General features: G+C 70.6%; 49 protein-coding genes and 1 tRNA gene (1 of these 50 running past the window's edge). 26 read left to right on the plus strand and 24 right to left on the minus strand.

Annotated elements, in window-relative coordinates:
* Positions 1–89, plus strand: partial view of a maleylpyruvate isomerase family mycothiol-dependent enzyme gene (locus KOI35_RS44525; RefSeq protein WP_215795823.1) — the 3' end only. Its footprint begins 541 nt before the window's first position; only the last 89 of its 630 coding nucleotides appear in the window; the start codon falls outside the window, past its left edge; its stop codon occupies positions 87–89.
* Positions 90–163: 74 nt separating this feature from the next.
* Positions 164–679, plus strand: coding sequence for a hypothetical protein (locus tag KOI35_RS44530; RefSeq protein WP_215795824.1), 516 nt, complete (start codon positions 164–166; stop codon positions 677–679).
* Between the two features lie 174 nt (positions 680–853).
* On the opposite strand, the gene KOI35_RS44535 is transcribed toward KOI35_RS44530, so the two are convergent.
* Both KOI35_RS44535 and KOI35_RS44540 read right to left on the minus strand, forming a co-directional pair.
* Complete coding sequence (locus KOI35_RS44535; protein ID WP_215795825.1) at positions 854–1,807, minus strand: zinc metalloprotease; 954 nt, start codon at positions 1,805–1,807, stop codon at positions 854–856.
* Between the two features lie 19 nt (positions 1,808–1,826).
* Positions 1,827–2,249 carry a hypothetical protein gene (locus KOI35_RS44540; RefSeq protein WP_215795826.1) on the minus strand — a complete coding sequence of 141 codons (423 nt, stop codon included), beginning with the start codon at positions 2,247–2,249 and terminating at the stop codon, positions 1,827–1,829.
* A 118-nt stretch (positions 2,250–2,367) separates the two neighbouring features.
* On the opposite strand from KOI35_RS44540, the gene KOI35_RS44545 reads away from it, so the two are divergent.
* Positions 2,368–2,994 carry a UCP032817 domain-containing protein gene (locus tag KOI35_RS44545; RefSeq protein ID WP_215795827.1) on the plus strand — a complete coding sequence of 209 codons (627 nt, stop codon included), beginning with the start codon at positions 2,368–2,370 and terminating at the stop codon, positions 2,992–2,994.
* A 6-nt stretch (positions 2,995–3,000) separates the two neighbouring features.
* Here the strand turns inward: KOI35_RS44545 and KOI35_RS44550 are convergent, their stop codons facing one another.
* The 5 genes from KOI35_RS44550 to KOI35_RS44570 form a co-directional block, all read right to left on the minus strand.
* Positions 3,001–3,570, minus strand: coding sequence for an RNA ligase 1 family protein (locus KOI35_RS44550; protein WP_215795828.1), 570 nt, complete (start codon positions 3,568–3,570; stop codon positions 3,001–3,003).
* A gap of 290 nt (positions 3,571–3,860) precedes the next feature.
* A tRNA-Val gene (locus KOI35_RS44555) sits at positions 3,861–3,932 on the minus strand.
* A 37-nt stretch (positions 3,933–3,969) separates the two neighbouring features.
* Complete coding sequence (locus KOI35_RS44560; protein WP_215795829.1) at positions 3,970–4,434, minus strand: peroxiredoxin; 465 nt, start codon at positions 4,432–4,434, stop codon at positions 3,970–3,972.
* 60 nt (positions 4,435–4,494) lie between these two features.
* Positions 4,495–4,926 carry a DUF3052 domain-containing protein gene (locus KOI35_RS44565; RefSeq protein ID WP_215795830.1) on the minus strand — a complete coding sequence of 144 codons (432 nt, stop codon included), beginning with the start codon at positions 4,924–4,926 and terminating at the stop codon, positions 4,495–4,497.
* Between the two features lie 110 nt (positions 4,927–5,036).
* The gene (locus KOI35_RS44570) at positions 5,037–7,307 is read right to left on the minus strand and encodes a thiamine pyrophosphate-dependent enzyme (protein WP_215795831.1); all 2,271 of its coding nucleotides are present in this window, start codon (positions 7,305–7,307) and stop codon (positions 5,037–5,039) included.
* A 34-nt stretch (positions 7,308–7,341) separates the two neighbouring features.
* Here KOI35_RS44570 and KOI35_RS44575 point away from each other — a divergent pair, with 34 nt between their 5' ends.
* Both KOI35_RS44575 and aceE read left to right on the plus strand, forming a co-directional pair.
* Entirely contained in the window at positions 7,342–7,746 is a 405-nt protein-coding gene (locus KOI35_RS44575) for a YjbQ family protein (protein WP_215795832.1), read from the plus strand.
* A gap of 159 nt (positions 7,747–7,905) precedes the next feature.
* A complete protein-coding gene (gene aceE, locus KOI35_RS44580; protein WP_215795833.1) occupies positions 7,906–10,644 on the plus strand; it encodes a pyruvate dehydrogenase (acetyl-transferring), homodimeric type in 2,739 nt (912 codons plus the stop codon).
* Positions 10,645–10,702: 58 nt separating this feature from the next.
* Here aceE and KOI35_RS44585 read toward each other — a convergent pair whose 3' ends face one another.
* The gene (locus tag KOI35_RS44585; RefSeq protein ID WP_215795834.1) at positions 10,703–11,236 is read right to left on the minus strand and encodes a dihydrofolate reductase family protein; all 534 of its coding nucleotides are present in this window, start codon (positions 11,234–11,236) and stop codon (positions 10,703–10,705) included.
* A gap of 198 nt (positions 11,237–11,434) precedes the next feature.
* Between KOI35_RS44585 and KOI35_RS44590 the strand changes: the two genes are divergently transcribed.
* The 3 genes from KOI35_RS44590 to KOI35_RS44600 all read left to right on the plus strand — a co-directional run bounded on the left by KOI35_RS44590 (position 11,435) and on the right by KOI35_RS44600 (position 15,060).
* Positions 11,435–12,676, plus strand: coding sequence for an MFS transporter (locus KOI35_RS44590; RefSeq protein WP_215795835.1), 1,242 nt, complete (start codon positions 11,435–11,437; stop codon positions 12,674–12,676).
* 13 nt (positions 12,677–12,689) lie between these two features.
* Complete coding sequence (gltX, locus tag KOI35_RS44595) at positions 12,690–14,096, plus strand: glutamate--tRNA ligase (protein WP_215795836.1); 1,407 nt, start codon at positions 12,690–12,692, stop codon at positions 14,094–14,096.
* Between the two features lie 301 nt (positions 14,097–14,397).
* A complete protein-coding gene (locus KOI35_RS44600) occupies positions 14,398–15,060 on the plus strand; it encodes a hypothetical protein (protein ID WP_246614805.1) in 663 nt (220 codons plus the stop codon).
* 3 nt (positions 15,061–15,063) lie between these two features.
* Here the strand turns inward: KOI35_RS44600 and KOI35_RS44605 are convergent, their stop codons facing one another.
* The 4 genes from KOI35_RS44605 to KOI35_RS44620 all read right to left on the minus strand — a co-directional run bounded on the left by KOI35_RS44605 (position 15,064) and on the right by KOI35_RS44620 (position 17,237).
* Positions 15,064–15,855, minus strand: coding sequence for a hypothetical protein (locus tag KOI35_RS44605; RefSeq protein ID WP_215795837.1), 792 nt, complete (start codon positions 15,853–15,855; stop codon positions 15,064–15,066).
* A complete protein-coding gene (locus KOI35_RS44610) occupies positions 15,852–16,331 on the minus strand; it encodes a sigma factor-like helix-turn-helix DNA-binding protein (RefSeq protein WP_215795838.1) in 480 nt (159 codons plus the stop codon). The genes KOI35_RS44605 and KOI35_RS44610 overlap by 4 nt, the downstream gene beginning before the upstream one ends.
* Before the next feature lie 47 nt (positions 16,332–16,378).
* Entirely contained in the window at positions 16,379–16,921 is a 543-nt protein-coding gene (locus KOI35_RS44615) for a TetR/AcrR family transcriptional regulator (RefSeq protein ID WP_215795839.1), read from the minus strand.
* 85 nt (positions 16,922–17,006) lie between these two features.
* Positions 17,007–17,237: a hypothetical protein gene (locus KOI35_RS44620; protein ID WP_215795874.1), complete on the minus strand. Its 231-nt coding sequence runs from the start codon at positions 17,235–17,237 to the stop codon at positions 17,007–17,009.
* Between the two features lie 426 nt (positions 17,238–17,663).
* Here KOI35_RS44620 and KOI35_RS44625 point away from each other — a divergent pair, with 426 nt between their 5' ends.
* From KOI35_RS44625 to fabF, 5 genes are all read left to right on the plus strand, one after another.
* A complete protein-coding gene (locus KOI35_RS44625) occupies positions 17,664–18,752 on the plus strand; it encodes a PucR family transcriptional regulator (protein ID WP_438870665.1) in 1,089 nt (362 codons plus the stop codon).
* A 155-nt stretch (positions 18,753–18,907) separates the two neighbouring features.
* Positions 18,908–19,852 carry an ACP S-malonyltransferase gene (locus KOI35_RS44630; RefSeq protein WP_215795841.1) on the plus strand — a complete coding sequence of 315 codons (945 nt, stop codon included), beginning with the start codon at positions 18,908–18,910 and terminating at the stop codon, positions 19,850–19,852.
* Positions 19,849–20,799: a beta-ketoacyl-ACP synthase III gene (locus tag KOI35_RS44635; RefSeq protein ID WP_215795842.1), complete on the plus strand. Its 951-nt coding sequence runs from the start codon at positions 19,849–19,851 to the stop codon at positions 20,797–20,799. The genes KOI35_RS44630 and KOI35_RS44635 overlap by 4 nt, the downstream gene beginning before the upstream one ends.
* A gap of 53 nt (positions 20,800–20,852) precedes the next feature.
* The gene (locus tag KOI35_RS44640; protein WP_215795843.1) at positions 20,853–21,095 is read left to right on the plus strand and encodes an acyl carrier protein; all 243 of its coding nucleotides are present in this window, start codon (positions 20,853–20,855) and stop codon (positions 21,093–21,095) included.
* Position 21,096: 1 nt separating this feature from the next.
* Positions 21,097–22,323 carry a beta-ketoacyl-ACP synthase II gene (gene fabF, locus KOI35_RS44645; protein ID WP_215795844.1) on the plus strand — a complete coding sequence of 409 codons (1,227 nt, stop codon included), beginning with the start codon at positions 21,097–21,099 and terminating at the stop codon, positions 22,321–22,323.
* A gap of 19 nt (positions 22,324–22,342) precedes the next feature.
* Here the strand turns inward: fabF and KOI35_RS44650 are convergent, their stop codons facing one another.
* Both KOI35_RS44650 and KOI35_RS44655 read right to left on the minus strand, forming a co-directional pair.
* On the minus strand, positions 22,343–24,100 hold the full coding sequence (locus KOI35_RS44650) for a glycoside hydrolase family 3 protein (RefSeq protein ID WP_438870662.1): 1,758 nt from the start codon (positions 24,098–24,100) through the stop codon (positions 22,343–22,345).
* A 55-nt stretch (positions 24,101–24,155) separates the two neighbouring features.
* Positions 24,156–24,647: a DUF3145 domain-containing protein gene (locus KOI35_RS44655; RefSeq protein ID WP_203383347.1), complete on the minus strand. Its 492-nt coding sequence runs from the start codon at positions 24,645–24,647 to the stop codon at positions 24,156–24,158.
* A 234-nt stretch (positions 24,648–24,881) separates the two neighbouring features.
* Here KOI35_RS44655 and KOI35_RS44660 point away from each other — a divergent pair, with 234 nt between their 5' ends.
* Positions 24,882–25,208 carry a hypothetical protein gene (locus KOI35_RS44660; RefSeq protein WP_215795846.1) on the plus strand — a complete coding sequence of 109 codons (327 nt, stop codon included), beginning with the start codon at positions 24,882–24,884 and terminating at the stop codon, positions 25,206–25,208.
* Between the two features lie 115 nt (positions 25,209–25,323).
* Here the strand turns inward: KOI35_RS44660 and KOI35_RS44665 are convergent, their stop codons facing one another.
* Positions 25,324–25,944, minus strand: a complete 621-nt coding sequence (locus KOI35_RS44665; RefSeq protein WP_215795847.1) for a carbonic anhydrase — start codon at positions 25,942–25,944, stop codon at positions 25,324–25,326.
* Between the two features lie 172 nt (positions 25,945–26,116).
* On the opposite strand from KOI35_RS44665, the gene KOI35_RS44670 reads away from it, so the two are divergent.
* On the plus strand, positions 26,117–27,079 hold the full coding sequence (locus KOI35_RS44670; RefSeq protein WP_215795848.1) for an alpha/beta fold hydrolase: 963 nt from the start codon (positions 26,117–26,119) through the stop codon (positions 27,077–27,079).
* A gap of 225 nt (positions 27,080–27,304) precedes the next feature.
* Here KOI35_RS44670 and KOI35_RS44675 read toward each other — a convergent pair whose 3' ends face one another.
* Positions 27,305–27,769: an SRPBCC family protein gene (locus KOI35_RS44675; RefSeq protein ID WP_215795849.1), complete on the minus strand. Its 465-nt coding sequence runs from the start codon at positions 27,767–27,769 to the stop codon at positions 27,305–27,307.
* Positions 27,766–28,089 (minus strand): ArsR/SmtB family transcription factor, encoded by a 324-nt coding sequence (locus KOI35_RS44680; protein ID WP_308121441.1) that lies wholly within the window; start codon positions 28,087–28,089, stop codon positions 27,766–27,768. The genes KOI35_RS44675 and KOI35_RS44680 overlap by 4 nt, the downstream gene beginning before the upstream one ends.
* Positions 28,090–28,235: 146 nt before the next feature.
* Between KOI35_RS44680 and KOI35_RS44685 the strand changes: the two genes are divergently transcribed.
* Complete coding sequence (locus tag KOI35_RS44685; RefSeq protein WP_215795850.1) at positions 28,236–30,356, plus strand: HelD family protein; 2,121 nt, start codon at positions 28,236–28,238, stop codon at positions 30,354–30,356.
* A gap of 4 nt (positions 30,357–30,360) precedes the next feature.
* On the opposite strand, the gene KOI35_RS44690 is transcribed toward KOI35_RS44685, so the two are convergent.
* The gene (locus KOI35_RS44690; protein WP_215795851.1) at positions 30,361–31,278 is read right to left on the minus strand and encodes an SMP-30/gluconolactonase/LRE family protein; all 918 of its coding nucleotides are present in this window, start codon (positions 31,276–31,278) and stop codon (positions 30,361–30,363) included.
* 234 nt (positions 31,279–31,512) lie between these two features.
* Here KOI35_RS44690 and KOI35_RS44695 point away from each other — a divergent pair, with 234 nt between their 5' ends.
* The 3 genes from KOI35_RS44695 to surE all read left to right on the plus strand — a co-directional run bounded on the left by KOI35_RS44695 (position 31,513) and on the right by surE (position 33,651).
* Positions 31,513–31,821, plus strand: coding sequence for a hypothetical protein (locus KOI35_RS44695; protein ID WP_215795852.1), 309 nt, complete (start codon positions 31,513–31,515; stop codon positions 31,819–31,821).
* Between the two features lie 61 nt (positions 31,822–31,882).
* Positions 31,883–32,815 (plus strand): 1-phosphofructokinase family hexose kinase, encoded by a 933-nt coding sequence (locus tag KOI35_RS44700; protein ID WP_246614806.1) that lies wholly within the window; start codon positions 31,883–31,885, stop codon positions 32,813–32,815.
* Positions 32,812–33,651, plus strand: a complete 840-nt coding sequence (surE, locus tag KOI35_RS44705; protein ID WP_215795853.1) for a 5'/3'-nucleotidase SurE — start codon at positions 32,812–32,814, stop codon at positions 33,649–33,651. The genes KOI35_RS44700 and surE overlap by 4 nt, the downstream gene beginning before the upstream one ends.
* A gap of 59 nt (positions 33,652–33,710) precedes the next feature.
* On the opposite strand, the gene KOI35_RS44710 is transcribed toward surE, so the two are convergent.
* A complete protein-coding gene (locus KOI35_RS44710) occupies positions 33,711–34,067 on the minus strand; it encodes an STAS domain-containing protein (protein WP_215795854.1) in 357 nt (118 codons plus the stop codon).
* A gap of 375 nt (positions 34,068–34,442) precedes the next feature.
* On the opposite strand from KOI35_RS44710, the gene KOI35_RS44715 reads away from it, so the two are divergent.
* The 5 genes from KOI35_RS44715 (at position 34,443) to KOI35_RS44735 (ending at position 38,298) form a co-directional block, all read left to right on the plus strand.
* Positions 34,443–34,838, plus strand: coding sequence for a hypothetical protein (locus KOI35_RS44715; RefSeq protein WP_215795855.1), 396 nt, complete (start codon positions 34,443–34,445; stop codon positions 34,836–34,838).
* Between the two features lie 71 nt (positions 34,839–34,909).
* Complete coding sequence (locus tag KOI35_RS44720; RefSeq protein ID WP_215795856.1) at positions 34,910–35,485, plus strand: YdeI/OmpD-associated family protein; 576 nt, start codon at positions 34,910–34,912, stop codon at positions 35,483–35,485.
* Between the two features lie 71 nt (positions 35,486–35,556).
* Entirely contained in the window at positions 35,557–36,978 is a 1,422-nt protein-coding gene (locus KOI35_RS44725) for a serine/threonine-protein kinase (RefSeq protein WP_215795857.1), read from the plus strand.
* A 43-nt stretch (positions 36,979–37,021) separates the two neighbouring features.
* Positions 37,022–37,867, plus strand: a complete 846-nt coding sequence (locus KOI35_RS44730) for a MerR family transcriptional regulator (RefSeq protein ID WP_215795858.1) — start codon at positions 37,022–37,024, stop codon at positions 37,865–37,867.
* Positions 37,868–37,953: 86 nt separating this feature from the next.
* Complete coding sequence (locus tag KOI35_RS44735) at positions 37,954–38,298, plus strand: hypothetical protein (protein WP_215795859.1); 345 nt, start codon at positions 37,954–37,956, stop codon at positions 38,296–38,298.
* A 616-nt stretch (positions 38,299–38,914) separates the two neighbouring features.
* On the opposite strand, the gene KOI35_RS44740 is transcribed toward KOI35_RS44735, so the two are convergent.
* Together KOI35_RS44740 and argS are read right to left on the minus strand one after the other, a co-directional pair.
* Positions 38,915–40,681 (minus strand): bifunctional metallophosphatase/5'-nucleotidase, encoded by a 1,767-nt coding sequence (locus KOI35_RS44740; protein WP_215795860.1) that lies wholly within the window; start codon positions 40,679–40,681, stop codon positions 38,915–38,917.
* 93 nt (positions 40,682–40,774) lie between these two features.
* A complete protein-coding gene (gene argS / locus KOI35_RS44745) occupies positions 40,775–42,376 on the minus strand; it encodes an arginine--tRNA ligase (RefSeq protein WP_215795861.1) in 1,602 nt (533 codons plus the stop codon).
* A 190-nt stretch (positions 42,377–42,566) separates the two neighbouring features.
* On the opposite strand from argS, the gene KOI35_RS44750 reads away from it, so the two are divergent.
* Together KOI35_RS44750 and KOI35_RS44755 are read left to right on the plus strand one after the other, a co-directional pair.
* Positions 42,567–42,995: a protein-tyrosine phosphatase family protein gene (locus KOI35_RS44750; protein WP_308121442.1), complete on the plus strand. Its 429-nt coding sequence runs from the start codon at positions 42,567–42,569 to the stop codon at positions 42,993–42,995.
* A 78-nt stretch (positions 42,996–43,073) separates the two neighbouring features.
* Complete coding sequence (locus KOI35_RS44755) at positions 43,074–43,577, plus strand: SRPBCC family protein (RefSeq protein ID WP_215795862.1); 504 nt, start codon at positions 43,074–43,076, stop codon at positions 43,575–43,577.
* 1 nt (position 43,578) lies between these two features.
* Here the strand turns inward: KOI35_RS44755 and KOI35_RS44760 are convergent, their stop codons facing one another.
* The 3 genes from KOI35_RS44760 to KOI35_RS44770 form a co-directional block, all read right to left on the minus strand.
* Positions 43,579–44,388, minus strand: coding sequence for a class I SAM-dependent methyltransferase (locus KOI35_RS44760; protein WP_215795863.1), 810 nt, complete (start codon positions 44,386–44,388; stop codon positions 43,579–43,581).
* A gap of 79 nt (positions 44,389–44,467) precedes the next feature.
* A complete protein-coding gene (locus tag KOI35_RS44765) occupies positions 44,468–47,023 on the minus strand; it encodes an ATP-binding protein (RefSeq protein ID WP_215795864.1) in 2,556 nt (851 codons plus the stop codon).
* Between the two features lie 33 nt (positions 47,024–47,056).
* On the minus strand, positions 47,057–48,481 hold the full coding sequence (locus KOI35_RS44770; protein ID WP_215795865.1) for a hypothetical protein: 1,425 nt from the start codon (positions 48,479–48,481) through the stop codon (positions 47,057–47,059).
* Positions 48,482–49,387: the final 906 nt, after the last annotated feature.

Here is a 49,387-nt window from a genome sequence, read left to right on the forward strand (position 1 = left end):
CGCTGATGATGGCCATGACGGGCCGTTCGCAGGTGCTCGGGGAGATCGACGGCCCGGGCGTACGCATCCTGGCCGCGCGGCTCGGCTGAGAGCCGGCTGGGAGTCCGGTCCGGCGCCCCGCCGAGCGCCGAAAACTGTCGGAGGGTGGCCCTACGGTCGCTCCATGAATGACACCGCCCTCCAGTCATCCCCGATCACCCTCGACCGCCGGCTCGTGCTCGGCGAGATCGACTACCAGGTCACCGCCTTCCCGACCGACGACCACCGCATCGATCTCTGCATCGTGAGCAGCGACGGCGACGGTCATGTGGTGAGCGAGATCAGCGGCGGCATCAGCCCGGCCGACCTGCCCGCGCTCACCGATGTGCTCACCTCGACCCTGGCCGGCCTCATCGCGATGACCCAGGCCCCGCCCGCCCCGGGCCCGGCCGGCCCGCCGCCCGACAAGCGTGACCGCCACCCCAACCAGGGGGTCCGCTGGAGCCCGGGTGACGACGAGCGTCTCGTCGCCCGGTTCCGGTCCGGCGCCCGCCAGCGCGACCTGATGGCCGAGTTCGGGCGCAGCGACGGCGGCATCCGGGCCCGCCTGGAACACCTCGGCGAGCTCCCGCCCCGGGGCAGCCGGCGGTCACCGGCCGGCCCTGGCGAGCCGACGGCCGCCGAGCCGGCCGCGGGCTGACGCGGGCGGGGCCGAGCGCGTCCCGTGCGCCCGGCCCCGCTGCACGCCACCACCCGCCGGGGCGGTCGTCGGCCAACGGCCGCCCCGGTGGTGACGGGCCGGTGCGGCGCCCGGCCGCAGGCGGGCGTGGTGCCCGCGACCGGTCGCCGCATCGGCGTCTGAGATACCCGGCGGTCAGGCGCCCCCGTCCGCCGGGGGCACGGCCGCCGTCTGCAGGCTCTGCCGGGGGCCGGCCAGGCACGCCTCGACCCGGAGGATCTGCCCGTGGGTGAACATGAACATCGCCACGTCGTCGGTGTAGTCCATGTAGTTCATGAACATGTCGCCGTTCGGCCCGTTGTTGCAGGTGATCGACGGGAAGGCCGGGGTGCCGAAGTTCTGCCCGGCCTGGTTGGGCGTGTCCGCCACGTAGTCACTGCCGCTGCACCCGGTGCCGTCGTCGCCGCCGATGTGGAACAGGTTGAGCCAGTGACCGATCTCGTGGGTGGTGGTGCGCCCGAGGTCGAAGGGCGCGGCCGCGGTGCCGATCGTGCCGAAGCCGGTATAGGTGATCACCACACCGTCGGTGGCGGGCGGCCCGCCGGGGAACTGCGCATAGCCGAGCAGTCCACCGGAGAGCCGGCAGACCCAGAGGTTCAGATAGCGGTCGGCGGGCCAGGCGTCGGTGCCGCCCTGCGCGGCGAACTTGACCGCGTCGTTGTCGGAGAAGGCGCCCGCGTCGGTCTGCCGGCGGGTCACCCCGGTGGTCGGGTTGCCGTCGGGGTCGACGGTGGCCCGGCGAAACTCGAGGCGAGCGTCGGCGACCAGCCCCTGCCACACCGGGGGCACGCCCTTGACGTCGGCGTTGGTCGCGCGGAAGTCCTCGTTGAGCACCGCGATCTGGCTGTCGATCTGCTCCTCCGAGACGTTCTGCTCGTCGGTCGCATAGACCACGTGCACCACCACCGGCACGGTCACCACCTCGGCCCGGGTGGGCTGCTCCTCCCCGGTGGCGAAGGCGAAGGCGAGGTTCTCGATGGCCGACCGGTTCAGGCGGTAGTTCAGGCTCTCGTTCAGCAGGCGGCGGTGCACGTCCTCGCTGCCGCACCGGCGCCGTGCCGGGGTCTCGACGTTGTCGGCGGTGTCCATCGGGCCTCATCTCCTCGCGCTATTTGCGGATCTTCAGCACCTGCGCGTCGTGCGCGACGATGTCCAGCACGCGGGTCCCCGCCGCGTCCCGCACCCGCAGGGCGTTGCCCTCCGCGCGCTCCCAGCTGCCCCGGCCGGGCACGGCGCGGTCGGCCGGGCCCGCGGTGTATTCGAGGTAGCCGCCGCCGGGCCGGAACTCCAGGCTGGGCCGGGGTGCCCGGCTGGGCGGGAAGGCGTAGTCGCCGGGGCGGTAGACGGCCTGATCGTCGGTGTCCTCCTCGAAGGACCGATACCAGCGCCGGAACAGGTCCGGCGAGATGTCAGGCATTGTCGTGGCCGCCTCGCTGCGCGTCTGGTCTTCGCTGGTCTTGTCTTCGCTGGACTTGTCGTCGCTGGTGAGCTTGTTGTCGCTGGTGGGCTCGTCTTCGCTGGTGGAAGGCAACACTGGCAGCGCCGCCCCGGTCCGGGCCGCGTTCGGTCCGTGATCCGACAGCCCCACGTTCCCCTTAGGAACGAACGTCCGATGACCCTTGCCTACGCCCGGCGCGACGCTGCACGGCATGAGATGGAGCCGACGCACACCGGACCGCCTCGCCGCGATCGACGCCTACCGCTTCCCCGTGTCGGTGCGCCAACGCCTGGCCGCCGACAACAGCACCTTGACCAGCGCTGATCTGGACCGGATCGAGGCCGCGGCCCGCCAGTGGTTCCGCCTGGCCGCCCGCCACCCGAAGGCCGAGCTGACCATGCCGTCCCGGATAACCGCCGCCCTGTGGCTCGAACTGGCCCGACGCCAGACCGACTACGCCACGTTCTGCGCCGAGGCGTTCGGCCACATCTTCGTGCCGCCGCCCGACACACCGGGAAGCACAGCCGGCCCGGCCGGCCGCCGATACCCGGCGCTGGGCGAGACGTTCCGCCGGGCCCGGGAGGACGAGAACTGCGATCCCGCCCAGCTGCCGCTGCTGTTCCGCATCGACCAGGAGCTGGCAGTCCCGCAGGGCAACCGTTACCTGGCCGACTGCGGCGGCCGGGGCATCTGCCACGACCTGCCGGGCGCCTTATGCCTGATGCACGTCACGGGCACCGGCCGCACGCGCCGCTTCAACGGCCCGTTCGGTCCCCCTCCAGCCACCGGCTACGAGCCCGGCGGCCTCTCCTGCAGCGGCGGCTGCGGCAGCGGCTGAGGGCTTTCAGCCGATCAGGGCGGGCGCGGTGCTCTCCATCTGAGCGAAGTCGCGGTGCTTCAGCTTGGCCCGGCGGCCGTCGGGGTGATGCCAGACGATGCCCTCGAACTGGGGGTGGGCGAGCAGCCAGGTGCGCAGACCGGCGAAGTCCAGGGGAACGTCCAGCCGGTCGGCCTCGGCGTGGGCCACCAGGGCGTGCCCTCGGATGCGCTCGGGGTTGCCGTTGATCCGCTCGCCGATCAGCTCGTAGGTGCCGGCCGTGAAGCGGCCGCTGGTCAGGGCCTCGGCGTGGTAGCGGGCGTAGGACGACTGGGCGATCGGCTCCCAGCCGACGGTCTTGCCGGTCACCGGGTCCGTCATCACCGGACGGTAGCCGGGCGGACGGGTGCGGGCGGGACGCACCTCGCGGCGGCCCCACCACACACCGTCCGAGTCGAACATGACGCAGGTGCCGTCGTACTTACGCGTCGGAACTCCCTCGCCGGCGACAACCCATCCACAGTCCGGATGCACCCGCGGAAGGAGAATCTTCCGCCGCTCAGGGTCACGCAAAAACAGCGTAGGAATCTTCTTCACACAAAGATCCTCCCACCGCCCCCAACCGATTTACCGCCAAGCGCAACCGGCAGACGCAACCGGCCATAACGTGGGGTTTCAGAGCGATTTACCACCGAGCGCAAGTGGCCGCAACGTGGGGTTTCAGAGCGATTTACCACCGAGCGCGAGTGGCCGTAACGTGGGGTTTCAGAGCGATTTACCACCGAGCGCGAGTGGCCGTAACGTGGGGTTTCAGGGGGCTCGGCCCCCTGAGGAGGCATCCACGATGCCAAGGCCCGCGCTTTCCGCGGGCAGGGGGTGCCGCAGCGTGGGCGCGGTAGGTTTCGAACCTACGACCCCCCGCTTGTAAGGCGGGTGCTCTCCCACTGAGCTACGCGCCCGGCATTGGTGTAGCCGGAGTCGCCATCGTACCTAAGGTCACGCGGTCAGGTCGGCCAGGGCGGTGCGCCAGGCTTTCTGGTCGCGTGCCTCGCCGGGGCCGGTCATCTCGGCGAAGCGGACGATGCCGTCGCGGTCGATCAGGAACGTGCCCCGGTTGGCCATGCCGCCCTCGTCGTGGAAGACGCCGTAGGCCTGGGCCACCGCCCCGTGCGGCCAGAAGTCGGCCAGCAGGGGGAAGTCGAAGCCTTCCTGCATGGCCCACACCTTGTGGGCGTAGACCGAGTCGACGCTGACCGCCAGCACCTGCACGTCGTCGTTCTGGTAGTCGGGCAGGTGGTCGCGGATCTCGGTGAGCTCGCCCTGGCAGGTGCCGGTGAAGGTGAACGGGTAGAACACCAGCAGCACCGCCTTGCGGCCGTGGAAGTCAGCCAGCCGTACGGGCTGGTTGTTCTGGTCTTTGAGGGTGAACTCGGGCGCGGGAGCGCCCACCGGAACCGTCATGCGGACACCCTAACCGGACCGGCACCCGCAGGAAGCCGGTCGGTCGGGGACGGCAGCGAGCTACTTCTTCTTGTTGCCCCGGGGTGACACCAGCCGGGCACCGGTCCAGTCCTTGCCCGCGTTGACCGTCGAGGTCTGCTGCAGACCGGCCGTGGGGGCCGACTCGCTGATCTCGCTCGGTTCGACGTGGTTGTCACGGCCGGCCTTGGGGGTCAGCAGCCACACCACGCCGTTGTCGGCGAGGGGGCCCAGGGCGTCGGTGAGGATCTCGAAAAGGTCACCGTCACCGTCGCGGTACCACAACAGCACCGCGTCGACGACCTCGTCGGTGTCTTCGTCGACCAACTCGCCGACACGTTCGGTCAGGGCGTCACGGAGGTCTTCGTCGACATCGTCGTCGTAGCCCATCTCCATGACCACCATGTTCGGCTCGAAGCCGAACCGGTCCGCCAGGCTGCGTACGCCGTCGGCCTGACCAGCGGTCGCGCTCACTGTCTAAGTCCTCCTACCGTTGATTCACCAGAACTGAATTACCAAAAACCTCGGGTCAGTCCACACACTCAGGGCCTTCGGCGCAAGTGGCGCACCGGGTGTGTGGCAATTTACCGTGCCAGCAGGGCGTGGGCACCCTGTGTGATGGCATCTTCTCCTACCAGCACATGCTGCGCGGCCGGACCCACCGGAATCAGCGAATCGGCCGAGGCGATCCGCCTCGCCGCGCCCACGAAACCGCCGTCCACCAGGGCCGCCAGCACGCCTTCGCCGACGCCGCCGGAGCGCCGGGTCTCGTCGACGATCAGCACCCGGCCGGTCGCCGCGGCCTCGCGGACGAGGTCGTTGACCGGAAGCGGATTCAACCAGCGGAGGTCCACCACGCGGGAACCATAGCCCTGCTCGGCCAGCTGGGCGGCGACCCGGAGGGACATCCGGAGTCCGTTCCCGTACGTGATGATGGTCAGGTCTTGGGCGTTGCCGAGCGGATAGGTGCGGGCGCGGCCGATCGGCACGTGCTCGGTGGTCCAGGCGCCGGGGCCGGAGTAGGGCGCCAGCCATTCGTTGTCGCCCTGCTGGTAGAGGTCGCGGGTGTGGTAGAGCGCGATCGGCTCGAGGAACACGCACACGCTGCCGTCGGACGCGGCCGAGGCCAGGCAGGAACGCAGCATGGGGGCGGCGTCGCTGGGCCGGCTGGGCACGGCCAGCACCAGGCCGGGGATGTCGCGCAGCACGGCGACTGAGTTGTCGTTGTGGAAGTGGCCGCCGAAGGCCTGCTGGTAGGCCAGACCGGCCACCCGGACGACCATCGGGTTCTTGTATTGCCCCGAGGAGAAGAACGACATTGTGGCCGCCTCGCCGCGCAGCTGGTCCTCGGCGTTGTGCAGGTAGGCCAGGTATTGGATCTCGGGGACCGGGAGCAGGCCGTCGAGCCCGGCGCCCAGGGCCAGCCCGAGGATCGTCGTCTCGTCGAGCAGGGTGTCGAAGACCCGCTCGTCGCCGAAGCGCTCCTGGAGGTGCTTGGTGACCCCGTAGACGCCACCCTTGCGGCCCACGTCCTCGCCGAAGACGAGCACGCCCGGGTCGTACGCGAGGGCGTCGGTGAGCGTCGCGTTGATGGTCTGGGCCAGGGTGAGCGGGCCGGACTGCTCGGGGAGTTTGCCGCCGAACGCCCGGGAGCGGGTCGCCGCGCCGGGACCGAGGGCGCGGGTGGCCACCTCGGTGATGGCGTGGGCGGCGCGCAGCGGGCGGCGCGGGGCCAGCGGGGCGACGATCTCGCTGACGTTGGCCAGTTTGGGCTCGCCCAGCACCTCCTCGGCCACCTTGCGGACCTGCCAGCCGACCTCGTCGTAGCGGCCGATCACCTCGTCCGGCCCGAGCAGGCCCGCCTCGACGAGCAGCCGGGCCGTGCCGACCAGGGGGTCGCGCTCGAGGTCACGGCCGATCTCGTCGGGCGTACGGTAGCCGACCTCGGCGTCGGCCCCGGCGTGCCCCATCAGGCGCACGGTCGACAGGTGCAGCACGGCGGGCCGGCCCTCGCGGCGTACGTAGCCGACCGCCTCGGTCGCGGCGTCGTAGGTGGCGGCCAGGTCACAGCCGTCGGCCGCCGTGTAGCGCAGGCCGGGGCGGGACGCGAGCACGGCGGCCAGCCAGCCGTCGGGGGTGGGCACGCTGATCCCGAGACCGTTGTCCTCGCAGATCAGGAGCAGGGGCAGCCGTACGCCGGTGTGCTCGAACCAGCCGGCCGAGTTGAGCGCGGCCGTGGCCGCGGCGTGGTTGGCCGAGGCGTCGCCGAAGGTCGCCACCGCGATCGCGTCGCGCGGCCACCGGCTGTCGGTGCGCGGGCGGGCCAGCGAGAAAGCCAGGCCGACGGCCCGGGGCAGGTGGGACGCGACGGTCGAGGTGGTCGGCACGATGTTGAGCTCGGCGCTGCCGAACACCTTGTGCCGGCCGCCCGCGATCGGCTCGTGGGCCGAGGCGACCACGCCGCGCAGCACGTCGCGGGCGGCGTCGGGCAGGTTCTTGGCCCGGGCCGCGAAGAACGCGGCCGAGCGGTAGTGCAGCAGCACCGGGTCGGTGGGCAGCAGCGCGGCGGCCACCGCGGCGTTGCCCTCGTGGCCGGAGGATCCGATGGTGTAGAAGCCCTCGTTGAAGCTGCGCAGCCAGCGCGCGGCGAGGTCGAGGTGACGGCTGGCCAGCTGGGCGTCGAAGAGTTCGAGAGCACGGGAACCGGTCAGGGTGGAGCCATCTCGCACGGCGTCGCCGGGGGCGCGGCGGTCGCCGGGTTGCGGCAAGGCCGACACCGCATCCCGGAAGCGCTCGTCGAGATTCTGCGGGGTGGTCACCCAGCCAGCATTACCGACCCGCGCGAGACCCGCCATCGGCGAACACATAAGGCCTGGCAGACTCGCTTTCATGCGTACGGAAGTGATCACCGTCCGGACCGGCTCGCGCCCCGTGGTGCGGGACATCACGGGCGAGGCGGAACGGTTCGTCGAGTCCGAAGGGGACGGGCTGCTGCACGTGTTCGTGCCGCACGCGACGGCCGGGCTGGCGATCATCGAGACGGGAGCCGGCTCGGACGACGACCTGCTGACCGCGATCGGGGAGCTGCTGCCGGCCGAGGACAAGTGGCGCCACCGGCACGGCTCGAGGGGACACGGGCGCGACCACGTGCTGCCGGCCTGGATCCCGCCGTACGCGTCGCTGCCCGTGATCGGCGGCCGGATAGCACTGGGCACCTGGCAGTCCATCTGTCTCGTGGACACCAACGGAGACAACCCGGAACGCCAAGTAAGGTTCAGCTTCTTGCCCGGCTGAGTCGAAAAAGAGAAGTTACTGGTCAGTACATGTGTCGCGTATCGCGTACCCGCACGGTAGGCGTGACGATGCACACGGCTAAGGGGCAGGATGGAGCTATACCCGAGCGGGTCACACAATGGGCCGCCCGGTTCCGACACCCGACCAAGAGGAATGCCTGTGGCCACGGAGCGCAAGCGCCCGGTGATCAGCGACGGCCTGCCGAGCCAGCTTCCGGACATCGACCCCGAAGAAACCAATGAGTGGGTCGAGTCGCTCGACGGAGTCATCGACGAACGCGGCGCCAAGAGAGCCCGTTACGTTATGTTGCGCCTGCTCGAGCGGGCCCGGGAGCGACAGGTCGGCGTCCCGCCCCTGACCTCCACGGACTACATCAACACGATCCCGCCCGAGCAGGAACCCTGGTTCCCCGGCGACGAGTTCGTGGAACGCCGGATCCGGGCCTACATCCGCTGGAACGCCGCGATGCTGGTGCACCGCGCCCAGCGGCCCCAGATCGGAGTGGGCGGCCACATCTCGACGTACGCGTCGAGCGCCAGCCTCTACGAGGTGGGCATGAACCACTTCTTCCGGGGCAAGGACCACCCGGGCGGCGGCGACCACATCTTCTACCAGGGGCACGCCTCCCCCGGCATGTACGCGCGGGCCTACCTCGAGGGCCGGCTCACCACCGACAAGCTCGACGGCTTCCGGCAGGAGCTGTCGCACCCCGGTGGCGGCCTGCCGTCCTACCCGCACCCGCGGCTGATGCCGAACTTCTGGGAGTTCCCGACGGTCAGCATGGGTCTCGGCCCGCTGAACGCGATCTACCAGGCGCGCTACAACCGCTACCTGCACAACCGCGGCATCAAGGACACCAGCCAGCAGCACGTCTGGGCGTTCCTGGGCGACGGCGAGATGGACGAGGTCGAGTCGCTCGGCGCGATCGGCCTGGCCGCCCGCGAGGAGCTCGACAACCTCACCTTCGTGATCAACTGCAACCTGCAGCGCCTGGACGGTCCCGTACGGGGAAATGGCAAGGTCATCCAGGAGCTCGAGGCGTTCTTCCGGGGCGCCGGCTGGAACGTGATCAAGGTGATCTGGGGCCGCGAGTGGGACCAGCTGCTCGCCAAGGACACCGACGGCGCGCTCGTCAACCTGATGAACGTGACGCCCGACGGCGACTTCCAGACCTACAAGGGCGAGTCCGGCGCGTACGTACGGGAAAACTTCTTCGGTCGTGACCCGCGCACCCGCAAGCTGGTCGACGGCATGTCCGACGACGAGGTCTGGAACCTCAAGCGCGGTGGCCACGACTACAAGAAGCTCTACGCGGCGTACAAGGCGGCCACCGAGCACACCGGCCAGCCGACGGTCATCCTGGCCCACACCATCAAGGGCTGGACGCTGGGCTCGCACTTCGAGGCCCGCAACGCGACCCACCAGATGAAGAAGCTGACGCTGGACGACCTCAAGGGCTTCCGCGACCGGCTCTACCTCGACATCAGCGACAAGCAGCTCGAGGAAAACCCGTACCTCCCGCCCTATTACCACCCGGGCGAGAAGTCGGACGAGATGGTCTACATGCTCGACCGCCGTCGTGAGCTGGGCGGGTCCATCCCGTCCCGGCGTACGAAGGCCAAGACTCTGAAGATCCCCGAGACCAAGGTCTTCGGCGACATCAAGCGCGGCAGCGGCAAGCAGAAGATCGCCACCACGATGGCCTTCGTCCGCCTGCTCAAGGACCTCATGAAGGACAAGGAGTTCGGCGCCCGCTGGGTCCCGATCATCCCGGACGAGGCCCGCACCTTCGGCATGGACTCGCTCTTCCCGACCAAGAAGATCTACTCGCCGCACGGCCAGACCTACACCTCGGTCGACCGCGAGCTCTTCCTGTCGTACAAGGAGTCGACGACCGGCCAGATCCTGCACGAGGGCATCAACGAGGCCGGTTCGACCGCCAGCTTCATCGCGGCCGGCACCTCGTACGCCACGCACGACGAGCCGATGATCCCGCTCTACATCTTCTATTCGATGTTCGGGTTCCAGCGCACGGCCGACGAGCTGTGGGCGGCGGCCGACCAGATGACCCGTGGCTTCCTGCTCGGGGCCACCGCCGGGCGCACCACGCTCAACGGTGAGGGCCTGCAGCACGAGGACGGTCACTCGCTGCTGATCGCGGCGACGAACCCGGCCGTGGTCGCCTACGACCCGGCGTTCGCGTTCGAGATCGCGCACATCGTGGAAGACGGCCTGCACCGCATGTACGGCGAGGAGCAGGAGAACGTCTTCTACTACCTCACCATCTACAACGAGCCGGCCGTGCAGCCCGCCGAGCCCGAGAACGTCGACCGGGAGGGCCTGCTCAAGGGCATCTACCGGTACTCGGCGGCGCCCGAGACGACCGGCCCGAAGGCGCAGATCCTCGCCTCCGGCACCGGCATGGCCTGGGCCCTCAAGGCGCAGACGCTGCTGGCCCAGGACTGGGGCGTCGGCGCCGACGTCTGGTCGGTCACCTCGTGGACCGAGCTGCGCCGCGACGCGGTCGAGGCCGAGGAGCACAACCTGCTGCACGTCGGCGACCAGCCCCGCAAGCCCTACATCCAGCAGAAGCTGGAGGGCTCGGAGGGTCCGGTCATCGCGGTCAGCGACTTCATGCGGGCCGTGCCCGACCTGATCTCGCGCTGGATCCCGGGTGACTACACGTCGCTGGGCACCGACGGCTTCGGCATGAGCGACACCCGGCACGCGCTGCGGCGGCATTTCCACGTCGACGCCGAGTCGGTGGTCGTGGCCACGCTGCGTCAGCTGGCCCTGCGCGGCAAGGTGCCGACGCACGTGCCGGCCGAGGCGGCCAAGAAGTACGCGATCGACGACGTCAACGCGGCTCCGGTCGGCGAGACCGGCGGCGACAGCTAGGGCATAACCACAAAAGCGCCGGATTCCCCCGTACGGGCGGAGTCCGGCGCTTTTGCTGTCAGGCCGGGATGTAGGTCACCACGTCGACACCGGTCTTCGTCTGCCACGACTCGGTGAGGGTGAGAGCGATCTTCGTGCCCTCGGCCCACAGCTTGCGACCCTCGCCCAGCACGACCGGGAAGGTCATGATCCGGTACTCGTCGATCAGGTTGTGCCGGGTCAGATAGTTGACCAGGTCGGCGCTGCCGTTGATCAGCAGCGACGCCGGGCCGGCCTTGAGCGCCCCGACGGCCTCGGCGACCTCGCCGGCCAGGAAGCTCGCGTTCCACTCGGGCTCGGTCAGCGTGGTGGTCGCGACGTGCTTGGGCATCGAGTTCATCTTGACCCCGAAGTGGCCGGTCTCGGCCTCCATCTGAGGCCAGGCCGCCTTGAAGCCCTCGTAGGTCTTGCGGCCCAGCAGCAGCGCGTCGGCCTCGCGCAGGTTCTTGTCCTGCCAGCCGGCGAGCTCCTCGTTGAAGTAGGGACCACTCCACTGCGGTTCCTCGAAGACGCCGTCGAGCGTCACGTACTCCACCGCGACGATCTTGCCCATGAACTCGCTCCTCGGTCGGTTGCCGGTCGCTTGAGAACTATGCCAGCCGTCCGGCCTCATCACCGCCCGTGATACCGAAAGTGTTCGATCAAATGCGCTACGGAGTATGGACCGGTTGTGGCGGCTTCCGTAAGCTCCCGAGGTGGGTGGCGCTGGGGCCATTCTCCCAAGAATTTTGCACTCCTCCAGGAGGCCGAGATGGCCGTCGCTCACGGAGTTCCGGTCCTCACGGCACCGGTCGATCCTGTCCGTCGATCGTGGATCGGACTGCTCTTCGCGGCCAACCTGGGCCTCTGGATGGCGTACTTCACGCCGATCCAGGTGCTGCTGCCGGAGCAGGTCGCCGAGATCGCCCCGGCGAACAAAGAACTGTGGCTGGGCGTGGTCACCGGCATCGGCGCGGTCGTCGCCATCATCGTCAATCCGCTGGCCGGGGCGTTCTCCGACCGTACGCGGATCCGGCTCTTCGGACGCCCGTACGGCCGCCGGCACATCTGGACGCTGGCCGGCGTCATCCTCTCGGTGCTCTCGATCGCCGTGCTGGCCGAGGCCGACAGCCTGCTGACGGTGATCCTGGCCTGGTGCGTGGTCACGGTCGGCATCAACATCATGCTGGCCTCGCTGACCGCGGCCGTGCCCGACCGGGTGCCGGTGGCCCAGCGCGGGCTGGTGTCCGGCTGGATCGGCATGCCCCAGGCGCTCGGCCTGGTGATCGGGGCCATCCTGGTCACGGCGGTGTTCACCGACATCGCGACCGGCTATCTCGCGCTCGGTCTCGGCCTGGTCGTCCTCGCCGTCCCGTTCGCGCTGCTCACCCAGGACGACCCGCTGCCGCCCGGCCACAAGGTGCGGATCCGCTGGAAGATCGACCTGCGCGGGCACCCGGACTACCTGTGGGCCTGGGGCACCCGGTTCCTGGTGCAGCTGGGCAACGCGCTGGGCACGCTCTATCTGCTCTATTTCCTCGACGACGCGGTCGGGCTGGACGACCCGGACACCGGCCTCCTCTACATGATCCTGCTCTACACGGTCGGCATGATCGCCACCGCCATGCTGGGGGGCTGGCTCTCCGACCGGCTCGGCCGCCGCAAGATCTTCGTGGTCTGGTCGGGCGTGCTGATCGCGATCGCCGCCACCCTGCTGGCGATCTGGCCGACCTGGCCGATCTCGCTGGTCGCGGCCTTCCTGTTCGGCATGGGCTTCGGGGTCTATCTGGCCGTCGACACCGCGCTGATCACCCAGGTGCTGCCGGACGAGGCCGACCGGGCCCGCGATCTGGGCGTCATCAACATCGCCAGCGCCGCCCCGCAGGCGCTCGGCCCGCTGCTGGCCGCCCCGATCGTGACCAGCCTGGGCGGCTATCCCACGCTGTTCGCGGCCACCGCGGTGGTCAGCCTGGTCGGAGCCGTGGCGGTGGTGAAAATCCGTTCAGTGCCCTAGGTAGCATTGTCGGGTGACTGTTCGCGTACGCTTCGCCCCCTCCCCGACCGGCATGTTCCACGTCGGCGGCGCCCGCTCGGCGCTGCAGAACTGGATCTATGCCCAGCAGCACGACGGCGTCTTCGTGCTCCGGATCGAGGACACCGACGCCGCCCGCAACCGTCCCGAGTGGACCGAGGGCATCCTGTCGGCGCTCGACTGGATCGGCATCGAACGCGGCTCGTACGAGGGTCCCTATTACCAGTCGTCCTACGCGCAGGACCACACCGCCGCCGCCACCCGCCTCTACGGCGAGGGCAAGGCCTACTACTGCGACTGCAAGCGCGACGACGTGATCGCCCGCACCGGCAACCAGCACACCGGCTACGACGGCTTCTGCCGCGACCGGGCGCTCGGGCCGGGCGAGGGCCACGCGCTGCGCTTCCGCACGCCCGACGAGGGCGAGACGGTGGTGGAAGACCTGGTGCGCGGCAAGCCCACCTTCGAGAACAAGCTGATGGAAGACTTCGTCATCGCCCGCAGCGACGGCTCCCCGCTGTTCCTGCTGGCCAACGTCGTCGACGACATGACGATGGGGATCACCCACGTCATCCGGGCCGAGGAGCACCTGCCCAACACGCCCAAGCAGCAGCTGCTGTGGGAGGCGCTGGGCCACACCCCGCCGGTCTGGGCCCACGTGCCGGTCATCGTCAACGAGAAGCGGCAGAAGCTGTCCAAGCGCCGCGACAAGGTGGCCCTGGAGAGCTACCGCGACGAGGGCTACCTGGCCGCCGCCATGAAGAACTACCTGATGCTGCTCGGCTGGGCCCCCTCGGGCGACCGCGAGATCGTCCCGTGGCAGGTCATCGAGGACGAATACCGCCTGGACGACGTCAACCACGCGTCCGCCTTCTTCGACGTCAAGAAGCTGCGGGCGTTCAACGGCGACTACATCCGCGCCCTCTCGGTCGAGGAGTTCATCCAGCTCTGCACGCCGTGGCTGAGCGGCACCGACACGATCGACGCCCCGCCGTGGTCGCCGGCCGCGTTCGACGCCGACGTGTTCACCGCGGTGGCGCCGCTGGCCCAGACCCGCATCGCGGTGCTGTCCGAGATCGTGGACTACGTCGACTTCCTCTTCCTCGACGAGCCCCGCTTCGACGACGCGTCGTGGGCCAAGGCGATGAAGGAGGGCGCGGCCGACATCCTGGACGCCACGGCGGCCGCGTTCGACGCGCTCACCGAGTGGTCGGCCGAGCCCCTCAAGGCCGCGCTCGAAGAGGTGGGCCTGGCTCGCGAGCTCAAGCTGGGCAAGACCCAGGCTCCCGTACGGGTGGCAGTGACCGGCCGCTCGGTCGGTCTCCCGCTGTTCGAGTCGATCGAGGTGCTGGGGCGCGAGCGCACGCTCGCCCGTCTGCGGGCGGCCCGCGCGCGGCTTTGAGCCCGTTCTACCGCATTTGGGGTCCGGTCGGCTATTCGCCCGCCGCCGTAACGGTGGTGAAATCCGCTGAGCGGGTGACCGGGCCCCGTCCGGGTTGCGCGGAGTGGGTACTATCTCGCCACTGATCAACGGCCGTCATCATCTGGATTCGTCATCCTCCGGATGGCAACAATTCGTACGGCCTGAGATGCGCCCGGGCGTCGGCTCGGGAAGGCTGGAGGCCTCGGCCGCTCCGCGACTCGTCGGGGCGCGGCGGCAGGTGCGCGAAGCCATGTCCACCACGGGGCGGGGAGGCCGGACGATGGTTCGAGGTGCGATCACACGGTTGGTGTCGGCGACCGGGGTAATCGCGGTCACGGCCGCGCTCGCCCTCGGGCTGGCCCCGTCGGCCGCGCAGGCCGCGCCGAAGCCGGCCCCCAAGCCGAACACCGTGCAGATCACCGGCAAGGGCGTCGCCGACACGATCACGATCACCCAGGCCGAGAGCAAGCGGCTCTTCTCGAGCCTGCTCAGCGAGGTCAGCTGGATGTCGGCGGCCCGGTCGCAGACCTCGGCCCTGGCGGCCGACAAGCTCGGCGCGAAATACACGGTCACCGTGCTGTCCGGCAAGAGCGCCCTGCAGACGTACGAGCTGTTCCCGTCGGCCGTCGGTGGTCCCCGTGCGCACCGCCCGGCCAAGCAGCCGGGCGGCAAGAAGGCGGCCGAGGGCTGGTTCTACGGCCGGCTGACGATGCCCGAGACGCTGCGGGTCAGCGGCGTGCCGCTCAAGGCCAAGCCCGACGTGGTCGGCGGGGGCATCGGCGGCGGTGTCGGCGAAGACCTCGACGTCGAGGCCGAGGCCGCGCCCGGCGTCGACGGGGTGCTCGGCGAGATGCGCCGGCTGTTCCTGCTCAACGGCGCCGTCCTGGGCATCATCTTCGTCGGCCTGGCCGGCATCGCGTTCCTGATCCGCCGCCGGGTCTAGCGTCTAGCGCTCGACGGGTGTCCCGAAGCCGGGGCAGCCGTCGACGCAGTCCTCCGACTTGTTGAACGCGTCGAACACCCGGTCGTCGGTCGCCACCTGCTCGACCTGCATGCCGGTGAGCCCGGGCTTGCCACGCTGCGCGCCCGTGTCCCGCTCCCCCGCGGCCATCACCGCCACCACCCGGCGGTCGTCCTCGCGCCGGGCGATGGTCTGCCGGATCTGCTGGTCCGGGTCGCTCATGTTGTCGTAGCGGACGAACTCCAGATCCCCCGCACGGTCGGCCCGGGCACACGCCCCCTCGTCGGCCGCCACCGGAAAACACCATTTCTTCCGTACGTCGAACACGGCGACCGCGATCGTGCCGCGCGACCGCCCGTCCAGGTCGGCGATCGCATACTGCCGCCAGCCGTCGCCCCGCCGCGCCGCGCCTGGGACAACCCGCAACTGCCGGCCCTCGACCAGCGGCTCGATCACGTCGAGCACCCCGTCGTCGCCGGACACTCGCGGCACCGGGGCCGCGCCGGCCACGGGCGGCGGCGCGGCCACGACCTCGCCGGTCGCGGCGGTCGTGGGGATCGGGGTGACCGTCGCCGGCCGCGGCTTCAACAGGGTCGAGGTCAGCACGAACCCGAGGCCGACGATCACGGCCACGGTCACCGCGCCCAGCGCCAGCACCCCCTGCGTGCGGCGGCGGCGCAGCCGGTCGGCCCGGCGGAAGACCGCGTCGACCTCGTCGCCGATCGGCGGCTCCCCCTCGAGCACGTGCTCGAGGAGGCGGCTCAGGGGCGCGGTCATCCGGCCATCGCTGCCTCGGACTCGCCGAGCAGCCGCTCCAGGGCGGCCAGCCCGGCCCGCTCGTACGCCGAGACCTGCTCGTCGTCCAGGTCGAGGATCGCGCCCGTGGCGTCGACGTCGAACGAGTCCCAGTAGCGCAGCACCAGCACCGCCCGGCAACGCGGCGTGAGCTTGTGCAGGGCGTCCAGCAGCAGGATGGACTCGGCCTCCACGCCGGCCGCGCCCTCCGAGGCGACGAAGACGTGCTCGCGACGCCGGTTGCGGCGCCGGCAGGCCTCCATCAGGTCGGCGTAGACGAACACGTCGGGATCGGCCACCGCGTCCCGCCGGCTGTCCACGACCAGGCGGGACAGGGTCGCGCGGGTCAGTTCGGTGGCCATCTGCCAGTCGCCGCACATGAGGAAAGCCGTGCGGCGCAACTGAGGCAGGCGGCTGGTCACGAACTCGCGCAGGGCCGTGTCGATCTCGCCGGACATAGGCCCTTTATACGAGTCAAAGGGTCTTCTTCGGTGCGGAACGGCCATCACGCGACCCGTACGGTGACCTCCACGAGGCGTACAAGATCGGAAAGGTCGGTCTCGAACTCGTCGCTCTCCTCGGGGGCCCGGGTGGCGCCGGTGACCTCGCCGGTGGCGTAGCCGAGCAGGAAGGACAGGATCAGCCGGGCCATCCGCGGCACCTGCGCGTCGGCGACACCGGCGTCGTGCAGGATCGCCCGCAACGCCGCGGTCAGCCAGGACGTCGAGGGGGCGGCGGCCGGGCGGGTCAGCAGCAGCGGGAACGCGCCCGGGTGGCGGGCGGCCAGACCGCGTACGGCCCGGCCGAGCGCCCGCAGACGATGCCGCCAGTCCGGGCCGCCCTCGGACTCCACGTCGTCGCCGAGTTCCAGGTTGAGCAGGTCGACCAGGCCGTCGAGCAGGGCGTCCTTGCCACCCACGTACGGGTAGAGGGCCATCGACGTGAGCCCGACCCGCTCGGCCACCGCCCGCATCGACATGGCCGCGAGGCCACGCTCGTCGACCAGCGCCAGGGCCTGGTCGAGAATCAGCCGCCTCTTGTCGTCCACCGGTCAACCGTTCCGGACCGGCCCCCGTCGCGCCGGGACCCGCCCGGCACGACGACCCAGGCTCACCCGGTCGGGTGAGCCCTTCTCAGCACCAGCGGCCCGGTGGGCGCCCGCGTCCGGCCGCCCGGCGGCGCGGGCGCACCGCTCCGTGCAGGTGGGCGCCGGCCCAGCCCCGCAGGTCGGTCCGGCAGCCGACGCGGCTCGAGCCCAGGTCCGGCTCCTCCTGGTCGGCCGGTGGCTCTTCCACGGCCGGCCCGGCGATCGCCGGAAGGGCTACGGCCGGCGTCTCCGCCGGGTCGTTCTCGCGCTCCGTCATCTCGCCTCCCCTCAACATGTCGCGCTCATTGATCGGCAGGTAGTGGCCCGCTCTGACCCCCGGCGGGCACGAGTCTGCCGACGCTAGGACGACACCATGCCAGGTCACCGACCGAAATCGCGGCGCGGGCGCACCGCTACTCCGGACTATAAGCTCAAAGACGGACAAAGCACGCAATACGCTGTGGACAACTCGGACCGGCGCGCCGCAACCTGTGGACAACGCGCCCGATCTTGCCGCCTGGCCGCCTAAAGTCCCCCCTGCCCTGGGTGGCTGGGGGTGGCGGTGGGCACCCGTAGCACGTGGCACGCTGGGGGCGTGTCAGACAGCGCACCGCCCAAGGGCGCGGCCAAGCCGCCGCCGGCGGCCACCCTGCGGCGGATCGAGCGCCACGCCGGGGCGCTGGCCAGCTCGGCCGTGGTGCGCATGGACGAGACGCTGCCCTGGTTCCGGGCCCTGCCCGCCGACCAGCGCTCCCAGGTCATGCTGGTGGCCCAGGCGGGCGTGCGCTCGCTGGTCGAGTGGCTGCGCTCGGGCGGTGTCGTCGCGGCCGCGACCCAGGAGATCTCCGACGAGGTGTTCGCCGCCGCGCCGCGCGCGCTGGCCCGCTCGATCACGCTGACCCAGACCGTTCAGCTGATCAAGGTCACGATCGACGTGGCCGAGACCGAGGTGGCCGCACTGGCCGCTCCGGGCGAGGAGGAGCCGCTGCTCCAGGCGATCCTCAAGTTCTCGCGCGAGATCGCCTTCTCGGCCGCCCGTGTCTATGCCCGCGCCGCCGAGTCGCGCGGCGCCTGGGACGCCCGGCTGCAGGCCCTGCTGGTCGACGCCCTGCTGCGCGGCGACTCGTCCGACGTGCTGGCCAGCCGGGCCGCCGCGCTGGGCTGGGCCGATGCGCCGCCGGTGGCCGTGGTGGTGGGCCGCTCGCCGGGCGGCGACATCACCGCTGTGCTGCACGCCGTCTACCGGGCCGCCCGGCGGGCCCGCATCGAGGTGATCGGCGGGGTGCACGGCGACCGGCTGGTGGTGGTGATGGGTGGCGCGACCGACCCGATGACCTCGGCCGGCGCGCTGGCGGCCAGCTTCGGCGAGGGCCCGATCGCCGTCGGGCCGGCCGTGCCGTCGCTCGACCAGGCCACCGAGTCGGCCCGGGCCGCCCTGGCCGGCTATCGCGCCGCCCCGGCCTGGCCCGGCGCGCCCAATCCGGTGGCCGCCGACGACCTGCTGCCCGAGCGGGCGCTGGCCGGCGACATGGAGGCCCGACGGACGCTGCGCCACGACGCGTACGGGGCTCTGAGCCGGGCCGGCAGCGGGCTGATCGACACGCTGGACGCCTTCTTCGCCGCCGGCGGGGTGCTCGAGAGCACCGCCCGCGAGCTCTACGTGCACCCGAACACGATCCGGTACCGGCTCAAACGGGTCACCGAGGTGACCGGCCTGTCGCCGCTGGACGGCCGGGACGCGTTCGCCCTGCGGATCGCGCTGGCCCTCGGGCGGCTGGATCCTGCGACATAACTCACCCGACTCCTACTAGGGTTTCTCCGGCCATCAAAACCGGACAAGATCGGACGAATCTAGGGCGCGTTTGTAGGGTTCCCACAATGGCTGTCGTAGGGTTTGGTAGACGCCGTCAGCCCCTTAACCGCGACCGATCCGGAAGAGTCGAGAACGTGCTCGCCGTACTCTCCCCCGGCCAGGGTTCCCAGAAGCCCGGCTTCCTGACCCCGTGGCTCGACCTGCCCGGCGCCGAGACCAAGCTGCGCTGGTGGTCGGAGCTGTCCGGCGTCGACCTGCTGCACCTCGGCACCCGGGCCGACGCCGACGAGATCCGCGACACCGCCCGCACTCAGCCGCTGCTGGTGGCGGCGTCGCTGCTGGCCGCGGCCGAGCTGCCGCTCGAGCAGGTCGGTGTGGTCGCCGGCCACAGCGTCGGTGAGCTGGGCGCGACCGCGATCGCCGGAGTGCTGCCCGCCGAAGCCGCGATCGCGCTGGCCGGCGTGCGGGGGCGCGAGATGGCGGCCGCCTGCGCCCTCGAGGCGACCGGCATGAGTGCCGTGCTCGGCGGCGACGCCGACGAGGTGCTGGCCACGATCGACAAGCTCGGCCTGCACCCGGCCAACCTCAACGCCACCGGACAGGTGGTCGCGGCCGGCGCGCTCGACGCGCTGGCCAAGCTCAGCGCCGAGCCACCGGCCAAGGCCCGGGTCCGCGAGCTGCAGGTGGCCGGGGCGTTCCACACGCCGTACATGGCGCGGGCCGAGGCCGCGCTGGGCGCGATCGCGGGCGGCATGACCGTGTCCGATCCGGTCCGCACCCTGCTGTCCGACCTGGACGGCACCGCCCTCGAGTCGGGTCCCGAGATGGTCGGGCGCCTGGTCCGCCAGGTCACCGCGCCGGTGCGATGGGACCTGGTGATGCGCACGCTGGCCGGGCTCGGAGTCACCGGAGTGATCGAACTCCCGCCCGCCGGCACCCTGGCCGGGCTGGTCAAGCGCGAGCTCAAGGGCGATGGGGCCCCCGAGATCGTCACCCTCAACACCCCGGACGACCTGAGCGCCGCCCGTGACCTCATCGCCCGGCACAGCGGGCACCCGATCGAAGGAGCAGCACGATGACCGCGGGCACCCGCATTCTCGCGATGGGGCACTACCAGCCCTCACGGGTCGTCACCAACGACGATCTCGCGGCGACGATCGACACCAACGACGAGTGGATCAAGAGCCGGGTCGGCATCTCGGAGCGGCGCATCGCCGACAGCGAGACGGTCGCCGACATGGCCACCTTCGCCGCCGAGAAGGCGCTGGCCTCCTCCGGCCTGACCGCGGCCGACATCGACCTGGTCACCGTGGCCACCTGCTCGTCGATCGACCGCTGCCCCAACGTGGCGACCCGGGTCGCGGCCCGGCTGGGCATCAACGCCCCGGCTGCGTACGACCTGAACACCGCGTGCTCCGGTTTCTCGTACGCGCTGGGCACCGCCGACCACGCGATCCGGGCCGGTGCCTCGCGCAACGCCCTGGTGATCGGGGCCGAGAAGCTGTCCGACGTCACCGACTGGACCAACCGCACGACGGCCGTCCTCTTCGGCGACGGCGCGGGCGCCGCGATCGTCACCGGGGTGCCCGACGGCGAGCAGCCCGGCATCGGCCCGGTGCTGTGGGGTTCCGCCCCCGAAAAGGGCGACGCCCTGCGCATCGAGGGCTGGCAGCCCTACATCGAGCAGGACGGTCAGACGGTCTTCCGCTGGGCGACCACCGCGCTGGCGCCGTTCGCCCTGGAGATCTGCGAGAAGGCCGGCATCAAGCCGTCCGAACTCGCCGCCTTCGTGCCGCACCAGGCCAACACCCGCATCATCGACGGCATCGTGAAGCGCCTCGGCCTCGGCCCCGACGTCGTCGTGGCCAAGGACATCGTCTTCTCCGGCAACACCTCCGCGGCCAGTGTGCCGCTGGCCCTGTCCAAGCTGGTCGAGCGCCGCGAGGTGCCCTCGGGCGCCCCGGTCCTGCTCTTCGGCTTCGGCGGTGGCCTCACCTACGCCGGCCAGGTCGTCCGCTGTCCCTGACAGCGAACGTCCCGGCCGGAGCAGTCCCCACATCTGAGAGGAAACACCTGACAATGGCTACTCGCGAAGAGATCACCTCGGGCCTCGCCGAGATCCTCGAGGAGGTCGCCGGCGTGAACCCGGACGACGTCGCCGAGGGCAAGTCCTTCACCGACGACCTGGACGTCGACTCGCTGTCCATGGTCGAGGTCGTCGTGGCGGCCGAGGAGAAGTTCGGCGTCAAGATCCCCGACAACGAGGTGCAGAACCTCAAGACCGTCGGCGACGCCGTGAACTACATCGAGGCGAACCACTGACATGAGCAATGTCGACGTCGTCGTCACCGGGCTCGGCGCGACCACCCCGTTGGGCGGGGACGTCGCGTCCACCTGGGACGCCATGCTCGCCGGCCGGTCCGGGGTGGGTCGCCTCACCCTGGACTGGGCCGATCAGCTCACCGTGAAGATCGGCGCCCAGCTCAAGGTCGACCCGTCCGAGGTCATCGACCGGGTCCGCATGCGCCGCCTGGACCGCTCCGAGGCGATCGCCCTGATCGCCGCCAAGCAGGCCTGGGCCGACTCCGGGCTGGAAGATGCGGGCCTCGACAAGGAGCGCCTCGCCGTGAGCTTCGGCAGCGGCATAGGGGGTGCCCTCACCCTGCTCAACCAGGACGACATCCTGGAGGAGTCCGGGCAGCGCAAGGTCAGCCCGCACACGGTGCCGATGCTCATGCCCAACGGGCCGGCGGCCTGGGTCGGCATCGAGTTGCAGGCCCGCGCCGGGGTGCACGCGATGGCCAGCGCCTGCGCGACCGGCGCCGAGGCCATGTCGCTCGCCCTCGACATCATCCGCTCCGGCCGGGCCGACGTGGTCGTGGCCGGGGGCACCGAGGCGGTGATCCACCCGCTGCCGTACGCCGGGTTCGCCAACATGCGGGCCATGTCGACCCGCAACGACGAGCCCGAGAAGGCCTCCCGTCCGTGGGACAAGGGCCGCGACGGGTTCGTCTTCGGCGAGGGGGCCGGCGCGATCGTGCTGGAGCGGGCCGACCACGCCAAGGCCCGCGGTGCGCGGATCTACGCGCGGCTGGCCGGAGCCGGCATCACCTCGGACGGGTTCGACATCGTCCAGCCCGACCCGGAGTGCAAGGGCGGCATCCGCGCGATGTCCAAGGCGATCCGCGACGCCGGGCTCACCGGCGCCGACATCGTCCACGTGAACGCGCACGCCACCTCGACCCCGGCCGGCGACATGGGCGAGATCATCGGCATCAAGGCCGCGATCGGCACCCACCCGGTGATCACCTCGACCAAGTCGATGTCCGGCCACCTGCTGGGCGCGGCCGGCGCGCTCGAGTCGATCGCCACCATCCTGGCCATCCGGGACAGCGTGGTTCCCCCCACGATCAACCTGGACGACCCGGACGACAAGCTCGACCTCGACGTGGCGGCGCACAAGGCCCGTCAGCTCGACATCCCCGCCGCGATGAACAACTCGTTCGGCTTCGGCGGGCACAACGTGGCGCTGGTCTTCACCCGCCCCTGATCCGGTCGGCCTGCCCCGTTCAGCACGCTGTCCGGGGCAGGCCGGGCACCGCCACCGGAGACTTGCCGGAGGCCTTCGCCTTGCCCGCCACCACGGCCGCCAGGGCGTTCAGAGAGAGCTTGCTCGACGAGTACGTGGCCACCAGCACCGGCGACTTCGCGGCGGCCAGCAGGTAGGGCGTGTCCATCATGACCGTCACCCGGGCCGACGGATCGAGGTCGACCGCCTTGTCGCCGTAGCCGACCAGGTGCACCACCGTGCCGCCGGCCGCCTGGACCTTGAACCCCTGCGCCTGCAGCGCCTTGACCAGGTTGATCCGGGCCACCTCACGGTCGCTGGACGACGTGACGGTGACCGGCCCGCTCAGCAGCGCCCCCGAGCACGGCCCGCGGAGCAGGGTGATCGAGGCGGCGTCGAGAGCCGCGACCGCCTGCTCGTGCGGCGCCGAGGCCACCACGGTGAGCGCGGGCTGCGGCTTGGCCGCCGTCCGGAACTTCAGGGTCAGGATGCGGGTGACCGCCTGGGTCAGCCGATCCTTCTTCAGCGAACCGTCCTTGAGCCCGGCCAGGATGCCGTCGCGGGCCGCCCCGAGGTCCGGCGGCATGAGCAGCATGTCGTTGCCAGCGTTGAGCGCGCGTACGGCCGCCTCACCGGCCGGCCACTTCATCGCGGGCGGCATGTTCATCGCGTCGGTCACCGCGACGCCGGTGAACTTGAGCTGCCCCCGCAGCACGTCCGTCATGATCTTTTTGGAGAAGGTCGCCGGTACGCCCTTGTCGAACGCCTGCAGGTCGAGGTGCCCCGACATCACGACACCGGCCCCCGCGCCCACTCCGGACTGGAACGGCGGCAGATCCTGCGTGGTCCAGGCCGCCTTGCTCTGCGCCACCACCGGCAGCGTCTCGTGGCTGTCCCCGCTGGTGTGCCCGTGCCCGGGGAAGTGCTTGAGCCCGGCCGCGACCCCGGCCCCCTGCAGCCCGCGTACGGCCGCAGCGACCTGCTGGCTGTTGGCCTTGGGGTCGGAGCCGAACGAGCGCGATCCGATCACGGTGTTGGCCGGTGGGCCGAGGGTGTCGGCCACCGGGGCGAAATCGACGGTGATGCCCATCGCGGCCAGTTCCTCGCCGGCCGCGCGCCAGGCCGCCTCGGTGAGCTTGGGCTGACCGGCCGCCCCGGCCCCCATGGCCGACGGCAGCATGGTGACGCCCTCGGTGACCCGGGTGACGACCCCGTACTCCTGGTCGGTGCCGATCATCAGCGGCGCCCCGCCGGGTAGTTGACGGGCGGCCGCCTGCAGGCCGTCGGTGAGCTCGCGGACCTGCTTCGGGTTCTCGACGTTGGTCGTCGGGTTGGTGGCACCGGTCGGGTCCTTGGCGGTGAAGCCGACCAGGATCAGGCCGCCCAGGTGGTACTTGGCGATCATCTCGGCCGGCGTGTTCACCCCGGCCAGGCCCTGGTTGCCCGCGGCCGAGCCCTGGTCGACGACGGTCGCGTTGCTGCCGTACGCGTACGGCATGAGCACCTGACCGGCCAGGTCGGCGTCGCTCATCGCGGCCACCGCGGCCGCCGCCTGCTCGGCCGGGTCACCGGCCACGGCGTCGGCCGACGCCTCGGGGACCGCCGAGGGCACGACCGCCGGAGCCGAGGAGACCTGAGGTGACGCCGGCTTGTCGTCGGAGCCACAGGCCGCGGCGGCCAGCACGAGCGGGACGACCAGCGCGGCGCGCGCAAACCTGTTCACGATCGCCATTCGATCAGGGTGCGGACAGCGGGGCATCCCCGGGGGCCATTCCGGCGTTTGCCCCCTTTTCGAGCCGGCCGGGTCAGCCTGGTCAGCCGACCCGCGTCAGGAGCGTTACCGGAGCGCCGTCGCCGGCGTACCGATAGGGCTCGAGTTCGGCGTCCCAGGCGCTGCCGAGGGCCTTTTCCAGGGCATGCGAAAGGGCCTCCGGCGCTCGCGCGGAGGCCATGATCGAGCGCAACCGGTCCTCGCCGATCTGGATGTCGCCCGACGCGCCCATGATCCCGTGAAAGAGGCCGCGACCCGGGACGTGCATGAAACGCTCGCCGTCTACACCCGGGCTCGGTTCCTCGGTCACCTCAAAACGGATCATGGGCCACTGCCGGAGGGCAGCAGCCAGCTCGGCGCCAGTACCGGACCGTCCGGTCCAGCTGCACTCGGCGCGCCGCATGCCGGGGTCGACCGGCTGCGTCGTCCAATGCAGCGTGACCGGCGCGGTGAGTACGCGCGCGATCGCCCACTCGACGTGTTGGCACACGGCGAGTGGGGTCGAGTGGACGTATACGACGCCACACGTTGGCACGGTGACCTCCCGAAGACCGAGGTGCGTCTTCCCCTACGACCTCGACCGCGGTTGATCGTGTCCCATGATGCCGGTTGGTACGGATGGTGCGCCAGAGAATCGGCAACATCGACATCGGAACGGCCGTAGTGGCACACCCTGCACAACGCTTCAACCTGCTCGGACGGCACGGTCCCCCGAGCATCGTGTAGAGTTGCCACGGCCTTTTTTCTGCTTTTCCCAAGGAGTTCCGCCGTGGCGAGCAACACCTCAAAGACCGCCCGCGCATCAGTCCGCGCCGGCCAGGGATCCGGCGGCGCTCTGAGCGTGCTGGGTGAGTACAAGTACCTCATCCCCCTCGCCAACGGCACCTTCGCCTACGTGCGAAACCTGACCAACGGCAAGACCGCGCACCTCAAGACCAACTCCGACGCATTCGTCGAGGAGATCCGGGTGCTGGCCGCCGCCGGTCACGGTGCCAAGATCCGCGCCGAGCTGACCGCGCTCGACGAGGAGAACCCGACGCACGGCTGGGGTGCCACCGAGAAGCGCCTGGTCGACGCCGGCGTCTTCGAGGGCTGATCCGCTCTCAACGCAGAGGCGCCTGCCGGCTACGGCCGACAGGCGCCTTTTTGCATCTTCTGGTGATCATCCCACCGAGATCACCGAGGCAGGATATTGCCGAAAACCTGACATATCACGGCAAAAGTTCGACGACACCGGTGTCCAGGTCGTAGACGGCACCCACCACGTCGACCCGTCCGGCCGCGACCGCGTCGGCCACCACGTCGACGCCGCTCATCCGCCGGGCCGTGCGGCCCACGTGCGCCCGCATCGCCTTGTCGGACGCCTCCGGGTCGTCCACGCCGACCGCGCGGACGGCCGGGGCGATCTCGTCGACCAGATAGCCGATGTCGCCGGCCGGGATCTCACCCGCCCGCAGAGCCGCGACGGTCGCCATCACCGCCCCGCAGCGCTTGTGCCCCAGCACCATGATCAGCGGCACGCCGAGCTCGGCCACCGCGAAGCCCACCGACCCGAGCACCGCCCGGTCGACCACGTGCCCGCCCGATCGCACGACGCAGATCGACCCGAAGGTCTGGTCGAAGATCGCCTCGAGCGGCACTCGCGAGTCGATGCACCCCAGCACCACCGCGTGCGGCTGCTGGCGCCCGGACGAGGCCGCGGCGGCCGAGACCTGGTGCCCGTGCTCGGGCCGGCCGGTCACGAAACGCTTGTTGCCCGCGACCAGCTCAGCCAGGGCTTCTTTGGCATTGGTGATCGGAACGGCGGGCCCCGCCGACGGGTCGGTCGTCATACGAGTGATTCTGGCCCAGTTCGGCCCCATGAACAGTGAGTGCGAGCCAACTCACGTTCCGCAGGGGACTTTCGGCCCTACCGCGCCGTATCTCCGGTGGCATTTCGGGTGATCGTGAGTGATGCTTATTACCCGCGGGTACAGGCGGGGCGTGACTGTCCTGGAGGTGCCCATGACGCAGCGTTCGGAGTTGACGCTCGACGACGGCGTAAAGCTGTCCGTCGAGATCGACGGCCCGGCCGGCGCCGACCTCACCGTCGTGCTGCTGCACGGCTGGTGCCAGGACAAACGCACCTGGCAGCACCAGCGCGCGGCCCTGCGCCGGCTCGGCTCCCACCGCCCCCGTGTGATCGCCTACGACACCCGCGGCCACGGCCGTTCCGGCGCGACCCGGCTCGACTCGGCCACCCTGGGCCGGCTCGGCGACGACCTGGCCGCGGTCCTGGCCCGCTACGCCCCGAGCGGCCCGCTCGTGCTGGCCGGCCATTCGCTCGGCGGCATGACGATCATGGAGTACGCCCACCGCAACCCGGACCAGTTCGCCGACCGGGTGGCCGGCCTGCTGTTCGCGTCGACCACGGCCGAGGGGCACACGCACACCCGCTACGGCCTGCCCGAGCCCCTCGCCGCCCTGATGCGCGCGGGCGAGACGATCGGCGCGGGCGTGCTGGCCCGCTCCGGCGCGTGGTGCCCCCAGCGTGCCCTGCTGCCCGCCCTGCGCCCCGCGGCACGCTGGCTGCTGCTGGGCGACGGCCACCCCGGCGATGCCCTCGACATCACCATGCGCTGCTTCGCCCGTACGACGCTGCGCTCGATCGGTGGTTTCCGGGCCTCGATCGGCGCCCAGCAACGGCTGGACACTCTCGCCGCCCTGGGCGACGTGCCCGCCGCCGTGCTGGTCGGGCAGCGTGACCGCCTGACCCCACCCGCGTGCGCCGAGTCGATCGCGGCCGCCCTCCCCCACGCCACCCTGACGGTGCTGCCGCGGGCCGGCCACATGCTGCCGCTCGAACGCCCCGACGAGGTCTCCGCGGCACTCGCGGCCATCGTCAAGCAGGCGACCCGCGGGCTCGGCGCCCAACGCCGGCGCGCCGCCCGGGCTCGCCGCGCCGCGGCCCACGAGCAGGCCGCTTAGTTATCCACATTCCGGAGTTGTCCACAGGGCGCAAGCCAAGATCGCCAAATCTCGTCAGAATGGTCGAGGCCGGGGGCCCCCTGAGGGAGGGCGGGCTCTGCGAGCGCGGGCGGGCGGGCTCTGCGAGCGCGGGCGGGCTCTGCGAGCGCGGGCGGGCGGGCTCTGCGAGCGCGGGCGGGCTCTGCGAAGGAGGGCGGGGCTCTGCGAGCGCGCGATCTTCGACGACTACTCGGTCAGCGTCTTGGCCAGGGCCTCGAGCAGGTATTCGGTGCCGCCGCGGCGCTTGGTCACGTCGTCCAGGCCGTCCAGGTAGACGCCCTGCTCGGTGATCGCGAAGTCGGTGCCGCCGCCCGGCGCCGCGGCGAATTCGACGGTGGCGACCGATACCGAGATCCGGGCGCCGTTCATGGTCATCTCGTACGTGTAGACCAGCCGCTCGCCCGGGACGATGTCGGTGTAGGTGGCGAAGTAGCCGTACTCCGTACCGTCGGCGAACACGGTCACAGCAGTTTCGCGGCCACCCTCGCGGAAGTCGAACGACTTGCCCTTCTGCCGGGTGGTGCCGTCGGGCGAGCCGAACCACCGGTCCTTGGCCGCGGGGTCGGCGAACGCCTGGAACACCCGGGACGGCGCGGCCGGGTAGTGCCTCTCGAGCCGGAACGTGTCGTGCTGGGAGCTGCGCGTGGTCATGATTCCTCCAGGAAGTCACCGAGGCGGTCGAGGCGGCTCAACCATCCGGCCCGGCGTTCGGCGATCCACTGCTCGGCCGCGTTCAGCGCCGCCGGCTCGAGGTAGCACGTGCGCACCCGTCCGGTCTTCTGCGACCGCACGAGTCCGCTCTCCTCGAGCACACGCAGGTGCTGCATCACCGCGGGCAGCGACATCGCCAGCGGCTCGGCCAGCTGTTTCACGGTGGCCGGGCCGCGACTGAGCCGGTCGACCATGTTGCGGCGGCTGCCGTCGGCGAGCGCCGCGAACATCAGGTCGAGCGAGGGCGAATGGTTAAGCACTCGCTTAAGTATTGGCGTTTCGGCGCCGATGTCAAGGCCGGGTGAGACGGGACGGGCGTCGAAGGAGTAAGTTCGAGTGCTCCCTTTTACGCGAGCACGCTGCCCGAACGCGTGCACCCGGGAGCCGGAAAGAGAGATTCACCGCCTTGAGCGACGCCACCGTTCTTCAGCAGGAGATCGCGGTCGAGCAGGAGCACGTCGACCGCGTCTACGCCCGGCTCGCCGAGCTCCGCCGCGACGCCTCCCGCGCCGAGAAGGAGGGCTACCAGCTGGCCGGCGTCGGCACGTTCGGCGCGCTGGTGGAGCGGGACGCGATGGTGTTCCACGCCGCCCGCCGCCGGCACGCGCTCGACACCGAGCACGAGGGCCTGGTCTTCGGCCGCCTCGACCTGAACACCGGCGCCACCCACTACGTCGGCCGGATGGGCATCCGCGACGGCGAGTCGCAGCCGCTGGTCGTCGACTGGCGGGCCCCCGCCGCCGCCGCGTTCTATCAGGCCACCCCGGCCGCGCCGCTCGGCGTCGTCCGCCGCCGCATGATCCAGTCGAGCCGCGAGCGGGTCACCGGCATCGAGGACGACCTGCTCGACCCCGAGGCGGCACCGGCCGACATGCGCGTCGTCGGTGACGGCGCGCTGCTGGCCAGCCTGTCCAAGGCCACCGGGCACGGCATGCGCGACATCGTGGCGACCATCCAGCGCGAGCAGGACGAGGCGATCCGCTCCCCCGCGTCGGGCGTGACGATCGTGACCGGCGGCCCCGGCACCGGCAAGACCGCCGTGGCCCTGCACCGCGCGGCCTACCTGCTCTATTCCGACCGCAACCGGTTCGCCGGCGGCGGCATCCTGGTCGTCGGCCCGTCCGGCGTCTTCGTCGACTACATCGGCACTGTGCTGCCCTCCCTCGGCGAAGACACGGCCACCCTGCGCTCGCTCGGCTCACTCGTGCCCGGCTACGACGCCAAGCGGGTCGACCCGACCGACGTGGCCGCGATCAAGGGCTCCCTGCGGATGCGGCGGGTGCTCGAGCGGGCCTCGCACGACGCGGTCCCGGGCGGGCCCACCGAGCTGCGCCTGCTCTACCGCGGCACCCTGCTCCGGCTCGACCGCAACGACCTCGACCGCATCCGCCGGGCGGCGCTGCCCCGGGGTGCCCGGCGCAACGAGGTGCGCGGCCACGGCTTCGACCGGATCTTCAACGAGCTGTGGTCACAGGCCCGGCAGCACAAGGTCACCGGCCTGCCCGAGAAGCCGGACTTCGAGGCCGAGCTGGCCGACCGGACGGACTTCCGCGAGTTCCTCAAGGCGTGGTGGCCCCGGTTCACCCCGATGCGCGTGCTTCGGTGGCTGTCCGAGCCGGGGCGTCTTCGCGCGTACGCGCAAGGACTGCTCTCGAAGGACGAGATCTCCCGGCTGCAGGGGTCGTTCGACGCGCTCGCCACCGACGGCCCGACGATCGCCGACGTGGCCCTGCTCGACGAGCTGGACGAGCTGATGGGCCGCCCCCGCCAGGCCGCGCGCAAGACCAGGAACCCGTTCCACGTGCGCGACGGCATCCAGGAGCTGAGCACGGCCAACGAGCGGCAGGCGGCGGCCCGCGCCCAGCAGACGCAGCGCGACGAGGACTACCGCGAATACGCGCACGTGGTGGTCGACGAGGCGCAGGACGTCACGCCGATGCAGTGGCGGATGGTCGGGCGGCGCGGCTCGTACGCGTCGTGGACGATCGTCGGCGACCCGGCCCAGACCGCGTGGTCGGGCGACGCGGACGAACTCGAGCGGGCCCGTGACAAGGCCCTCGGCTCCCGCAAGCGCAACAGCTACGCGCTGACCACGAACTACCGCAACTCGTCGGAGATCTTCGCGGTGGCCGCTTCGGTGATCCGCCGGATCATGCCCGACCTGCCGCTGCCGACCGCCGTCCGCAGCACCGGGGTCGACCCGGTCGACCTGGTGACCGACGCCGCCCGGCTGCCCGATCTGGTCCGCGAGATCACCGAGAAGCAGCTGGCCGACGTCGACGGGACGATCGGGGTGATCACCCCGGTGCCCCGCCGCGACGAGATGGCGGCCTGGGTCAAGGGCCTGCCGGAACGGGTCCAGGTGGTCACGGCGCTGGAGGCCAAGGGCATGGAGTACGACGCGGTGGTGCTGGTCGAGCCGGGATCCCTGACCCGGAATCCGGCCGGCGTGCGCACCCTCTACGTCGCCCTGTCCCGGGCCACCCAGCGCCTGACCACCATCGGCACTCAGCACTGGCAGGACTGAGGGTTTACGGGATGGGCACCGCCACGGCGTTGTAGGTCGTGGTCGGCGTGGGCGTGGTGGTGAACCGGGCGTTGGGCAGGTAGAACTTCTTGCCGTACTCGGCGATCGTGGTCGGCACGTCGAAGGAGTCGCTGCCCGTACGGGAAACGACCTTGCCCTTGGTGGCGTGCTTGTCGAGCGACACCTTGGCGATCACGTTGAGCCGGTTCTGCACGACGTAGAGCTGGTGGCCGCGGAGCCAGAGGCCGTCGCCGTTGACCACGGTCTCGGTGCCGTTCAGCTTGATCTCGGTGCTCCGGCCGTCGTAGCCGACCCGGAAGAGTTTGCCGAGGTTGGACTGCACCACGATCAGGGCGCGGCCGTCCGGCGTACGGGAAATGCCGTTGGCGTTGTTGCCCTCGGCGTACTGGATGTCGCCGGTCAACGGGACGGCGACCGGCGCCGACTTCAGGTCGAGAGGCAGTTTCCAGAGCACCGGGTTGGCCGAGTCGGTGAACCAGGCGGCGTCGCGGGTGAGCACGACGTCGTTGATGAACCAGGCGGTGCTGCCCGGGGTCTTGAGCGTGTAGGACTTCAGCACCTGACCGCTCCGCAGGTCGATCACGCGGGCACTGCCGGCGCTGCCCCCGGCCACGAAGAGCCGGTTCCGGTCGATCTTGAGGCCGAGCGACGGGTTGCCGGCGCCGGGTCCTTCACTGAAGACCGACCCCTTTCCCGTACGCAGGTCGGCGCGATAGATGTCGCCGTCGACCCGGCTGCCGAAGTAGGCGTACGGCTTCGCGCCGATGGCGATGCCCTCGGGCTGGAAGCCTGCGGGCAGGGTGATCGTTTTTTCCTTGGCGCTGTGCGCTGCGGCCGGCGTCGCACCGGCGACCACGGCGAGCACCGTGGAGATGACAATCGCGAGGGTACGTCTGGACACGGAATCCCTTTCCAGGCGGAACTTGGCTGTCATCGGGTTCATACCCCGATCACGGCCGCCTGGTTCGAATTCGGTCGAACCTCCGGATGGTGATTTTCGATCTCGTCAGCTATGGCGATCATCACACCCCAGGGGGCAAGATCTTCACACCGGTCACCGCGTGTGCCGACCTGCGACCTGGCCTCGGCTTGATCTCTACGCTTGGTGACCATGTCATCACGGGAGGACAGAGCCATGACCACGGTCATCCACCAGCCGAGGATCGCCTTCGACGGCGCCCGCGCGATCGTGCGCGCCGCGGGCAGCGCGCACTCCGAGGGCTTCGCCGCCCGCGTGCTGAGCCGGCTGGGCAGCGAGATGTACGGCCACTTCGCCGACACCCGGCAGCGGCTGCTCACCGCGCTGGTCGAGACCGGCGGCGACCGCTACGCGGCGGACGTCGAGACCGGTAAGTGGCGGGTGCACCTGGAAGACCTGCTCCGCAGCCGTCCCGAACTGGCCCACGAGGTCATGGAGCTGACCAACGACGGGTTCGTGGTCTGATCTGCCGCCCCTTTTGTAGTAATCGACACCAACCGGGCGGTTAGCGGCAAGAATGCCCTATATGGGCGACGCTCGGGTGATGGTCTTCGCGCCGGCACCACAACTCACGGTGACCATCGAACAACAGCACAACCAGGCGGAGCTGCATGTCCACCCCGGTGGGCAGGGCATCTGGCAGGCCCGCATGATCACCTCGCTCGGCGCCGAGGTGACGCTGTGCACGGCTATCGGCGGTGAGGTCGGCCGTGTGCTCAAGCCGTTGCTCGACTTCAAGGGCGTCCAGCTGCGCACGGTTCCCCGCGAGAGCGGCAGCGGCTGGTACGTGCACGACCGCCGCAACGGCAAGCGCCAGGAACTCGCCGAGCATCCCGGCGCCCCGTTCACCCGGCACGAGCTGGACGAGCTCTACAACCTCGCGCTGGCCGAGGGCCTGCGAGCCGGCAACGCCATCCTGAGCGGGCCGGCCCACCCGTCGGTGATCCGGCCCGACGTCTACGGACGGCTCGCCCACGACCTGCGGGCGCACGGCTGCCGCGTGATCGCCGACCTGTCCGGCGACCACCTCAAGGCGGTGCTCGAGGCCGGCCTGCACGTGGTCAAGGTCAGCCACGAGGAGCTGCTCCGGGACGGCATGATCAAGGACGCCTCCGAGAAGTCGCTCACCGAGGCGCTGGTCAAGCTGCACGAGGACGGCGCCGAGGCGGCCCTGCTGTCCCGGGCCGACGCGGGCGCGCTGGCGCTCTTCAACGACCAGATCTATCGGGTCGGCGTCCCGAAGCTCTCGATCGCCGACCACCGCGGAGCGGGCGACTCGATGACCGCCGGGGTGGCCGCCGTGCTGGCCCGGGGCGGCGAGATGACCCAGGCGGTCCGCACCGGGGCGGCCGCCGGCGCCCTCAACGTCACCCGGCACGGACTCGGCACGGGACATCTGGACGCCGTCCAGGTGCTCACCGAGCGGGTCAAGCTCACCCCTCTCAAGAAGGCGACATGACGAGAATCCTGGTCACCAACGACGACGGCATCGATGCGCCCGGTCTGCGCTGGCTGGCGCGGGCGGCGGCCCGGGAGGGGCACGACGTCGTGGTCGCCGCGCCGATCACCGAGGCCAGCGGCAGCAGCGCCGCGATGACCGCGGTCGAGGAACACGGCAAGATCATCCTGCACAAGCGTGAGCTGCCCCACGCCAAACACATTCCCGCGTACGCGGTGGCCGCCTCACCGGCCTACATCGTGCTGCTGGCCCTGCGGGAGGCGTTCGGCGAGGCGCCGCAGATGATCTTCTCGGGGATCAACCGGGGCGCCAACGCGGGCGCCGCGGTCGTCCACTCGGGCACGGTCGGGGCCACGCTGACCGGCTCGTACGCGGGCCTGCACGGGCTGGCCGTCTCACTCGACGTGCTCTCACCGCGCGCCTCGACCTCGCGCAGCGGGGGTGCCGCGCTGGCCGCCCTCGACCACGAGGAGGACGAGAAGCGGCACTGGGGCAGCGCCGCCGACCTGGCCGTGCGGCTGGTGCCGACGCTGCTGCACACACCGCCCGGCACGATCTTCAACCTCAACGTGCCCGACCTGCACCTGGACGGGATCCGCGGGCTGCGGCGGGCCTCGCTGGCCCAGTTCGGGCAGGTGCAGGTGAGCATCGCCGAGGCCGGGGAGGGCTTCGTGCGTACGGCCGTGCAGGCGGCCGACGACACGCTCGAGCCGGACACCGACCTGGCCGCGCTGGCCGAGCACTTCGCGGTGGTCACGCCGATCCGGCCGCCGCACGAGATGACCGAGGTCAAGATCAATCTCGAGTCGATCCAGGTGCACGCTCCGGCACTGTGATTCCTGATACGAAAAAGGCCGGCCCCGCGCGGGGGCCGGCCTTTCGTCAGTCTTGGGGCTCAGGACACCATCGGAAGGACGGCGTCGGCCTCGCCGTAGGGCTGAGGGTTGCCGAACAGGCCGAGCAGGCCGGTCACCCACAACTGGCGGTGCGCGAACCGGCTGGGCCGGGTGACGATCAGCTTCACCTCGCTGACCTGCGCGAGCTGGAACGCGGCGACAAGCGCGCTGATGCCCACGGAGTCGATGAAGCTTACGTTCTGCAGATTGAGCTCGATGCGAGCGAGATGCCCGGTGGCCAGCTGAGCCGCCACGGCCTCACGGATCTCGTACGCGTTTTCGACGTCGATCTCGCCGCTCGGCGAGACCTCCACCACGTCGTCGGCAAGCGTCGACGTCATTATCGACAGCGTCACGCCAAATCCCTCCACCCGCCCGGAATTTCCGAGCGTCGTTCCTGCACCCGAGCCGCCCCGGGGCGATCCCAGTTCGCCCAGCGCGACTCGTGCGTCGGGGGCGGTCGAGACTGCCCCCGATAGGTTCGGTGAAACTGACCGAAAGGTTAGGCACCGAACCTGTCAGACACCTGAGTGCCTCGTGTGAACCGGGTCAAGAGTACCGGGGCACGGCAACTCGTTTCCGAAACGTGATGACGTCCACAGCGGACACGTTTGCTGAACGACGGCCGTGGGCACGGTTAACCAGGGTTGTTGAGCCGCAGGTCGGTGCGCCCAGGTCTTCACCGTCCTGGACAACCCTCATAGATCGGCGAGTGCGGGAGGTAACTGAAGATGTTCTCCAGCAAGAGCAAGACGGAGCAGACGGCCGCGCAGGCCTGGGACTATCTGTCTGCTGCCATGTCGGCAGCGGGCGACACCGCGAAGGACACCGGCGACAAAGCGGCCAAGCTGGCCGGCAAGGCGAGTGATCAGGGTCACAAGCTCGCCGGTAAGGCCGGCGGCAAGGCCGACGTCGCCTGGGGCCGGGCCAACGCCGCGGCGGCCGCCCTGGCCGGGCGCAAGCCGTCCACGCCGTGGGCCCTGATCATCGGAGTCGGTCTGCTCGGTGTCGCGGTCGGTTACGCCGTCGCGACCTCGGCCCGGGCCGCCCTCGAGAAGCAGGCCGAGCAGGACGAGCTCGAGCTGGCCGAGACGGCGGTCGTGGTCACCCCGACCTACGACGACTGACCAGCTCTTCTTCTCCGGGCGGCCGCTGTGCCGCCCGGAGAATTGTCGTACCGGACTTCTAGGCTCGGGGTATGGAGGCACAGTTCTTCGATACCCCGGCCGAGCTGCGCGCGTGGTTCGAGCAGCATCACGAGTCCGCGCCCGAGCTGTTCGTCGGGTATTGGAAGAAGGGCTCCGGGCGCATCGGCGTGACCCATCCGCAGGCGATCGAGCAGGCGCTGTGCTTCGGCTGGATCGACAGCATCGGCCGCAGCATCGACAACGACAGCTATCAGGTGCGTTTCACGCCGCGCCGCAAGGGCAGTGTGTGGAGCGCGGTCAACATCGCCAAGATCGCCGAGCTGACCGAGGCGGGCCTGATGGCGCCGGCCGGGTTGCACGCGTTCGAGCAACGCAGGCCCGACCGGGTCGCCGTCTATTCGTACGAGCAGCCGGCCGACGCCGTGTTCGACGACGCCCAGACCGCCCGGTTCCGGGCCGAGGGTGCCGCCTGGGAGTGGTTCTCGGCCCAGACTCCCTCCTATCGGCGGGCGGCCGTGCACTGGGTGGTCAGCGCCAAGCGCGCCGACACCCGGGAGCGCCGCCTGACCCAGCTCATCACCGATTCGGCCGCGGGCCGAAAGGTGCCCCCTCTGACCCCCCGCTGACGGCTCGCTCTAGGTACAGTTTCGCCGTCGCTCTCCTGTGGCTCCGCCACCCGATTAGATAAGGTCCGTTGGTGCTCACTGCCGGCCACCTCCTCGGCAACCGATACCGGTTGGACGAGCGCATCGCCACAGGCGGGATGGGTGACGTCTGGCGCGGCACCGATGTCGTGCTGGGCCGCGTCATCGCCGTCAAGGTGCTGCGCGCCAACATGATGGCCGACCCCGAGTTCGCCGCCCGCTTCTACGGCGAGGCGCGGATGATGGCCGCCTTCCGCCACCCCGGCGTGGTCGAGGTCTACGACTACGCGAGCGCCACCGAGGGCGGCGGCGACGAGGGCGTGGCCTATCTGGTGATGGCCTACGTCGAGGGCGAGCCGCTGTCGACCCGGGTCAAGCAGGGCCCGATGCCGGTCACCGAGGTCATGTCGATCGTGGCGCAGGCGGCCGAGGCGCTGCACGCCGCCCACGAAAATGGCACGGTCCACCGCGACGTCAAACCGGGCAACCTGATCGTCAAGCCCAACGGCACCGTCGTCCTGGTCGACTTCGGCGTGGCCCGCTCGGCCGCCGTGACCAGCGTGACGGCGGTCAACGCGATCGTCGGCACCGCGCTCTACATGGCGCCCGAGCAGGTCGCCAAGGGCAACGTCTCGGCCGCCACCGACATCTACGCGCTGGGCGCGGTGGCCTACCACTGCATCGCCGGCGAGCCACCGTTCGACGGCGACAACGCGCTGCAGGTCGCGCTGCGCCACCTCGAGGACGACCCCGAGCCGCTGCCCGAGCACGTGCCGGCCGACGTACGGGAACTCATTCAGCGGGCGATGGCCAAGCAGCCGGCCGACCGGTTCGCCACGGCGGCGGAGTTCGCCGAGGCCGCGTTCGCCGCGGCCGGCCCGCTCGACTGGAAGAGGCTGACCGGCACGTCGATGGTCGCCCCGCTCAGCCCGGCCGCGCCCACCCGCGCCGTGCCGGTCCCCCGCGACCTGCCGCCGCCGCTCTCCCCGGCCACCGCGGCCGGCACCGCGCTGACCAACACCGGGATCACCGCCAAGAAGCCGCCGCGCAGCCAGACCGCGCTGCTCATCGGTGTCATCGCCCTGCTCGTGCTGGCCGGCGGCATGGCCTTCGCGATCGCCCTGCGTCCGACCGACAACAAGAACACGGTGGAGAACTCCGGGCCGGGCGTCGTGCCCTCGCAGACGGCCGACGACACCACGGCCGACCCCACCACCGCGCCGAGCGAGGTAAGCACCACCACGCACTCCCCGACCCGGGGCAACCAGCCGACGCGCACGCAGAGCCCGACCCCGTCGGCCACGCCGTCCGCGACCCCGTCGGCCACGCCCACGCGCACGCCGACCCTGCGGCCGACGACCACGGCGCCCCCGCCCCCGACCACGACGGCCCCACCGCCCCCGACCACGACGGCGCCACCGCCCCCGACCACGGCCGACCCGGGCGGCGACGGTGGGGCCGCGAACGTGCCGTAAGGCCGCTTGACTCTGACACCGTGTCAGGCCGGAAGGTGATCCCATGTTCAGCATCGGAGAGTTCGCCGGACTGGGACGCGTGTCGGTGCGCATGCTGCGGCACTACGACGCGATCGGGCTGCTGCGGCCCGCGCACGTCGACCCGCACAGCGGCTATCGGTTCTACACGGCCGCGCAGCTGCGCCTGCTCAACCGGGTGACCGCCCTCAAAGATCTCGGCTTCAGCCTGCAGCAGGTGCAGACGCTGATCGACGAGAAGATCGGCACCAGCGAGTTGTGGGGCATGCTGCGGCTGCGACGGGCCGAGCTCGAGGCGCAGCGGGCCCACGACACCGCACGCCTGGCCCAGGTCGACGCGCGACTCCGGATGATCGAGAGCGAGGGGCACATGGACACCGGAGATGTCGTAGTCAAGAAGATCCCGGCCACACGCGTGGCCATGCTGGAGGCCATCGCCACCAGCTACGACGACCCGTCGTCGATCACCGAGAACCTGACACCGCTCTACCCGCGGCTGATGGAGCTGATGGAGCAGAGCAAGGTGCCGATGACCGCGGCGCCGATCGCCTACTACCGGGCCGCTCCGACCGGCCCCGGCGACGAGACGATCACCGTGCACGCGGCGTTCCCGATCGGGGATGCGGAGGTTCCCGGCAACGCGGGCTTCCAGGTGATCACGCTGCCCGCGATCGAGGAGGCGGCGTCGGCGATGCACTACGGCTCGATGTCCGAGGCGTTCCGCACGGGTCAGAAGATCGCCAACTGGATCGACGACAACGGCTACCGCGCCGTCGAGCCGGGCTACGCGGTCGAGGTCTACCTGGACTGCCCGCCCGGCGACTTCGACAAGTGGGTCACCGAGTTGCAGGTTCCCGTCAAAAGCAACTGAAAACTAACCTCAGGTCGGCCGGGGCGTGGCCGATGGGCCCGGGCGGCACGGAACTGCAACCGTGCCGCTACCGAGAGGCCCGCGATATGACAAGCCCGGTCCCGTACGCCGCGTACCCGACCACTCCGCCCTGGGGAACCCCGGCGGCGCCGCCCGCCGCTGAAGCCCTGGAGGCCATCCGGCCCATGCCGGCGAGCCGGCTGTTCGTCCGCTTCCCGGAAGAGATGGCCCGGGCGGCGCGGCCCCAGGCGCCGGCGTGGCTGCCGGTGGTCTTCTGGACGCTGCTGCTCGGCGTGCCCGGGGCGGTCTCGGCGGTCCGCCGGAGCGCCGACGCCCGCCGCGGCGGCCACGAGCGCTACCCGTACTGGATAGCTTTCGGCACCGTGCTCGCGGCGGCGGGCGTGGCTCTGACGATGCTGGGGCTTTTCTAGGGCCCCAGCAGGTCGATCAGAAACTCGATGGAGAAACCGACCCCGGCGACGTCGGCGGCGATCTCCACGCCAGCCCCGGCCTGCCACACGGATCACTCGGGCGGCATTCCGGCCCGTTCGAGTCCTGAAGATCGCGGTCGACCTGCCCGGCGACCGCGGAGACACTCCAGTCCCCTGGCACGTAGCCGGTCGGGTCAACCGGCATCGCGTTGTCGCCGAGCGTGCCGGCCCACACGTCCTCAACAACGGTCGCCTGCCACGGCGACCACCCGGCACACTCGTCGTCGGCTCGCCTGCGCTCGGTGGCCTGGTCGTACCAGCGGCCGAAGTCTCCTCGTCGACGCGGGCCTCGTACCCCGGTCGTAACCGGCGCAGAACGCCTCGGTCCAGACGAGTAGCCGTTCTTCCTCTGTCATCGCGCACCGTCCTTGCGGGCGCCGTCTCCGTAGCCATATGCGAAGCGTCGGCCTCGGCGGGCTCCCTCTTGGGGTGGTGGCGAGATTCTTGGTGTCGCGGAATTCTCGGCGCTGCATTTCGGCCTCGGCCGCCGTCGGCAACGTGTCGTGGCCCCTGATACTGCTGGGATACGCCTGATTGGCGCACCCCAGCGGATCGATCAGAACTCGATGGGGACGCCGGACCGGACGAGCTGCCAGTTTCTGGTGAAGAAGTCGGCCGGGTTGATGGCGCCCTTCGCCTGGGCCCAGTCGATCAGCAGCTGGCGGATCTCCTGCTGCGCGTTGTAGACCTGCGTCTTGACGATGCCGGGGAAGTTGCCGCCGCCGGAGCGGCGGTAGTTGTTCACCGCCACCACGAAGCGGGCCGCCGGGTCGACGTCGGCGCCGGCGATCTGCAGGCGGGTGATGCGGGAACCGACCGGCTGCGCGATGTCGATGTCGTAGTCGACGCCGGAGAACACGTCGTAGTTGTAGTCGGGCACGGCCGGATCGCTGATCGTGGCCGGGTCCACCGGGGCGCCGGGCGCGAGCGTGACGAAGTACTTGGCCGAGTACTCCAGGTACGCCTTCACCTCGGCCCCGGTCAGCACGACGGCCTCGAGCGTGTTGTCGTAGATGTAGAGCCCGGCCACGTCCTTGATCTTGACGTCGCCCTGCGGGAAGACGGCCGTACGGCTGAACGGCGCGGCGATCGAGAGCACCGGCAGGCTCGCGTACTCGGTGCCGGCCAGCGCCGCGGTGACGGTGTCGGTCTGCACCTTGTTGATGTAGTCGAGGATCGGCGTGTCCTCGTAGCGTGACGTCGCGGCCGAGAGCGTCTCCGTCGAGGTGGCGACGACCTGGTTGACGTACGCGACGGTCTTGGTGTGCTGGGACCGGACCGCCGCGAGCACCTGGGGATCGGCCTCGACGGTGTTGGTGTTGAGCGTGACCGACGACTTCGTGGTGATCGTCCAGCGGCCCCGCTCGCGGACCAGGTCGAAGTCCATCTTGGTGAGCCGCTGTCCCCACTTCGACGGCTCGGAGAGCAAAACCTGCTTTCCCGTACGCGTGTTGGTGACGAACCGCTGCGCCACCTCGGCGTGCGCGTGCCCGAACAGGATCGCGTCGATGCCCGGAACCTGCTCGGCGATCAGGGCCGACGGGTTCTCGTTGGGCACCTCGGGACCGTAGCTGGACGTGCCGCTGTCACCGCCGTGGGCCGAGATCAGCACGACGTCGGCACCGCGGGCCCGCATGATCGGCACCCACTTGGCCGCGGTCGAGATCATGTCGAGGAACTCCACCTTGCCCTCGACGTTGGCCCGGTCCCAGATCGCCGATCCCGGGTTGGTGAGCCCGAGGATGCCGACCCGCAGCGTCGGCGCGTGGCGACCGAGCGAGACCTTCTTTATGACGTACGGCGTAAAGGCGGGCTTGCCGGTCCTGGCGCTCACCGCGTTGGCGGCCAGGGCCGGGAACCCGAGCTGGCGGATCCACAGGTTGAGCAACGGCAGCCCGTAGTTGAATTCGTGGTTGCCCAGCGTCACCGCGTCGTAGTGCAGCACGTTCATGGCCCGGGCCATCGGGTGCTTCTCGCCGGTCTCGGTGATCGGCTCCTGCTTGGCGTAGTAGGTCGCCAGCGGCGTGCCCTGGATGGTGTCGCCCGCGTCGAGCACGAGCGTCGCCCCGGTCGCCTCGGCGCGCAGCTTGTTCACCAGCGCGGCCAGCTTGGCCACGCCGACGTCGTTGTGCGCGCTGTCGTCGTACTCGGCGTCCTTGTAGTAATCCCAGTTGTAGACGTTGCCGTGGGTGTCGGACGTGCCGAGCACAGTCAAGCGGTACGAAGTGGTCGGCGGGTGGGCCTGCGCCGCGCCTTCGGCCAGCATCGGGGCCGCCACGGTGGCGGCGCCGGCCGCCAGCACGGTTCGCCGGGTGAGGTTCATGACTGAGCCTTTCGGTTGTCCGGGGCGCACCTCGTGAGCACGCACAGTCGGCACCATAGCCGTCGATATAACGCCAGGTCGATGGACCTCGGGTTACATCTCGTCGGGTACCGGGATGCCCAGCAGGTCGAGGCCGTGGCGCAGCGTCGTGCCGGTGTGGGTGGTCAGCGTCAGCCGGCTCGGCGACGACCGGATCGGACAGCGCTCGTAGAACGTGGAGAACGCCGCCGCCAGGTCGTACAGGTAGACGGCCAGGCGATGCGGTTCCCGGTGCTCGATCGCGGCGGCCACGGCGGCCTCGAAGCCGTGGATCGCCAGGATCAGCCGCCGCTCGGACGGGTCGGTGATCGTCACCTCACCCGGCGAAGCCGAGGCCTTGGCCAGCAGCGAACGGATCCGGGCCACCGCGTATTGCAGGTAGGGGCCGGTGTTGCCGGTCGTGGCCAGCATCCGGTCCCAGTCGAAGACGTAGTCACCGATCCGGTCCGAGGACAGGTCGGCGTACTTGATCGCGCCGATGCCGACCGGTGGCGAGGACGCCCGGCGGTCCGCCTCGTCGAGCAGGTCGGCCAGCTTGATCGTCTCGCCCGACCGGGTCTTGAGCATCTTGCCGTCGGGACCCAGGATCGAGCCGAAGCTGATGTGTTCGGCGACCACGCCGTCGTCGAGCCAGCCGGCCGCCCGGCCCACGGCGAAGACCATCCGGAAATGGGTGCTCTGCGGTGCGCCGACCACGTAGAGCAGCCGGTCGGCCTTCAGGTCACGGGTCCGGTGCCGCAGGGCCGCGAGGTCGGTCGCCGCGTACCCGAAACCGCCGTCGCTCTTCCGCACGATCAACGGGAGCGGCTCGCCGTCCCGCCCGGCGAACCCGGACGGGAACGCGCACAGCGCACCCTCGCTCTCGACCAGCAGACCCTTGGCGGTCAGTTCGTCGACCACCGAGGCCAGCTGATCCTGATAGGAGCTCTCCCCCGCGAAGTCGTCGCTGGTCAGCGTGATGCCGAGCCGGGCGTAGTCATCCAGGAACGACCGTTCGGACTGCTCGACCAGCTGCCGCCACCGGGCCCGGGTCGGCTCGTCGCCGCTCTGCAGCGCGACCACCCGCAGCCGGGCCCGGGTGCGGAAGTCCGGATCGTTGTCGAACCGGACCCGTGCCTGCCGGTAGAAGTCGGTCAGGTCGGACAGTGAATAGGCGCCCGTCGGGTCGGACATGTGCTCGATCAGCATGCCGAACTGCGTGCCCCAGTCACCGAGATGGTTCACCCGGACGACGTCGTAGCCGGCCCAGCTGAACAGGCGGGCCAGCGCGTCCCCGATGATCGTCGACCGGAGGTGGCCGACGTGCAGTTCCTTGGCCACGTTGGGCCCGGAGTAGTCGATCACCACCCGCTCGCCGGTCGGCCGGCCCGGTTCGGGGTCGGCGGGCGCCGACGTCAGCACCGCGTCGGCGACGGTCAGATTGATGAACCCGGGACCGGAGATCTCGGCCTCGGCCAGGCCGGCCAGGTCGGCCCGGGCCAGCACGTCGGCGGCGATCTCACGCGGCGGGCGGTGCAGCGACCGGGACAGGGCGAGCGCGGCCCCGGACTGGAAATCGGCGTGCTGCGACGCCCGTACGGCGGGATCGATTTTCTCGCCGGCGACCGTTTCGAAGGCGGGCGCCAGCCGGGCGGCGAGAAGAACTTCGAGATTCATGGGCAACCCATCGACAAACGCGGGGAAGCGGGTCGACCGGATCGCGGACAGTGCGGAACCGGCGGGATCGACCCGCCGGTGGACAGCAAGACTCAGCGGCGGTCGTCGGAACGCCGGCGTCGCTCGCTGTAGGTCTGCACGGCACCACGGTAGCGCATGCCGCTCGGATCGCCGTAGCAAGATATGACGGGTGAGCTGGGTGGCCGGGGAGACCGGCGTGGTGCGACTGCCGTCGGGGCGGCTGGTGCGAGGGCGCGGGCTGCGGGAGGCGATGCCGTCCGGGCATCCGCCCGACTTCGGGGTGTATCTGCTGGGCTCGGCGCCGCCCGAGTTCGGGTGGACCAGCCGGTGGATCGAGTGGCCCGACTTCCGGCTTCCGCGCGATCCCGCGTACGCGGGAAGGGTCTTGACTGAAGCATGGGAAAGGGCCGGCGCCGAGCGGGTCGAGATCGCCTGTTACGGCGGACGTGGGCGCACCGGGACCGCCCTGGCCTGCGTGGCGATCCTGGACGGAGTGGCTCCGGCGGAGGCGGTGGCGTGGGTGCGCGAGCACTACCATCCGCGCGCGGTCGAGACGCCGTGGCAGCGCCGGTTCGTCCGTTCCTTCCCAGCTGCTTGACCCTGGGCGTGAAAAGCGTGCCGATTCACCCGAACTGGCGATTAGTCTGGAGCGGCACGCCGAGGCCTGGGGGGACTCATGATCGTCGTGGAGCGCACGTTCGCCGTGACCGTGGCCCCCGGGCCGGCGCTCGGATATCTGACCGATTTCGGCAATACGGCGGCGTGGGATCCGGCCGTCCGGCAGACGACCCGCACCAGTGCCGGGCCGATCCGGCCGGGCGCGAGCTGGCACCAGGTGTGCCGCATCCTGGGCGTCACCACCGAACTGACCTACATGCTGGTCGGCATGAGCCCGGAGCGTCTCGAGTTCCACGGGCGCAACGAGGGCGCGACCTGCGTCGACACCGTGGCCGTGCGGGCGGCGCCAGCCGGCAGTGAGATCACCTACCGGGTCGAGCTCGAGATGCACGGGCTGGCCAAGCTGGCCGCCCCACTGATCAAGATGGAGTTCGAGAAGCTGGGGACGGCCGGGGCCGCCGCCCTGACGACGGCCCTCAACCAGCTCGGCCCGCTCCGCACCACGTTCGCCGCCCCGGCGACGCCTCACCCGTTGATGCCGCCGCAGGGGCAGGAGGCCTGACTCAGGCCCGGGTCGCGATCACCTGCAGATAGGCGGACGGAATCCGGGCCGTGCCGTCGGTCGCCGTGTTGTAGCGGCCGGCCAGCGCGACCAGATCGTCGTAGAGCGGCTTGCCCCCGTCCGGGCCCAGCGCCTCGAACGCCTTGAGGGTCGGGCCGTAGTTCGCCCGGAAGTAGTCGGCGAACGCCTCGGTCGACGCGAAGCGGAACACGAACTCCCGGCGTACGGCACGCAGCTCGCTGACCCGCTCGCCGAACAGCTCCCGCACCCGCGCCTCACTCCCCCACTCGACCGGTCCGCGAATGCCGGGCGGCGGCGGGACCCGACGGCCGACGGTCCGGAACATCTCGCCGATGAAACCGTCCGGCGTCCAGTTCGCCATCGCGATCGTGCCCCCACTGCGGCAGACCCGGGTCATTTCGGCCGCCGTACGCTCCTGGTCCGGGGCGAACATCGCACCCACCACCGAGATCACCGCGTCGTAGCGGCCGTCGGCGCACGGCAGGTTCTCGGCGTCGGCGACCTCGACGGTGAGCGGCAGGTGCTCGGCATCGGCTCGCTCCCGGGCCCGGACCAGCAGTTCGGGCACGTAGTCGGTCGCGGTCACCCGGCATCCGCACCGGGCCGCGGCGAGCGAGGCGTTGCCGGTGCCGGCCGCGACGTCCAGCACCTCCGAGCCCGCCGCCAGGTCGGCCGCCTGCACGGTCTCCTCCGCCATCGGATGGATCAAGGCCGCGACCGCGCCGTAGTCGCCGCTCGCCCAGGTCTTCTGCTGCTTGGCCTTGAGGCCGTCCAGAGTAAGTTCAGTCATGCCTTCGACCGTAGAAATCCGCCGGTCCCGGCACATGGGGAGAGCTCCCTATGTTGGTCCTCAGTTTTGCAACAGGGCCTTACAGCAGGTCACGGGCGCGGGCCTCGGCGGCGGCGCGGCCGCGGGACGAGACACCGAGCTTGGTGAGCACGGCCGAGACGTGGTGGTCGACCGTCTTGGCCGACAGGGACAGCCGGGCGGCGATGTCGGCGTTGCTCAGGCCCTCGGCGACCAGCCGCAGCACCTCGCGCTGACGGCCGGTCAACCCGGTCGGGTCGGCGGCGGTGGCGGCGCGCGGGCCGCGGGGCACGCTCAGGCCGCGGTCCCGCAGGTCGGCGCGCAGGCGACGGGCCGGGGCGACGGCGCCCAGGCGGTCGAAGATGCGCAGGGCCTCGGCCGGCTCGCCGTGGGAGAGCGCACAGGCGACGTAGTACGAGCAGCCCGCCTCCCGCCAGTGCTCGGCGGCGGCCCGCCAGTCACCGTCGATCACCTGGCGGAACGGCTTGGCCGCGATCGCCGGAGCGGGAGCCGGATCACCGGCTCGCCACAGCCAGAACGCCAGCTCACCGGCGAACCACGGGTGTTCGGCCCGCAACGCCACTGTCAAGCCGCGGCGGGCCTCGGTGGCGCAGGCGTTCCGGTCGCCGGCCAGCCAGTACGCCTCGGCCAGGACGATCGCGGGCGGGCAGACGAACTGGGACTCCCCCGTCGGGTAGCCGCGCTCGGCCGCCCGCCGCGCCTCCTCGAGAGCACCGGGCTCGTCGCGCCGCACCCGCAGCGTGGCCCGCGCGACCATCGCCGGGATCAGCCCACCACCGTGCATGACCGGGCCGGTCAGCCCCTCGGTGGCGTCGCTCTCGGCCGCGGCCCAGTCGCCCCGGGCCAGGTGCAGGCGGGCGCGGTGGCCGAGCAGGTGCCGGGCGTACCCGTCGAGGTCGTGCGCGGTCAGGAACGGGATGATCCGGTCGAAGGTCAGTTCGGCGGTCTCGAACTCGAACCAGTCGACCGACTGGCTGGCCAGGTTGGTCAGGGCCCGGCCGGCGTGGTCGTCGAGCCCGGCCGCGACCGCCTGCTCGTGGGCCCGGCGCAGGTTGCCGACACCGGTCCGATCGCCCAGATGCAACTGCGCCGACCCGATGTTGATCAGAGCGTGCACCTCGGTGTCGAGATCACCGATGCGGCGGGCCAGGTCGGTGGCCCGTTCCCCCCACTCGATCGCCGACCGGTTCTCGTTGCGCAGCATGAAGAGCTGGGACAGATTGCTGTACGCGGCGGCAAGCTCGGCACCGGGCGGCTGCGACTCGAGGACCTCGACGGCTCGGAAACCGATCTCGCGGGCCTCGTCGGGGCGGCCGTTCCACCAGCTCAGCCGGGACACCCAGCGCAGGGCCACGCCGATCGGCACCGGCTCGCCGAGTGTGGTGCGCAGGGCCAGCGCGGCTCGGCTCGCGTCGAGGGCCTCGGCTCGTCCACTGTGGTAGGCGGCCTCCGAGTACTCCTCGAACAGGGCGGCCCGTTCGGCGGCGGGACGGTCGGCGGCCAGCGGGAGAACCCGCTCGTAGTGGGCTGTGGCCTGATGGTGGGCGCCCAGCGAGGCGGCGCGGCGGGCGGCGATCGGGGCCCAGCGCAGCACGGCCGCGTCGTCGCCGGCGTGGTGGGCGTGGTGGACGAGCGAGGCGGGGTCGGCTGTCTCGTTCTCGAGGGACCTGAGGATCTCGGCGTGGAGGGACTGCCGGCGTACGGGGGAAAGGTTTTCCTCGACGGCCTGACGCAGCAGCTCGTGACGGAAGGCGACGCCGGTGCCGTTGGCGGTGAGCACGCCACGGGCCAGGCACTCGTCGACCTCGGTCAACCGGCCGGCCAGCAGTTCCCGGCCCGCGCGCGACGGGACGACCGAGACCAGCTGCGCGACCTCACGGGCGGCGGGCGTCAGCATGGCGAGGCGGCTCAGCACCAGGTCCCGTACGGTCGGAGGGACGCCCTCGGCCGACGCGGCCAGCACCTCGGTGACCAGCAGAGGGTTACCGCCGGTGACCTCGTACACGTCGGGCGCCTCCCGGCCGGCGCGGTGGGCCAGCTCGGCGACCGCGGCCGGTGACAGCGGGGGCAGGCTGATCCGGCGGACGAGACCGCGAGGGAGTCCGGCCAGGACGGTGCGCAGCCGGTGCTCGGGGCCGATCTCGTCCTCACGGAAGGTGAGCACGAGCAGCGCCCGGCACAGCGCCAGCCGCCGCCCCAGGAACGACACCATGTCGAGGGTGGCCTCGTCGGCCCAGTGCAGATCTTCCAGTACGACCACTGGCCGCGCGGCCTGCGGCGGACGGTCGAGCGCCTCGAGCAGCAGGTCGAAAACCTCACCGCGCGGGCCGTCACCGATGCGGTCACGCAGCCGCCCACCAAGCCGCCGGGCGATGTCGTGCAGCGGGCCGAGCGCGCGCGGGGTGAGCAGCGGATCGCAGGCGCCCCAGAGCATCTGGGCGCGGGCCCCAGCCGCTTCGGCGAACGCAGCCACCAGACTCGACTTGCCGGCGCCGGCCTCACCGCTGACCACGGCAACCCGCCCACCGGCGGCCGAGCCGACAAGCAGGTCGTCGAGCACGGCAAGCTCGGCGAAACGCTCCAGCAGCGGCGGCACGCGCCCAGGCTAGGCACCCGTCGCCCGCGCTGCCTAGCGACTATCGGACAGGTGGGGACCGACGGGCGCCGGCGCTGCGCTTGGTGGGGTGACTCGGGCAACACCCGACGTCCGTGCTCGCCCCACGCCATCGCAGCATCGCGTCGTTATCCGCGCGGCGCCAAGCATTGCGGCCGCCCGAGCCGAGAAATTCGGATTCCGGGGTCCGGCTTCGTGTTTTCGCCCCCGGAAGAACGAGCTCGCCGCTGACCTCGTTGAGCGCGGCGTCCTCAAGACGGTGACCTCCGGGTCGCTCAGGCAAAGCTTTGCGCTTGACGTTCCGAACGGCGCCGGTTCCTTCTGAACTTCACCGTCGCTCGGCCCGCTTTCACAAATTGCGGCGTCGCCCCGAGCACGCCCGGTCATGACGGTCGGATTCTGGCACGACTCGGGCAAGACACGAACGCCGGGATCGGCCGGATCGTGAACGCCGGGCACGCAAAGATCGACGCTTTCCGGATGCGCCACCACTGCACGGACAGGAACCGTCGCCACCTTGCGGAGCAGGTGAACAGCATCCTGGTCATGGATCAGACGCGCCGCCATCTCGTGCACTGAACGTGCTGCGGCTTTCTCGAAACCGGTCGCCGCCACCTCATCACGCGCCAGACGCGCAGCCACCTCCCGGACCAGACGCGCAGCCACCTCACGCACCAAACGCGCAGCCACCTCCCGAGCCAGCCGGGCAGCCTCCTCCCGGACCAGCCGGGCAGCCTCCTCCCGGACCAGCCGGGCAGCCTCCTCCCGGACCAGCCGGGCAGCCGCCTCACGCGCCAGACGAGCCGCCACCTCCCGGACCAGCCGGGCAGCCTCCTCCCGGACCAGACGAGCCGCCGCCTCACGCGCCAGACGAGCCGCCACCTCCCGGACCAGCCGGGCAGCCTCCTCCCGGACCAGACGAGCCGCCGCCTCACGCGCCAGACGAGCCGCCACCTCCCGGACCAGACGCGCAGCCTCCTCCCGGACCAGACGAGCCGCCGCCTCACGCGCCAGACGAGCCGCCACCTCCCGGACCAGACGCGCAGCCTCCTCCCGGACCAGACGAGCCGCCGCCTCACGCGCCAAACGCGCAGCCACTTTCTCGAGTACGAGACGCGCAGCGGCCTCCTGGCGGACCAGACGCGCTTTTTCCTCAACGCGTCGGAGCCGCGCCGCCGCGGCCTCCTCGCGGATCAAACGTGTCGCCTCCTGGTGACGCTTCAGGCGTGCGGCGGCCGCCTCTTCGGGCCGCGAACATGCCGCCGCCTCCTCTTCACCGATCAGACGTAGCCGCGCGGCGTGGCGCTGGGCGAGACCCCAATTCCGGTGCCGCTGTCGCTCACGACGAAACTCCTCCATTTCCGGAGAATAGTTTCGCGCCTTTGTTCGATCCCGCATCCCGGCCAGTTCGACATTGCTGAAGAATTGGAGCTGCCGCATGCCCAATTATCCCGCGACCAAAGATCAACTGCCACCCCAAAGCCAAAGTGGATCACGCGATTTTCCGAGCAAATAAAGGACAGGAAATAGAGCTTGCTTCACACCGCCATGACGGATTCCTGCGTTACCACAACACGGCGACCCGCGCCCACCCGCACCGAACAACGGATATGAAGGATCACCCGTACCATCCACGCAGAATGACCACGCATTCATGAAAACGACACCCACCGCATGAAAGACGACCAAGATCAGACACTCAACCCAGGAAGACGTCGCGGCGGGACGTGGCGCAACTGCTGGATCGGCGCGCGGCCGCGAACAGCGGAATCACACAGCCGCGGACCGCACGGTCGCGGACCACGCAGTCACACGCTCGCGCAGGAGCGCAGGAGCGCAGGAGCGCAGTCACACGGTCGCGCAGTCGCGTGGTCGCGCGGTCCCGGTCGCGCAGACACGCAGTCGCGTGGTTATCCAGTCGCGGAGTCACGCGAAGCCGGTCGACGCCAAAGGTGTGGATGAAGGTGGTCCGGAAAGGAACGTTCGCGGTCACGCAGGAGCGCAGTCACACGGTCGCGCAGGAGCGCAGTCACACGGTCGCGTGGTCCTGTGGTCGCGGAGCCACGCGAAGCCGGTCGACGCTAAAGGTGTGGATGAGGGTGGTCCGGAAAGGAACGTTCGCGGTCACGCAAGAACGCAGTCACACGGTCGCGCAGGAGCGCAGTCACGCGGTCGCGTGGTCGTGTGGTCGTGTGGTCGCGGAGCCACGCGAAGCCGGTTGGGCTTGACCCGTTTCGGCGGACAGGGCTGGTGTGTGGATTGGTTCAGGCTGCTGTTTCGTAGGCGGTTGGGCTGCGATAGCCGAGGCTGGAATGCCGGCGGTGGGTGTTGTACCAGCCTTCGATG

Source organism: Paractinoplanes bogorensis (genome assembly GCF_018829635.1).
Lineage (GTDB): Bacteria > Actinomycetota > Actinomycetes > Mycobacteriales > Micromonosporaceae > Actinoplanes > Actinoplanes bogorensis.

What these genes read in the sequence shown, in the direction of transcription:
- KOI35_RS44530 (WP_215795824.1), top strand. Translation starts at nt 164, where the DNA reads ATGAATGACACCGCCCTCCAGTCATCCCCGATCACCCTCGACCGCCGG.
- KOI35_RS44535 (WP_215795825.1), bottom strand. Translation starts at nt 1,807, where the DNA reads ATGGACACCGCCGACAACGTCGAGACCCCGGCACGGCGCCGGTGCGGC.
- KOI35_RS44545 (WP_215795827.1), top strand. Translation starts at nt 2,368, where the DNA reads ATGAGATGGAGCCGACGCACACCGGACCGCCTCGCCGCGATCGACGCC.
- KOI35_RS44560 (WP_215795829.1), bottom strand. Translation starts at nt 4,434, where the DNA reads ATGACGGTTCCGGTGGGCGCTCCCGCGCCCGAGTTCACCCTCAAAGAC.
- KOI35_RS44570 (WP_215795831.1), bottom strand. Translation starts at nt 7,307, where the DNA reads ATGGCGGGTCTCGCGCGGGTCGGTAATGCTGGCTGGGTGACCACCCCG.
- KOI35_RS44575 (WP_215795832.1), top strand. Translation starts at nt 7,342, where the DNA reads ATGCGTACGGAAGTGATCACCGTCCGGACCGGCTCGCGCCCCGTGGTG.
- KOI35_RS44585 (WP_215795834.1), bottom strand. Translation starts at nt 11,236, where the DNA reads ATGGGCAAGATCGTCGCGGTGGAGTACGTGACGCTCGACGGCGTCTTC.
- KOI35_RS44590 (WP_215795835.1), top strand. Translation starts at nt 11,435, where the DNA reads ATGGCCGTCGCTCACGGAGTTCCGGTCCTCACGGCACCGGTCGATCCT.
- KOI35_RS44600 (WP_246614805.1), top strand. Translation starts at nt 14,398, where the DNA reads ATGGTTCGAGGTGCGATCACACGGTTGGTGTCGGCGACCGGGGTAATC.
- KOI35_RS44605 (WP_215795837.1), bottom strand. Translation starts at nt 15,855, where the DNA reads ATGACCGCGCCCCTGAGCCGCCTCCTCGAGCACGTGCTCGAGGGGGAG.
- KOI35_RS44610 (WP_215795838.1), bottom strand. Translation starts at nt 16,331, where the DNA reads ATGTCCGGCGAGATCGACACGGCCCTGCGCGAGTTCGTGACCAGCCGC.
- KOI35_RS44620 (WP_215795874.1), bottom strand. Translation starts at nt 17,237, where the DNA reads ATGACGGAGCGCGAGAACGACCCGGCGGAGACGCCGGCCGTAGCCCTT.
- KOI35_RS44625 (WP_438870665.1), top strand. Translation starts at nt 17,664, where the DNA reads ATGGACGAGACGCTGCCCTGGTTCCGGGCCCTGCCCGCCGACCAGCGC.
- KOI35_RS44635 (WP_215795842.1), top strand. Translation starts at nt 19,849, where the DNA reads ATGACCGCGGGCACCCGCATTCTCGCGATGGGGCACTACCAGCCCTCA.
- KOI35_RS44640 (WP_215795843.1), top strand. Translation starts at nt 20,853, where the DNA reads ATGGCTACTCGCGAAGAGATCACCTCGGGCCTCGCCGAGATCCTCGAG.
- fabF (WP_215795844.1), top strand. Translation starts at nt 21,097, where the DNA reads ATGAGCAATGTCGACGTCGTCGTCACCGGGCTCGGCGCGACCACCCCG.
- KOI35_RS44650 (WP_438870662.1), bottom strand. Translation starts at nt 24,100, where the DNA reads ATGCCCCGCTGTCCGCACCCTGATCGAATGGCGATCGTGAACAGGTTT.
- KOI35_RS44665 (WP_215795847.1), bottom strand. Translation starts at nt 25,944, where the DNA reads ATGACGACCGACCCGTCGGCGGGGCCCGCCGTTCCGATCACCAATGCC.
- KOI35_RS44670 (WP_215795848.1), top strand. Translation starts at nt 26,117, where the DNA reads ATGACGCAGCGTTCGGAGTTGACGCTCGACGACGGCGTAAAGCTGTCC.
- KOI35_RS44675 (WP_215795849.1), bottom strand. Translation starts at nt 27,769, where the DNA reads ATGACCACGCGCAGCTCCCAGCACGACACGTTCCGGCTCGAGAGGCAC.
- KOI35_RS44695 (WP_215795852.1), top strand. Translation starts at nt 31,513, where the DNA reads ATGACCACGGTCATCCACCAGCCGAGGATCGCCTTCGACGGCGCCCGC.
- KOI35_RS44700 (WP_246614806.1), top strand. Translation starts at nt 31,883, where the DNA reads ATGGGCGACGCTCGGGTGATGGTCTTCGCGCCGGCACCACAACTCACG.
- surE (WP_215795853.1), top strand. Translation starts at nt 32,812, where the DNA reads ATGACGAGAATCCTGGTCACCAACGACGACGGCATCGATGCGCCCGGT.
- KOI35_RS44715 (WP_215795855.1), top strand. Translation starts at nt 34,443, where the DNA reads ATGTTCTCCAGCAAGAGCAAGACGGAGCAGACGGCCGCGCAGGCCTGG.
- KOI35_RS44720 (WP_215795856.1), top strand. Translation starts at nt 34,910, where the DNA reads ATGGAGGCACAGTTCTTCGATACCCCGGCCGAGCTGCGCGCGTGGTTC.
- KOI35_RS44730 (WP_215795858.1), top strand. Translation starts at nt 37,022, where the DNA reads ATGTTCAGCATCGGAGAGTTCGCCGGACTGGGACGCGTGTCGGTGCGC.
- KOI35_RS44735 (WP_215795859.1), top strand. Translation starts at nt 37,954, where the DNA reads ATGACAAGCCCGGTCCCGTACGCCGCGTACCCGACCACTCCGCCCTGG.
- KOI35_RS44740 (WP_215795860.1), bottom strand. Translation starts at nt 40,681, where the DNA reads ATGAACCTCACCCGGCGAACCGTGCTGGCGGCCGGCGCCGCCACCGTG.
- argS (WP_215795861.1), bottom strand. Translation starts at nt 42,376, where the DNA reads ATGAATCTCGAAGTTCTTCTCGCCGCCCGGCTGGCGCCCGCCTTCGAA.
- KOI35_RS44755 (WP_215795862.1), top strand. Translation starts at nt 43,074, where the DNA reads ATGATCGTCGTGGAGCGCACGTTCGCCGTGACCGTGGCCCCCGGGCCG.
- KOI35_RS44760 (WP_215795863.1), bottom strand. Translation starts at nt 44,388, where the DNA reads ATGACTGAACTTACTCTGGACGGCCTCAAGGCCAAGCAGCAGAAGACC.
- KOI35_RS44770 (WP_215795865.1), bottom strand. Translation starts at nt 48,481, where the DNA reads ATGCGGCAGCTCCAATTCTTCAGCAATGTCGAACTGGCCGGGATGCGG.